At 65.6% G+C, this 56,847-nt stretch carries 52 protein-coding genes (1 of these 52 only partly in view); 37 read left to right on the plus strand and 15 right to left on the minus strand.

Annotated features, from left to right (window positions below; translation table 11 throughout):
- Positions 1-1,825 (plus strand): MSCRAMM family protein (locus PU724_RS24435; RefSeq protein WP_426213657.1); only part of this gene is annotated, 1,825 nt, incomplete at its 5' end.
- Positions 1,826-1,986: 161 nt separating this feature from the next.
- Here the strand turns inward: PU724_RS24435 and PU724_RS24440 are convergent.
- Entirely contained in the window at positions 1,987-2,526 is a 540-nt protein-coding gene (locus tag PU724_RS24440) for a dihydrofolate reductase family protein (protein ID WP_292350466.1), read from the minus strand.
- Positions 2,527-2,662: 136 nt separating this feature from the next.
- Between PU724_RS24440 and PU724_RS24445 the strand changes: the two genes are divergently transcribed.
- From PU724_RS24445 to PU724_RS24455, 3 genes are read left to right on the plus strand one after another with little or no spacing between them, the layout of a single operon-like run.
- On the plus strand, positions 2,663-3,094 hold the full coding sequence (locus PU724_RS24445) for a hypothetical protein (protein ID WP_128274106.1): 432 nt from the start codon (positions 2,663-2,665) through the stop codon (positions 3,092-3,094).
- The gene (locus tag PU724_RS24450; RefSeq protein WP_354424239.1) at positions 3,091-3,960 is read left to right on the plus strand and encodes an alpha/beta hydrolase; all 870 of its coding nucleotides are present in this window, start codon (positions 3,091-3,093) and stop codon (positions 3,958-3,960) included. Before PU724_RS24445 ends, PU724_RS24450 begins: the two co-directional genes overlap by 4 nt.
- A gap of 27 nt (positions 3,961-3,987) precedes the next feature.
- A complete protein-coding gene (locus PU724_RS24455) occupies positions 3,988-4,806 on the plus strand; it encodes a Stf0 family sulfotransferase (RefSeq protein ID WP_354424241.1) in 819 nt (272 codons plus the stop codon).
- On the opposite strand, the gene PU724_RS24460 is transcribed toward PU724_RS24455, so the two are convergent.
- A complete protein-coding gene (locus PU724_RS24460) occupies positions 4,795-5,991 on the minus strand; it encodes a cytochrome P450 (protein WP_292107135.1) in 1,197 nt (398 codons plus the stop codon). The two genes, PU724_RS24455 and PU724_RS24460, sit on opposite strands and share 12 nt — an antisense overlap.
- A 175-nt stretch (positions 5,992-6,166) precedes the next feature.
- Between PU724_RS24460 and PU724_RS24465 the strand changes: the two genes are divergently transcribed.
- From PU724_RS24465 to PU724_RS24500, 8 genes are all read left to right on the plus strand, one after another.
- Positions 6,167-7,090, plus strand: coding sequence for an Lpg1974 family pore-forming outer membrane protein (locus PU724_RS24465; RefSeq protein WP_292107137.1), 924 nt, complete (start codon positions 6,167-6,169; stop codon positions 7,088-7,090).
- Between the two features lie 72 nt (positions 7,091-7,162).
- Positions 7,163-7,966 (plus strand): alpha/beta fold hydrolase, encoded by an 804-nt coding sequence (locus PU724_RS24470; RefSeq protein WP_354424243.1) that lies wholly within the window; start codon positions 7,163-7,165, stop codon positions 7,964-7,966.
- 189 nt (positions 7,967-8,155) lie between these two features.
- A complete protein-coding gene (locus PU724_RS24475; RefSeq protein WP_354424245.1) occupies positions 8,156-10,597 on the plus strand; it encodes a hybrid sensor histidine kinase/response regulator in 2,442 nt (813 codons plus the stop codon).
- Positions 10,598-10,602: 5 nt separating this feature from the next.
- Positions 10,603-10,983 (plus strand): response regulator, encoded by a 381-nt coding sequence (locus PU724_RS24480; protein ID WP_354424247.1) that lies wholly within the window; start codon positions 10,603-10,605, stop codon positions 10,981-10,983.
- Positions 10,984-11,233: 250 nt separating this feature from the next.
- On the plus strand, positions 11,234-11,620 hold the full coding sequence (locus PU724_RS24485; protein ID WP_127285144.1) for a response regulator transcription factor: 387 nt from the start codon (positions 11,234-11,236) through the stop codon (positions 11,618-11,620).
- A 35-nt stretch (positions 11,621-11,655) separates the two neighbouring features.
- Positions 11,656-13,371 (plus strand): YaiO family outer membrane beta-barrel protein, encoded by a 1,716-nt coding sequence (locus tag PU724_RS24490; RefSeq protein ID WP_426213658.1) that lies wholly within the window; start codon positions 11,656-11,658, stop codon positions 13,369-13,371.
- 2 nt (positions 13,372-13,373) lie between these two features.
- On the plus strand, positions 13,374-14,411 hold the full coding sequence (locus PU724_RS24495; RefSeq protein ID WP_127311022.1) for a HEAT repeat domain-containing protein: 1,038 nt from the start codon (positions 13,374-13,376) through the stop codon (positions 14,409-14,411).
- On the plus strand, positions 14,408-15,835 hold the full coding sequence (locus PU724_RS24500; protein WP_187331447.1) for a glycosyltransferase family 2 protein: 1,428 nt from the start codon (positions 14,408-14,410) through the stop codon (positions 15,833-15,835). The genes PU724_RS24495 and PU724_RS24500 overlap by 4 nt, the downstream gene beginning before the upstream one ends.
- A gap of 30 nt (positions 15,836-15,865) precedes the next feature.
- Here PU724_RS24500 and PU724_RS24505 read toward each other — a convergent pair whose 3' ends face one another.
- Complete coding sequence (locus tag PU724_RS24505; protein ID WP_354424372.1) at positions 15,866-16,186, minus strand: Hpt domain-containing protein; 321 nt, start codon at positions 16,184-16,186, stop codon at positions 15,866-15,868.
- Between the two features lie 166 nt (positions 16,187-16,352).
- On the opposite strand from PU724_RS24505, the gene PU724_RS24510 reads away from it, so the two are divergent.
- Positions 16,353-19,727: an AAA family ATPase gene (locus PU724_RS24510; protein WP_354424251.1), complete on the plus strand. Its 3,375-nt coding sequence runs from the start codon at positions 16,353-16,355 to the stop codon at positions 19,725-19,727.
- Positions 19,728-19,843: 116 nt separating this feature from the next.
- Here the strand turns inward: PU724_RS24510 and PU724_RS24515 are convergent, their stop codons facing one another.
- Positions 19,844-20,491, minus strand: a complete 648-nt coding sequence (locus PU724_RS24515) for a TetR/AcrR family transcriptional regulator (protein ID WP_127394145.1) — start codon at positions 20,489-20,491, stop codon at positions 19,844-19,846.
- A 200-nt stretch (positions 20,492-20,691) separates the two neighbouring features.
- Between PU724_RS24515 and PU724_RS24520 the strand changes: the two genes are divergently transcribed.
- From PU724_RS24520 to PU724_RS24560, 9 genes are all read left to right on the plus strand, one after another.
- A complete protein-coding gene (locus PU724_RS24520) occupies positions 20,692-21,585 on the plus strand; it encodes an NAD(P)/FAD-dependent oxidoreductase (RefSeq protein ID WP_320321994.1) in 894 nt (297 codons plus the stop codon).
- A gap of 77 nt (positions 21,586-21,662) precedes the next feature.
- Positions 21,663-22,478 (plus strand): oxidoreductase, encoded by an 816-nt coding sequence (locus PU724_RS24525; protein WP_354424254.1) that lies wholly within the window; start codon positions 21,663-21,665, stop codon positions 22,476-22,478.
- A gap of 76 nt (positions 22,479-22,554) precedes the next feature.
- Positions 22,555-23,415: a class I SAM-dependent methyltransferase gene (locus PU724_RS24530; protein WP_354424256.1), complete on the plus strand. Its 861-nt coding sequence runs from the start codon at positions 22,555-22,557 to the stop codon at positions 23,413-23,415.
- Between the two features lie 346 nt (positions 23,416-23,761).
- Positions 23,762-24,049 (plus strand): hypothetical protein, encoded by a 288-nt coding sequence (locus PU724_RS24535; protein WP_127310638.1) that lies wholly within the window; start codon positions 23,762-23,764, stop codon positions 24,047-24,049.
- A 348-nt stretch (positions 24,050-24,397) separates the two neighbouring features.
- Positions 24,398-25,441 (plus strand): LacI family DNA-binding transcriptional regulator, encoded by a 1,044-nt coding sequence (locus tag PU724_RS24540; RefSeq protein WP_354424258.1) that lies wholly within the window; start codon positions 24,398-24,400, stop codon positions 25,439-25,441.
- Positions 25,442-25,506: 65 nt separating this feature from the next.
- Positions 25,507-26,748, plus strand: coding sequence for an ABC transporter substrate-binding protein (locus PU724_RS24545; protein ID WP_354424260.1), 1,242 nt, complete (start codon positions 25,507-25,509; stop codon positions 26,746-26,748).
- A 396-nt stretch (positions 26,749-27,144) separates the two neighbouring features.
- Complete coding sequence (locus tag PU724_RS24550) at positions 27,145-28,074, plus strand: carbohydrate ABC transporter permease (RefSeq protein ID WP_127394074.1); 930 nt, start codon at positions 27,145-27,147, stop codon at positions 28,072-28,074.
- A complete protein-coding gene (locus PU724_RS24555; protein ID WP_292248967.1) occupies positions 28,074-28,931 on the plus strand; it encodes a carbohydrate ABC transporter permease in 858 nt (285 codons plus the stop codon). The genes PU724_RS24550 and PU724_RS24555 overlap by 1 nt, the downstream gene beginning before the upstream one ends.
- Positions 28,932-28,959: 28 nt before the next feature.
- The gene (locus PU724_RS24560) at positions 28,960-30,927 is read left to right on the plus strand and encodes a glycoside hydrolase family 127 protein (RefSeq protein WP_354424262.1); all 1,968 of its coding nucleotides are present in this window, start codon (positions 28,960-28,962) and stop codon (positions 30,925-30,927) included.
- 9 nt (positions 30,928-30,936) lie between these two features.
- Here PU724_RS24560 and PU724_RS24565 read toward each other — a convergent pair whose 3' ends face one another.
- From PU724_RS24565 to PU724_RS24580, 4 genes are all read right to left on the minus strand, one after another.
- Positions 30,937-31,737: an endonuclease/exonuclease/phosphatase family protein gene (locus tag PU724_RS24565; protein WP_127284925.1), complete on the minus strand. Its 801-nt coding sequence runs from the start codon at positions 31,735-31,737 to the stop codon at positions 30,937-30,939.
- A 24-nt stretch (positions 31,738-31,761) separates the two neighbouring features.
- Positions 31,762-33,222, minus strand: a complete 1,461-nt coding sequence (locus PU724_RS24570) for a phospholipase D-like domain-containing protein (protein ID WP_354424264.1) — start codon at positions 33,220-33,222, stop codon at positions 31,762-31,764.
- A gap of 180 nt (positions 33,223-33,402) precedes the next feature.
- The gene (locus PU724_RS24575; protein ID WP_354424266.1) at positions 33,403-33,672 is read right to left on the minus strand and encodes a hypothetical protein; all 270 of its coding nucleotides are present in this window, start codon (positions 33,670-33,672) and stop codon (positions 33,403-33,405) included.
- Positions 33,673-33,763: 91 nt separating this feature from the next.
- A complete protein-coding gene (locus tag PU724_RS24580; protein ID WP_354424268.1) occupies positions 33,764-34,513 on the minus strand; it encodes a DUF899 domain-containing protein in 750 nt (249 codons plus the stop codon).
- A 111-nt stretch (positions 34,514-34,624) separates the two neighbouring features.
- Between PU724_RS24580 and PU724_RS24585 the strand changes: the two genes are divergently transcribed.
- The 3 genes from PU724_RS24585 (at position 34,625) to PU724_RS24595 (ending at position 37,756) form a co-directional block, all read left to right on the plus strand.
- Positions 34,625-35,845, plus strand: a complete 1,221-nt coding sequence (locus PU724_RS24585) for an ATP-binding protein (RefSeq protein ID WP_354424270.1) — start codon at positions 34,625-34,627, stop codon at positions 35,843-35,845.
- Positions 35,846-35,882: 37 nt separating this feature from the next.
- Positions 35,883-36,539 carry a Vgb family protein gene (locus PU724_RS24590; protein WP_354424272.1) on the plus strand — a complete coding sequence of 219 codons (657 nt, stop codon included), beginning with the start codon at positions 35,883-35,885 and terminating at the stop codon, positions 36,537-36,539.
- 116 nt (positions 36,540-36,655) lie between these two features.
- Positions 36,656-37,756 carry a glycosyltransferase family 4 protein gene (locus tag PU724_RS24595; protein WP_354424274.1) on the plus strand — a complete coding sequence of 367 codons (1,101 nt, stop codon included), beginning with the start codon at positions 36,656-36,658 and terminating at the stop codon, positions 37,754-37,756.
- 19 nt (positions 37,757-37,775) lie between these two features.
- Here the strand turns inward: PU724_RS24595 and efp are convergent, their stop codons facing one another.
- On the minus strand, positions 37,776-38,345 hold the full coding sequence (efp, locus tag PU724_RS24600) for an elongation factor P (RefSeq protein ID WP_127284938.1): 570 nt from the start codon (positions 38,343-38,345) through the stop codon (positions 37,776-37,778).
- 129 nt (positions 38,346-38,474) lie between these two features.
- On the opposite strand from efp, the gene epmA reads away from it, so the two are divergent.
- Entirely contained in the window at positions 38,475-39,527 is a 1,053-nt protein-coding gene (epmA, locus tag PU724_RS24605; protein WP_354424276.1) for an EF-P lysine aminoacylase EpmA, read from the plus strand.
- On the opposite strand, the gene PU724_RS24610 is transcribed toward epmA, so the two are convergent.
- From PU724_RS24610 to PU724_RS24625, 4 genes are read right to left on the minus strand one after another with little or no spacing between them, the layout of a single operon-like run.
- Positions 39,524-40,351, minus strand: coding sequence for an ABC transporter permease (locus tag PU724_RS24610; protein ID WP_127284937.1), 828 nt, complete (start codon positions 40,349-40,351; stop codon positions 39,524-39,526). The genes epmA and PU724_RS24610 overlap by 4 nt on opposite strands.
- A gap of 3 nt (positions 40,352-40,354) precedes the next feature.
- Positions 40,355-41,635, minus strand: coding sequence for an ABC transporter permease (locus PU724_RS24615; protein ID WP_354424278.1), 1,281 nt, complete (start codon positions 41,633-41,635; stop codon positions 40,355-40,357).
- Positions 41,636-41,642: 7 nt separating this feature from the next.
- Positions 41,643-42,686 carry an ABC transporter substrate-binding protein gene (locus tag PU724_RS24620; protein ID WP_292105962.1) on the minus strand — a complete coding sequence of 348 codons (1,044 nt, stop codon included), beginning with the start codon at positions 42,684-42,686 and terminating at the stop codon, positions 41,643-41,645.
- A 5-nt stretch (positions 42,687-42,691) separates the two neighbouring features.
- Positions 42,692-43,873: an ABC transporter ATP-binding protein gene (locus tag PU724_RS24625; RefSeq protein ID WP_354424280.1), complete on the minus strand. Its 1,182-nt coding sequence runs from the start codon at positions 43,871-43,873 to the stop codon at positions 42,692-42,694.
- Between the two features lie 286 nt (positions 43,874-44,159).
- Between PU724_RS24625 and PU724_RS24630 the strand changes: the two genes are divergently transcribed.
- The 4 genes from PU724_RS24630 to PU724_RS24645 all read left to right on the plus strand — a co-directional run bounded on the left by PU724_RS24630 (position 44,160) and on the right by PU724_RS24645 (position 50,009).
- Positions 44,160-45,548 carry an aminotransferase-like domain-containing protein gene (locus PU724_RS24630; RefSeq protein WP_354424282.1) on the plus strand — a complete coding sequence of 463 codons (1,389 nt, stop codon included), beginning with the start codon at positions 44,160-44,162 and terminating at the stop codon, positions 45,546-45,548.
- Between the two features lie 7 nt (positions 45,549-45,555).
- Positions 45,556-46,806 carry an NAD(P)/FAD-dependent oxidoreductase gene (locus PU724_RS24635; protein WP_354424284.1) on the plus strand — a complete coding sequence of 417 codons (1,251 nt, stop codon included), beginning with the start codon at positions 45,556-45,558 and terminating at the stop codon, positions 46,804-46,806.
- Between the two features lie 117 nt (positions 46,807-46,923).
- The gene (locus PU724_RS24640) at positions 46,924-48,591 is read left to right on the plus strand and encodes a CHAT domain-containing protein (protein WP_354424286.1); all 1,668 of its coding nucleotides are present in this window, start codon (positions 46,924-46,926) and stop codon (positions 48,589-48,591) included.
- Entirely contained in the window at positions 48,588-50,009 is a 1,422-nt protein-coding gene (locus PU724_RS24645; RefSeq protein ID WP_354424288.1) for a hypothetical protein, read from the plus strand. Before PU724_RS24640 ends, PU724_RS24645 begins: the two co-directional genes overlap by 4 nt.
- Positions 50,010-50,044: 35 nt before the next feature.
- Here PU724_RS24645 and PU724_RS24650 read toward each other — a convergent pair whose 3' ends face one another.
- Positions 50,045-50,461 (minus strand): VOC family protein, encoded by a 417-nt coding sequence (locus PU724_RS24650; protein WP_127391766.1) that lies wholly within the window; start codon positions 50,459-50,461, stop codon positions 50,045-50,047.
- A 168-nt stretch (positions 50,462-50,629) separates the two neighbouring features.
- Between PU724_RS24650 and PU724_RS24655 the strand changes: the two genes are divergently transcribed.
- The 6 genes from PU724_RS24655 (at position 50,630) to lpxK (ending at position 56,205) form a co-directional block, all read left to right on the plus strand.
- Complete coding sequence (locus tag PU724_RS24655) at positions 50,630-51,973, plus strand: TldD/PmbA family protein (RefSeq protein WP_354424290.1); 1,344 nt, start codon at positions 50,630-50,632, stop codon at positions 51,971-51,973.
- Positions 51,960-52,766: a 3'(2'),5'-bisphosphate nucleotidase CysQ gene (locus tag PU724_RS24660; RefSeq protein WP_354424292.1), complete on the plus strand. Its 807-nt coding sequence runs from the start codon at positions 51,960-51,962 to the stop codon at positions 52,764-52,766. The genes PU724_RS24655 and PU724_RS24660 overlap by 14 nt, the downstream gene beginning before the upstream one ends.
- Before the next feature lie 74 nt (positions 52,767-52,840).
- Positions 52,841-53,086, plus strand: coding sequence for a DUF4170 domain-containing protein (locus PU724_RS24665; protein WP_127285845.1), 246 nt, complete (start codon positions 52,841-52,843; stop codon positions 53,084-53,086).
- A gap of 5 nt (positions 53,087-53,091) precedes the next feature.
- Complete coding sequence (locus tag PU724_RS24670) at positions 53,092-53,865, plus strand: lysophospholipid acyltransferase family protein (RefSeq protein ID WP_426213659.1); 774 nt, start codon at positions 53,092-53,094, stop codon at positions 53,863-53,865.
- Positions 53,862-55,178 (plus strand): lipid IV(A) 3-deoxy-D-manno-octulosonic acid transferase, encoded by a 1,317-nt coding sequence (waaA, locus tag PU724_RS24675; RefSeq protein WP_127285847.1) that lies wholly within the window; start codon positions 53,862-53,864, stop codon positions 55,176-55,178. Before PU724_RS24670 ends, waaA begins: the two co-directional genes overlap by 4 nt.
- 1 nt (position 55,179) lies before the next feature.
- Positions 55,180-56,205, plus strand: coding sequence for a tetraacyldisaccharide 4'-kinase (gene lpxK / locus PU724_RS24680; protein ID WP_354424297.1), 1,026 nt, complete (start codon positions 55,180-55,182; stop codon positions 56,203-56,205).
- 6 nt (positions 56,206-56,211) lie between these two features.
- Here the strand turns inward: lpxK and PU724_RS24685 are convergent, their stop codons facing one another.
- Positions 56,212-56,445 carry a DUF2093 domain-containing protein gene (locus PU724_RS24685; protein ID WP_127285849.1) on the minus strand — a complete coding sequence of 78 codons (234 nt, stop codon included), beginning with the start codon at positions 56,443-56,445 and terminating at the stop codon, positions 56,212-56,214.
- Between the two features lie 114 nt (positions 56,446-56,559).
- On the opposite strand from PU724_RS24685, the gene PU724_RS24690 reads away from it, so the two are divergent.
- A protein-coding gene (locus tag PU724_RS24690; RefSeq protein ID WP_354424299.1) for a hypothetical protein crosses the window boundary here: on the plus strand, positions 56,560-56,847 show its 5' portion. 303 nt of this gene lie beyond the right edge of the window; 288 of the gene's 591 nt are visible here — the first part of the coding sequence; it begins with the start codon at positions 56,560-56,562; the stop codon falls past the right edge of the window.

The following is a 56,847-nucleotide window of genomic DNA, read 5'->3' on the forward strand; positions in this document are numbered from 1 at the left end:
TGTCGAGCTTGGCTCGATCTCGGGCCACAAGCTCGAGGATGCCGACGGCAGCCTGGCGACCAGCGATGACCAGACGCCGGTCGAGAACTGGACGATCACGCTCTACAAGGACGCCAACCACGACAACATCGCCGATGCGGTCGAGCAGGTGGCGCAGACCACGACCGACGCCAGCGGCTTCTACCAATTCACCGGGCTGCTGCCTGGCGACTATTTGATCAAGGAAGAGAGCCAGTCGGGTTGGACGAATGTCAGCCCGGTGCAGATCGACCAGGACAGCCTGACATCGGGCCAGAACCTGACCGACCAGGACTTCGTCAATGTCGAGCTTGGCTCGATCTCGGGCCACAAGCTCGAGGATGGCGACGGCAGCCTGGCGACCAGCGATGACCAGACGCCGGTCGAGAACTGGACGATCACGCTCTACAAGGACGCCAACCACGACAACGTCGCCGATGCGGTCGAGCAGGTGGCGCAGACCACGACCGACGCCAACGGCTTCTACCAATTCACCGGGCTGCTGCCTGGCGACTATTTGATCAAGGAAGAGAGCCAGTCGGGCTGGACGAATGTCAGCCCGGTGCAGATCGACCAGGACAGCCTGACATCGGGCCAGAACCTGACCGACCAGGACTTCGTCAATGTCGAGCTTGGCTCGATCTCGGGCCACAAGCTCGAGGATGCCGACGGCAGCCTGGCGACCAGCGATGACCAGACGCCGGTCGAGAACTGGACGATCACGCTCTACAAGGACGCCAACCACGACAACGTCGCCGATGCGGTCGAGCAGGTGGCGCAGACCACCACCGACGCCAACGGCTTCTACCAGTTCACCGGGCTGCTGCCTGGCGACTATTTGATCAAGGAAGAGAGCCAGTCGGGCTGGACGAATGTCAGCCCGGTGCAGATCGACCAGGACAGCCTGACATCGGGCCAGAACCTGACCGACCAGGACTTCGTCAACTTCAAGTTCTTCTCAGTCTCCGGCACCAAGTACGAGGACCTGACCGGCAACGGTAAGACGGCGGACGACATTCCATGGTCGCACGATCCTGTGACGATCTACATCGACGAGAACGATAATCACGTGTTCGATCCAGGCGTGGACCTTTCGACGACGACGGGGGCCGGCGGCGCCTGGTCGATCGGCGGACTGACGCTGGCCGATGTTGGCAAGAGCATCTACGAAGTAGTGCCGGCCGGTTCCCAGCAGACCGGGATCCTCGTTCAGACGGTCGACAATCCCGGCAGCGGCGGCGTTGACACTGGCAACGACTTCACCAACTTCCTGCCACCGGAGGGCCAGGGCTTGACGCCTGGCTTCTGGAAGAACCACATCGATATCTTGAACCAGGAGTTGGGTGAGTTCCATTCGGGTTGGAACTCCAACACCTCCTTCGAGACCATCTTCGAGTTCCAGAACCTGTCGAAGATTCCAGGAACGCCCTCGATCGCGGACGCGTTGGGAGCCAAGGGCGGTGGGGTGAACCACCTCGAACGCTCCTCGGCGGCGGCGTATCTCTCCGCTGCCGTCACTGCCGTGCCCGACGGCCCCGGCGGTAAACCGGAACTCAATTTCAGTTTCTCCGCGGCGACCAGCTCGAACCCGGCCATCATCGCAATTCTCAATCAGATTGACACGAACGACGACCACACGCTGCAACCGGGCGAGGTGACCGCCGCGGTGCGGGACGTCCTTAACGACACCAACGCCCCGACCTCCAACTTCGGCCTGACCGGTCAACCGGGGATCAACGATATCGCCAACGCCTTCGATGCGATGAACAACCAGACGCATCCGGACGCCAGCGTCTTCCTCATCTGACGAGCTGGCGTAAATCTCGTCCGAACAGCAATCGGGGGCTCCTTGCCCCCGATCGTTCGATGACGGCAGCTTTCCTAAAGCAATAGACAGAGCGGAGCCTTCACGTCCGCGGCGCCGCGCTGCTTCCTGGCCCGGCGATGCCCAGCCTTTGGAGCAGGCTACTAACCCTTCGCGACCGGCGCATACTCCAGCGCCACCACGCCATTGCTGAACGGGACGGCCGAGATCAGCTCCAGCGCGAGCGGCTCCTCGGTCGGAAACAGCGGCTTTCCCTGGCCGACGGCGCCCGGATAGACGAGCAGCCTCAGGCGATCGACGAGCCCGTGACTGAGCAACTGCCGGGCAATGCTCAAGCTGCCATGCACATAGATGTTGCCGCCGTTTGTCTGCTTCAGGCTGGCGACCGCTTCGGGCAGGGGGCCTGCGAGCAATTGCGCCGGTTGCCAGTCGAGCGCCTGCAGGCTGGTCGAGGCGACATATTTCGGCAGCGCGTTGAAGCGGTCGGCGAAGTCACCGGTTTCGGAGGGCCATGAACCGGCAAAGATCTCGTAGGTCGTGCGGCCGAGAAGCATGGCGCCGCTGTCGGCGAGTTCGTCCTCCTTGAACGCGTTCATCTCGTCGTTCCAGGTGACGTTCGGCAACTTCTCGACCTCGGCGATGCCGTCGACGCTGATGAACTCCGTGATGATGAGCTTTCTCATGATGCTCTCCCGTCGGCAGTAGCCACTCTTGCAGTCAAGATCGCGACGATACAGCTATTCGCCTCGCTCTTTTCCCTCTAGCTCGCCCCGGTTCCTCATCATAATCTCGCGCCCGTTTGAAACACCTTGAGTCCGTATGAGCAAGCTTCTTTTCACCCGCGTTCCGTTCAACCCGTTCTCGCTTGGTCTGGTCTGCAATTTCATTGCGCACCATCCGCCGTTCGACGGCTACGAATTTGGCCAGATGGTGAAGTCGTTGCGCTATCAGATCGAGCAGCAATCCCATCTTATCGGCGCCATTGACGATGCTATCGTCGCCTACGTCGGCTGGGTCGTGACCAGCCGCGAGATCGCCGAAACATGGGTCGCGAACAATGGCCCGCTTAATCCCGATCCTGGCGGCAGCGCAATTGCCGCAACCGTTATGGCGACGCGCTCGTCCTCGCACATCCTGCCGCTGATCAAGGAGGCGAAACTGCTCAACCTCGACAAGTCGGTCTACTGGAAGCGCGACTTCATCGATGCCCGTGGCGCCATGAAACGCGCCGTGCGCAAGCGGGATGCATGATGGACCAGGCCGCGCCCGGCGAGGGGCTCACCCAGGAGATTCTGATCCGCCTCGGCGACCGTTATGCGTCGATGTTCGTGCGCATTTGGCAGCCGGCCGGCCAGTCTCGTGGGACAGTCTATTGCCTCCACGGTTTTACCGGGAACGGCGCCGATTTCGATTATCTCGCGACCTTTCTTTGCCGCAACGGCTATCTGGTGATCTGCCCCGATCTGCTTGGGCGTGGGCGCAGCGCGTTTCTTGGTGCGGGTTACGACATCGATCTCTATTCCAGGTGCTTGCGCGCGCTCGGTCGGTTTGCCGGCAAGGAGAACCACTTCATCGGCACATCATGGGGCGGGCTGATCCTGACCCTGTTCCTCTATGCAAACCGCGGCCGTGTCGATCGGATAGTCCTCAATGATGTTCCCATGACCGGCGGCCCGAAGGTCGACGCCTTGAGAGACGCGGTCATCCGGGAAAGCACGCTGACCTTCGAGACGCGCGCCGCGGCGAGGGACTATCTGCGTGCCGCAAGCGCTGAGATGGGCTCCGTCGAGGAAGCGGTTCTAAGCCGCTACATCGAGAACCGCATCACCAGCGGCACCGAAGGCGTTCGGCTGGCCTATGATCCGGCCGCGACCGAGAATTTCGCGACAATGACCGGACGTGCATACGACCTGTTTCCCATGGTGGCCAAGCTGGATGCGCGCATGTTGCTGATGTATGGGCGAAAGAGCGAATTCATCGACAGGAGCGCCTTGGAGCGGACGCGTCGCGTCCGGCCAGACATCTGTATCGTCGACAACATTGATGCGGGCAGCCCGCCCTCGCTGATGACGATTGATCAGGCTTTCTTGATCCTGGGTTTCCTATCCGCCGTTTGAACTGGCGCTGCCTTTGGGGGATCGGCAATGCACTTCGAGGAAGCATACGGAAAGCTGCTATCGGCTGCTTTTGATCAGGCTGGGTCGGATGGCAAACCGATCAAGATCCTGATTTGCACGACGCCCCGAACAGCCGGCCATTCCTACTGTCGGGTGCTGAAGCATTTCGGGCTCGGTCTGCCGACCGAGTACTTCCAGTGGCAGTTTGCGCTGCCGCTCCTGCGCCGCTGGACCGGCCACGATGCCATCGACGTCCCGGCACTCGATCGCGCGGCAGCGTCATACGGACGGCAACTTCTGGCAAGACGCTCGGTCAATGGCGTGTTCGCGGCAAAGCTGTTCGCAGGCAATCTGAACTTCGCGCGCAACGCGATCGGCCAGGACGATACAAGGTCATTTTATGTGTTCCTGTCCCGACGCAACAAGGTTGAACAGACCGTGAGCCTGCTTGCGATGCTCTATACCGGGCAACCGTTCGATGGCGGAGATACGCTGCCGGGAATCCCCAAGTTGAAGACGATAAGCCAGAAGGCGGTCATCGATACGGTGCGCCATATCGCCGACTGTGAGGTCATGTGGCGGAACTACCTCTCGACCATTGATCCCATGAGGGTAGTCGATGTCGCCTATGAGGATTTTGTCGCCAGCCCGTACGAGAATGTGCGAACGACAATGCGAAATTGGTTTCCGACCCATGATCTGGACAAGGCCGCCATCGAGGCAAGCGCGCGCTATCAGCACGATGCGGACATGAAGAGGATCATCGCAAGGCAATTCGGAAGCCTGATCCGGGACCTGTGGCGCGACATGCCTGGCGCAACGGACCGGCCCTTGTCAGCGCCTTGACACCACGACCGCCATGCCGCTCGCCGGACGCAATGCCAGCGCATAGTCGAAGCGGATGATGTCGTCGGTGCGGGCGAATGCGAACTGCCGCACCACCGCGCGAACCGCTTGCTCGACCTCGAGCCGGCCAAGGCGTGCGCCGCCGCACATGCGCGGCCCGGTCAGGAACGGGATGAAGGCGCGACGGTCGAAACTATTGTCGATGAATTCCTTGCGGCTGGCATCGAATGTCCGCGGATTCTCCCAGAACTCGGGATGCTGGTGCGCGCCAACGATGGAAAGCATGATGAGTTGTCCGGCCCTCAGCGCCACGCCGTCGATTACCGTGTCGGCGCTCACCTCGCGCGTCAGGAACGGAATGGGCGGAAAATACCGCATCGTTTCGTTGATAAAGCAGTCGGTGAACGGCGTATCGGCCTTGGCCCCGGCGATCTCGTCGTGGATACGCTCCTGTACTTTCTGGTTGGCGCCGAGCCTGTCGATCACCCACAGCACCGTCGTCACGGTGGTTTCGACGCCCGCGAAAAGGTTCATGACGAACTCTTCGATGGGCGAGAAGCTGTCGATTCCGCCTGATTTCTCGGAGAAGCGGCGCATTTGGGCGGCCGATCGTGGGTCCGCCATCAGCTGCGCTCCGAACTCGGCTATGACCGCGCGGGCGTCGCTGATGACGCTGGTGCGCTCAGCATCGGTCGGCGTGACCCAGGAGTAATATTGCAGGCGGCGCAGCACCTCGCGGGTCCGGTCAAGCAATGCCGCCGTCGACCGGGGCTCAGCCACAAGTCTGAACGCCTGATAGAAGATGGTCAGGGCGCCAGCGAACAGCGCCTCCTGGATGCCCGCCAGGGACGTTTCGCAGACGCTGAAGCACGAGGCGAAGATATCGGACACGCTTTGCACCTGGGCGGGCTTCGCCGCAGCGAGGTAACTGTCTTGCGTGATTGAGCGCCTTGTCGCCCACTCCTCGTCATTGGTGTTGAAGCGGCTGAAGCCGAGTGCGGAAATCAGCGAGAAGTTCTTGCGAAACAGGTTCGGGGCCTTGGCGATCCTGTCGACCGCGTCTGGGTGGTCGAAGACCGTGAGATTGCCGATTTCACGAGGCTCGGGGGTGATCTGCCCGCTCTGGGCAAAGAGCGCGTAGGCGAGATTGTTCAGAAAGCCTTCAATTTGCGCTGGATTGTCCAAGAAGCCCCCGTTTGTCATCGTCTGGCGCTAACCATCTCTAGTCATTGTGTTTTTTATTGCTGTTGCAAAGATGTTACACTGACGCGGCAAAGTGTCGGGGCATCCTCTCGGCAATAGGCCGTTATCCGAGTCTCTGCAATATTGGCAGCCGCGAGAATCTGGGGTGGGGATAAGCATGCGGGCTCAAGTACAGGGCAAACTTTTGGCAACGGTGGCGGCATCGGCCGCCTCCGTGACAACCATCGGCGTCGCCACGGCTCATGCCGGCGAGGCGCAACCATCGGACCCGGCGGTCATCGATGCGCGCATCAAGATGTCGTTCGAAGGCGCCTATTTCTGGAACAATGTCCACAAGGACGACAAGCTCAGCAGCGACAAGCTGGGCAACAGCAACGGCGACATCTCCGGGTCAGTAGCGTTGACCAAGCAGATTTCCCCGGGGCTGGATTGGCGTCTTTCCGGCACCTTTCATGTCGGCAAGCACCGGTCGATCCTCCTTGGCGAGGGGCCTGTCACCGATCCAGACGGTACCATTAGCGCTCGTTACGGCGACGGCTACGCCTTTCAGGCGTTCGATTTCGACGTCGGCAAGCACGTCAAGGCACAGCAGGCTGACATCCGCTTCTTTGGCGGCCTGCGGATCGCACATGCGGACGAAAAGGTGTTCGACTTCTCCGAGACGTTTACGCCTGACAATCCTGCCGACAAGGGCATTTCCGCCGACAAGGTTGGCTCGTCCGAATACTGGGGCATCGGTCCAAGGGTTGGTGCCGAGGCTTATTACCCGGTCGGCGAGAACTGGGGCCTGACGGGCGCCGTTTCGGGCTCCGTGATGTGGGGCCGCCGCACCAACCGTGTTGGCGGCAGTGTCACGCAAACAAACCCTGACATGCATGCTTCCGCAACGCTGTTCAGTGAGAGCTCGAGCGAAACGGTCTCTAACCTCGATGCGTCGGCCGGCTTGAGCTGGACGCCGATGCCGAACACGACCTTGACCGCAGGCTACAAGATCGAGGCATGGCACAACCTTCTTGTGAATGCCGACCACGAGAACCAGGTATTCCAGGGGCCGTTCCTGCGCCTCGAAGTCAAGATGTGATCGCAGCGGCCGGTCAGGGTGGCTTCGGTTACGACTTTCGAGTCCAGGTTCGCATCGAACGGGAACGTTAGGTTGCACTACATCGCGGCGGGCTCCGGCCCGCCGATCGTCTTTCTGCACGGGTTTCCCGACCATGGTCTTGGCTGGCGCCGTCAGATCGAATCTCTATGCGGCAACTTCAGGGTCCTGGCGCCGGATCTGCGCGGATTCGGGCTAAGCGACAAGCCGAGAGGACATGCACACTACGCGTTGCTGCCGAACCTCGTCCAAGACGTGCTGTCCATCCTCATGGCAGAACAACTCTCCCAGGCTTCAATCGTCGGCCACGACTGGGGAGGAACCATCGCCTGGTGGCTGGCCATGCGCGTGCCGTCGGCGGTACGCCACCTCATAACTCTCTCCAGTCCCCATCCGCGCAACTATCTTCGGGCCATAGCCGATCCAGCCAATTCCGGATATTTCGGTTACGTGCGCCGCTTCCAGGAAGCCGGTGTGGCAGCCCTGCCCACGCCGGACGAGCTTGCCAGCTGGGTTGCCGACGCGGACGACAGACAGGCGCTCGTGGCGTCGCTTCGGCAATGCGATCCGGAGGCGGTGCTGAACTACTACAGGGCCAATATTCCGCTGGGCAGGGTGCCCGACATCGGCCCGCTGCCGTTGATCAGGGCGCCGACCCTTGCCCTGTTCGGCACCGACGATCCCTATGTTCCGGCCAGCGCCTTCGACGGCACGTTCCGCGAGGTCGACAACGTCACTTCCGTGCTGGCGCTGCCCGGCGCCGGCCACTTCATCCACCAACAGGCTGCCGCCCTCGTCACGCGCGAGATCGAGGCCTGGGTGGCGCAGCCGCTGTCGAACTTCCGCCACCTCGCCTGAAGCCATTTCACGGCCGGATGTCGTCGACATATGCCGTTCGCTGGGCGATGATCGCGTCGGCCTGACGCTTCGCATTGGTCGCCGATTCGGCGTTTCGGCCTGTCCCATTGTCGCTCAGACCGGTCCACGGCTCTTTAGACCTCGGATAGGTTTTGCCGGTATCTATCGGAAAAAAGGAGCCGGAAAGTCATGACCGATATCTGGCGCTCACTCCTCGCCAATCTTGCCCTGGTCTCCATCCTGGTGGTCGCCTGGGATCTTGTGGCGGATTTTACCGGGCGTCTCTCGCAGCGCAGGCAGTCGCTGGTTCTCGGCGTGGTGATGTGCACGGGCGCGGTCATTTCCATGGCGACGGCGCTGTCCGTCTCCGGCTTCATCGTCGATCTGCGCGCCGCCTTCATCGCCGCCGCCGCCTTCTTCGGCGGATGGCCAGCCATGGTCATCGCCACAGCCGGCTCCATTGCCTATCGCATCCATCTCGGCGGCCAGGGCGCAAGCATCGGGATCGTGGGCATCCTCATCACGGCTGTCGTCGGCATTGCCTGGCATCACATCGTCGCGGCCCGGTCGCGCACCATCTTCGACATATTCGGCCTCGGCGTGTCGGTCGCTCTCGCCGGACTGATCACGCTCCTGGTCATTCCCCCGCAAGTCGTCGCCGGCATGGTGCAGCAGAGCACGTTCCCGTCGCTGGTGTTCCGCTTCCTCAGCACCATCATCGTCAGCGTGCTGCTCGACCGCCAGCAGCGGCGGCGCGATCTTGTCATGTCCAACATGATCTACCGGGCCATGGTTCGCGAGCTGCCGGATTGCCTGAACATAAAGGACGTCGACGGCCGCTTCATCGCCGCCAATCCGGCGACCGCCGAAATGGTGAACGCCACCTCGGTCGAGAACCTGATCGGCAAGACGGATTTCGATTTCTACCCGAAGGATGTGGCGGAGCGCTTCCGGCAGGACGAGATGGGCGCGCTGGAGGCTGGCCAGACGCTGCGCATCGACCAGCCGGCGATTTTCCCGGACGGCAGGCAGGGCTGGCTCTACACGCTGAAGGCGCCGTTCCGCGACGAGGCCGGCAAGATCACCGGCGTCATCACCTACAATCGCGACATCACCGAGCAGAAACGCAATACCCAGCTCAAGAACGATTTCATCTCGACGGTCAGCCACGAATTGCGCACCCCGCTGACGTCGATCCGCGGTTCGCTCGGCCTGATCGCGGCCGGCGTGGCGGGCGAGCTGCCGCCAAAGGTCGCCAACCTCATCAACATCGCCCACAACAACAGCGAGCGGCTGGTTCTTCTCATCAACGACATCCTCGACATGGAGAAGATCGAATCGGGCGTGATCGCCTTCAAGATCAAGCAGATGCCCGTCCGCCCCCTGCTGGAGCAGGCCATTGCCGCCAGCTCCAACTACCGGGCCGACGGCGGGATCCGCATCGTCCTGGTCGACGATGCCCCGCGCGCCGAGGCCAACATCGACGAGGATCGCCTGCATCAGGTGATGGCCAATCTGCTGTCGAATGCGATCAAGTTCTCCAATGCCGACGGCACCGTGACGGTGAAACTCGAGCGCCGTGATCGCGACATGCTGCGCATCTCGGTGATCGATCAGGGCGCCGGCATTCCCGAGGCATTCCGCAGCCGCATCTTCGGCAAGTTCGAGCAGGCGGACGCCTCCAGCACCCGCAAGCAGGGCGGCACCGGCCTTGGCCTGAGCATCGTCAAGACCATCGTCGAAAAGCTCGGCGGCGCCGTTTCCTTCGAAACCGAGGAAGGCACGGGAACCTCGTTCCACGTCGATCTCGCCGAGGCGCAAAGGCAGCCTGACAAGCCGGTTTCGACAGAGCGCCGGTCGCGGCCGCGCGATGGCCGCCTGCGTGTCCTCATCTGCGAGGACGAGACCGATGTCGCGGCGGTGATCGCAGCACTGCTCGATGCGGAGGGCTTTTCCAGCGACGTCGCCCCCGACATCGACACCGCCATGGCGCTGCTGCGCTCCCGTGATTATGTGGCGCTGACGCTCGACATCAGGCTGGCGGGTGAATCCGGCATCAAGCTCTTCCACGACATCAGGTCGTCACCGGTGAATTCCGACATTTCGGTGATCGTCATCTCCGCCGTCGCCGATGAGGCCAAGCGCTCACTCAACGGCACAGCCGTCGGCATCGTCGACTGGCTGGAGAAGCCGGTGGACTCGAAGCGGCTCCACGCCGCTCTCTCCAAGATCGTCGCCGGCAAGGTCGAGCGCAGGCCGAGGATCCTCCACGTCGAGGACGACGAGGGCGTGCTTGCCGTGATGTCGGCGGGGCTGGGTCCGGACGTCTTGATCGCCTCGGCGAAAACGCTGCAGGAGGCGCGGCGGGCGGTCGCCAAGCATCGCTTCGACCTGGTCATCCTGGACATCGCGCTTCCCGACGGGTCGGGGCTGGACCTGCTCATCGATCTGCCGCAGGAAACCAGAGTCATCGTGTTCTCGGCGGCGGAGATGGACGAGAAGCTCGGCGACCGGGTGCAGGCGATGATGACCAAGACCAAGGCGTCGGAGATCGATGTCGCCAAGCTGGTCCGGCGCATGTTGGTTGCGTCTCGCAACGCGGCGAAATCCGCCGCGCAAGCAGGGGAGTGACGTTGATGTCGGCAAGGATCCTCTATGTGGACGACGAGGACGACATTCGCGAAATCGCGCAGATGTCGCTGGAGCTCGAGCCTCGGTTCGAGGTGCGGTCCTGCTCTTCGGGCGCCGAAGCGCTGGCGGTCGCCGCCGACTGGCAGCCCAACCTCATCCTGCTCGACGTGATGATGCCGGACATGGACGGGCCGGAGACGCTGAAGCGGCTGGCCGCCTCGCCGCTCACGGCATCGATACCCGTGGCGTTCATCACGGCGCGCACCCAGACGCATCAGGTCGAACACTATCTGGTCATGGGGGCGGTCGGGGTCATCGCAAAACCCTTCGACCCGCTGGCGCTCGCCGCTGAGGTCGGGAAGTTGCTGGCGCTGCGCGCGCGCTGACGGGCTGTTCGGGCTTCCCGGCGGCCGCATCGGCGGGAAGCTGTACGGCGCCGTTTACGGCTCATATACCATGCCGACTTATTCATCTACTGATTGTAGCGAAATGCGGCCGTCGCGAATCGGCTATAACTATGATCGCACGGGTGTTGCGGGCCTGCGGCCCGCGCGGAACTATGGGCGTGGACCACATTGGCGGATGGCGGTTCGTTGATTGATCACTCCGGGGGGCGATGGAACCGGAGCAGCACAGGTGGATGGAGCGAAGGCAAGAGTTCTGATCTGCGATGACGATCCCTTGTTGCTCGAGCTGATGGAATTCAGGCTGCGGGCGAAGGGATACGAGGTCATCAAGGCGGTGGACGGGGCCGAAGCGCTTTCGAAGGCGGAGCGCGACGGGCCCGACATCATCGTGCTCGACGCCATGATGCCCAAGGCGGACGGCATCGAGGTGCTTGCGCGCATCAAGGGCGACCCCAACCTGTCCGAAACCCCGGTCGTCATGCTGACCGCCCGCAAGGCCGAAAAGGACATCGTATCGGCGCTCGAAAAGGGCGCCGACGACTATCTGGTGAAGCCGTTCATCCCCGAGGAGCTGCTGGCCCGGCTGGCGCGCCTGATCGCGCGGAAGAAACGCTGATGCGGCGAAGCCGGCGCGCAGCCCTTGCCGCATGCATGTTCCTGGCAATGGCCGCGCCTCCCGGTGTTTCATGGGCCCAGACGGTCGACGAGCTTTACGCGTCCGGCGTCAAGGCGAGGCAGGCCCAGCATTTCGACGAGGCGGCGGACCTGCTCAAGCGCGCGCTGGCGCTGAAGCCCGACAATGCCGATGCCCTGGTGCAGCTCGGCTTCGTCGAGCTCGGCCGCAACGATCTGCCGGCCGCGCGCGACGCCTTCTCCAGGGCGCTGTCGCTCGCCCCGGCCTATATGGATGCCAGCTTCGGCCTGGCCGAGGTCGAGTTCCGGTCCGGCAATCTGGATGCGGCGCTGCCGCTGGCCGAGAAGGTCGCGGGCGCCGAGCCCGGCAATGCCGATGCCGCCACGCTGGTCGAGACCATCCGCAAGGCAAAGCAGGCGGCCGGCGACAAGCCAAAGCCGGCTCCCGGAGCGGCGCCGGCGAAAAAGGCGCCGCTGCGGCGGGCGGATCCCGTCGCCGGGCTGATGGAGCAGGGCAGGCGGCTCAGGGCAGCGGGCAAGCTGCCCGAGGCCGAGCGGGCCTATCGCCGGGCCCTAAAGCTGTCGCCGAGGAACACCGACGTCCTGGTCGCCCTTGGCCTGGTCGCTGGCGCCGGCCAGCGCTTCGACGAGGCCGGGCAGTTCTTCGACCGGGCCCTGGCGATCAAGCCCGGCTTGCTCGACGCCCGGCTCGGCAAGGTCCGCCTGGCGATCTGGCAGGGCGACGTGCCGCGCGCCCGCTTAACTGTCGATGACGTGCTGGCCACGGCGCCGGACAATGTCGAGGCGCTGAACCTCGACGCCAGGATTTCTCTTCTCGAAGCGGACTACACGCGGGCCGGGCAATCATTTGATCGCGTGCTTGCGAGCGATCCGCGCAATGCGGAGGCGCTGGTCGGGATCGGCGATGTCCGTCGCGCTGAGGGCGACGACGCGGCCGCGCGGGCAGCCTACAACCAGGCGCTCGCCATCGAGCCCGGCTCGGCCGAGATCGAGCAGCGGCTGGCGGTACCGCCGCCGCGCAAATGGCGGCTCGACATCGGCACGGAGGTGAGCGACCTCACGGGCGGCCTCGGCGACTGGACCGACAGCGCGGCCGGCCTTGCCTATCGGCTGTCACCGGCGACGACCCTTTCCGGCCGCACGCGGGTGGCGACCCGTTACGGCCACACCGACGTCCAGATCGAGGGCCGCATCGACGAGGCGTTCTCGCCCGCCTTCTCCGCCTATGCGCTGGCGGCAGCGACGCCGGATGCCGATTTCCTCGCGCGCTATTCGATCGGCGCTGGCGCGTCCTGGCAGGTCGTGGCGCCGGCGAAAGCGTTCGGACCGGTCTCGCTCAACATCGACGCCCGCTACGACGATTTCGCCAACGCCGGTGTCACCACCGTCTCGCCCTGGGTGCAGGGCTACATCCTCGACGGCCGGCTCGGGCTGTCCGCCCGCTGGGTGCATGCCGAGGACGACATCGGCACCCGCGCCGACGGCTATATGCTGCGCGCCGACCTTGCGGTGACGCAGCGCTTCAACGTCTTCGGCGGCTACGCCGACGCGCCCGAAATCTCCGACGGCACGCTGGTGCCGACGCGCACCGTCTTTGGCGGCGTTTCCTTCGACGTCACCGATCCGCTGACGCTGCGCGCCAGCATCGCGCATGAGCAACGCCCGACATTCGACCGAACCATCGTCGGGCTCGGCCTGACCGCGCGGTTCTGACCATGTGGTACGTCTGGGACCTCTCCATCCTGCTTGGCGCGCTTTCCATCGCGATCATGCTGATCCTGATCCTGCGCCGGGTGCTGCAGGAGCGCCGCGGCACGGCCAACGCCGATCAGCGGCGCCAGCTTCTGACGGCGCTGATCGCCTTCACCGAAAACCGCGACCGCGAGGCCCTGAAGGCGGCCATCCTCGCGGTGCCGGCCGGGGTGGCGATCAATGCCGGCTTCGAATTCCTGTCGCTGCTGCGCGGCGCGGAGCACGACGACGTCCTTGCCGCCTTCAAGGAATGCGGCATGCCGGCCCGTGTCGGCAGGCAGCTTGAACGAGGCAACGTCGCCGAACGCATCCACGCCGCCGAGATGCTCGCGGCGCTGGATTCGGAGGATGCGTCGGCACGCCTGCTTTCGGCGCTGGCCGAGGACCGCTCGCGCGAAGTCAGGATCGCCGCGGCCATCGCGCTCAGCGATCTCGGCAGCCTGCCGCTGCTCGACTTCGTACTGGACAATATCGGCGTGGCGGGGCAGCGCTCGCGGCGCGTCATCGAGCTGTTCAGGCGCTTTCCGCGGACGCGCTTCAACGAGCTTGCGGTGCATGCATCGCGCGCGGACGGCGTGCCAGTCGTCAGGGCGGCCGCGATCGAAGCGCTGGCCCGCGCCGGCGGCTTCGGCTTCGCCGATTTCTTCGCCAGCCTCGCCGGCGATGCCTCACCCGAGGTCGCCGCCGCCGCGCTCCGCGCGCTCGGCCTGACCGGCCATGCCGACGCGCCGTCCATCCTGGCGAGCGCGATGGCGAGCGACGACCTCGACGTGCGCGCCGACGCCGCCGACGCCGCCGGCCGCCTCGGCCTCAGCGAACTCGCTGCGACGCTCGCCGGGCTGATGGACGACGAGGTGTGGACCGTGCGCTATGCCGCCGCCAACGCGCTGCGCTCCTTCGGCCAGCCCGGCGAAAAGATGCTGCGCGCGATGGCCGCCAGCGACGTCTCGCGCAGCCAGCGCACCGCCTCGCTCATCCTTGCCGAGGGCCCTGCCACATGATCGCCGACTGGAGCCACCAGATCGTTCTGACAGCCTCAATCCTGTCCTGGTTCATCATCGGGGCCGGGCTGGCGCAAACGGCGATCTACCTGTTGCAGCTCATCGTCGCCGCCTACGCGCTGTCCATGCGCCCGCCGGTGGCGCGCTCGGCGCTGCTCTGGCACCGCTATGGCGACGTCGCGCCGCCGATCGCGCTTTTGGTGCCCGCCTACAACGAGGCACTGAACGTCGTCGAGAGCGTCCATTCCATGCTGGCGCTCGAATATCCGAATTTCGAGGTGATCGTCATCAACGACGGCTCGAAGGACGACACGCTGCAGCGCCTGATCGACGCCTTCAGGCTGGTGAAGTTCCACCGGCCCTACGAGGAGGAACTGGCGCATCAGCCGATCCGCGGCCTCTATTCCTCGCCGATGACCGAGCGGCTGTTCGTGGTCGACAAGGAGAATGGCGGCAAGGCCGACGCCCAGAACGCTGGCATCAATGTCTGCCGCGCGCCGGTCTTCTGCGTCATCGACGGAGACTCCATCCTCGAGCCCGATGCGCTGATGCGCGCCGCGCAACCCTTCATCGACGACCCCGAGCGCACCATCGCCGTCGGTGGCACCATCCGCATCGCCAACGGCTCGACGATCGAGGCGGGCAGGGTGCGCGAGGTGCACCTGCCGTGGCGCCTGCTACCGCTGTTGCAGGTGGTCGAATATCTGCGCGCCTTCCTGATGGCGCGGCTGGCCTGGAGCCGCATCAACACGCTGATGCTGGTCTCCGGCGCCTTCGGCATGTTCCGCCGCGCCGAAGTGGTGGCGGTCGGCGGCTTCACCAAGGGCTCGATGGGCGAGGACCTCGACCTCGTCATCAAGCTGCACCGCCACATGCGCGATACCAAGCGCAAATACCGCATCCAGTTCGTCCCCGAGCCGGTGTGCTGGACCGAGGCGCCGGAGACGTTGAGCGTGCTGGCCAGGCAGCGCACGCGCTGGCAGCGCGGCGCGCTCGAATGCTTCTTCCGCTACCGTTCGATGCTGTTCAACCCGCGCTATGGCCGCGTCGGCTTCCTCGGCTTCGGCCACATCCTGATCGTCGACGTGCTCGGCCCGGTGGCCGAGGTGCTGGGCTATATCCTGATCCCGGCCTTCTGGCTGCTCGGCATCCTGTCCGGCGAATATCTGCTCGCCTTCACCTCGCTCGTCTTCACCTACGGCGTCTGCGTCAGCGTCTGTTCGCTGGTGCTCGAAGAAGCCGAACTGCAGCGCTTCCCACGTGCGCGAGACCTTGCCGTGCTGACGGCGGTCGCCGTGATCGAGAATTTCGGCTACCGCCAGCTCAACAATTTCTGGCGCGTGAAGGGCTGGTGGCAGTTCCTGCGCGGCAACCAGGGCTGGGGCGAGATGACCCGGACCGGCCTCGGCGGCGCCAAGAAATAGGCGCGGCTGGGCGGCGCACGACCGGCCGCGTCATTGCAATGTGCGCTCGACCTCCGCGATCAGCCCATCGAGCGCCGCGCCAACCGCCCCGCCGTCCGCCTGCTCGGTGAGCAGCGTCTCCAGAGCCGACGCCTTGGCGCTGATCTCCGGAAAGCCGAACGTGCCGGCCGCGCCCGCGAGCGAGTGCGCGAGCCGGATCAGCGGATCGTTGCCGGGCAGGGGAGCCTCACGCGCGGCCTTCAGCTCGGCGAGCTGATCGGCGCAGCGGGCGAGGAAGCGCTGGCGCAGAGGAGCGAAGGGATCGGTGGCGATGGGGGTGCTCCGCGGCTGGGTGAGGGGGTATTCAAGCAGAAAGCGGGGTGGGTTGGAATGGCGGGCTGGGGCTGCTCGTCGCTGTGGCCTGGCTCAGGCGGCATGATGCCCGGATTTGAGCCAACCGGTCATTCAAAACCTGCTCCTAGACAGGCTGTCTCCCCTGGTGGATCATGCGGTGGGTGGGCAAGCCAGGGGCGCCGCCATGGACGTCGGAGGTTGGCTGCGGAGGCTTGACCTCGAACAGTATGAGGACGCCTTCCGCGAGAATAAGATCGACGAGACGATCCTGCCGATATTGACGGCCGAGGATTTGAAGGATCTTGGCGTCGGATTTGTTGGACACCGTCGTAAGCTGCTCGACGCCATCGCAGCCTTGCGCGCTCAAGCAGGCGCACCAACGCCGCTTTTATCCGATGCGCCTCTGGCAGTCGACAACGCAGCGAAGGACACCGCCGAGCGCCGCCAGGTCACCGTGATGTTCTCGGACCTTGTCGGCTCGACAGCACTCTCCGCGCAAATGGACCCTGAGGATTTGCGGGAGGTGATTGCGGCCTATCAGAAGTGCGTTGCGGAGGCCGTGCGTCGCTTTGGCGGGTTTGTGGCCAAATACATGGGCGACGGCGTACTGGTGTATTTTGGCTATCCAAAGGCGCACGAGGACGACGCAGAGCGAGCCGTGCGGGCCGGGCTGGCGGTCGTTGATTCGATCGCAAGGCTCGCGACCCCGGCACAAGGCGCGCTTGCGGTGCGCGTCGGCATCGCTACGGGGCTGGTGGTGGTGGGCGATCTCATCGGCGAAGGAGCGGCGCAGGAGGAAGCGGTGGTCGGCGAGTCGCCGAACCTGGCGGCGCGGCTGCAGGCCTTGGCGGCGCCCGGCGAGATCGTGATCCCGCTCGCGACGCGCCGACTGCTCGGCGGGCTGTTCGAGTTCGCCGACCTGGGCTTCCACGAGCTGAAGGGGTTCGACGCCCCGATCCGCGCGTGGCGAGTGCTTCGCGAGAGTGCCGCCGAGACCCGGTTCGAAGCGCGCGCGACGAGCGGCCTCGCCCCCACGGTCGGGCGCGAGCACGAGCTTGCCCTGCTCGCGGAACTCTGGAGCAAGGCCGCGTCCGGCGAAGGGCAGGTGGTCCTGCTCTCCGGTGAGCCCGGCATCGGCAAGTCGCACCTGATTCAGGCGCTGCGAGAGCGTCTGCGCGACCGGCCGCACATCCGCATCCGCTGCCAGTGCTCGCCGTTCCACGCAAACAGCGCCCTTCGCCCGTCGATCGTCCAGCTCACCCGCGCGGCTGGCTTCCACCCAGACGATCCGCCGAGCGTGAAACTCGACAAGCTGGAGCGCCTCCTGGCGCGCTCTACAGGCAAGGTCCGGGATGACGCCCCTTTGTTGTCGGCGTTTCTTTCGCTCCCCGTGGGCAGCCGCTACGCACCTCTGAACCTCAGCCCTCAGCGCCAGAAGGAGCTCACCCTCGAGGCGCTGATCCGGCAGCTTGTTGGCCTGGCGGCCCGCCAGCCCGTGCTGTTGGTTTTCGAGGATATCCACTGGATTGATCCAACGTCGCTGGAGCTTCTCGACCGATTGGTCCCGCACATCCCCCGCCTTTCAGTGTTGGCGATCTTCAGTTTCCGCCCTGAGTTCGAGCCGCGGTGGATCGGCCACCCGCGGGTCACCTCGCTCGCGTTGAACCGCCTAAGCCACCGGCAGGGTGCCGCGCTGGTGGAGCGGTTGACCGGTGGCAAGGCGCTGCCGGGCGGGCTGCTCGAGCAGATGGTGGCCAAGACAGACGGCGTGCCCCTGTTCCTCGAGGAGGTGACCAAGGCGGTCATCGAATCCGACGTGTTGACCGATGAAGGCGACCGCTACGCGCTCTCGGGTCCGCTGCCACCGTTGGCGATCCCTGCAACCCTGCAGGATTCTCTGGTGGCGCGGCTCGATCGACTGGTGATGCCGGCGCGGGAGGTCGCGCAGATTGGCGCCGCCATCGGCCGCGAATTCTCTTATGAGCTGCTGGCGGCCGTCGCGCAGCGCGAGGAACGGGAACTGCAGGGCGCCCTCGACCAGCTCATCGGCGCCGAGCTCGTGATCGCGCGCGGCCGGCCGCCGCACGCGACGTGCATCTTCAAGCACGCATTGGTGGGAGATGCCGCCTATGCCACCTTGCTGCGCAGTCGCCGCCAGCAACTGCACACCCGGATCGCCCACGCGCTAGAGCAGCATTTCGGCGAGGTCGTCGAACACGAGCCGGAGATCGTGGCTCAGCACTATACGGCTGCAGGCCTCTCGCTTCAGGCCATCGGCTACTGGCAGCGCGCGGGAGAGAGCGCCAACCACCGTTCGGCCAACGATGAGGCCCAGAACCATCTGCAGAAAGCGCTGAACCTGATCGAAACGCTCTCCGCGGGCCCGGAGCGCCAGCGGCGTGAGCTCGCAGCGCTAACGGTGCTGGGCCGCGTGCTCGCCGCCAAGAGTGGCTACGCAAATCCCGAGGTCGAGCAGGTATATTCTCGCGCGCGCCGCCTTTGCGAGCTGATGCCGGAAGATGCGGATCTCTTCCCGGTTCTGCTCGGCCTGGCCATCTACTCGGCCACGCGCGCCGAACTGACGTCGGCGCACGAGCTGAGCGGACGGCTGCTCGACCTTGCCCGGCAGAGTAACGATCCCGTGTGGGTGGTCGAAGCCCATTATGCCCGGGGGGTCGGCCTTTCCTGGCGCGGCGCCTTCAGGGAGGCACGCAAACATCTGGAGCTGGCCTCCGAATCGTATCGCCCACAGCGACATCGAGCCCATCTCGCCCTCTACGGCCAGGATCCCGGACCGATTTGCCTGTGTCGTGGGTCGGCGGTGCTTTGGCAACTCGGCTACCCCGACCAGGCGCTGGCCCGGATGGAAGACGCTCTTGCCTTGGCCGAGCGATTGGCGCACCCCTTCAGCCGTGCCTACGTGCTGACATGGGCAGCGTGGTTACGAATATTCCGGCGCGAGGTGCCCGAAGCCGAGGAGCAAAACGAGCGTGCGCTCACCTTCGCGACCGAGCAGGCGTATCCGTTTTGGACTGCCATGGCCGCCCAGCAGAAGGGATGGCTCTCGGCGAAGCAGGGCCATAACGAGCGGGCGATCGCCCAGATCGAGGATAGCCTGGCCCGGATGCAGGCCGTCGGAACGCAGGTGACGCAGGCGTACACGATGGGACTGCTCGGGGAGGTGCTAGGCAGCGTCAATCGCGCGTCCGACGGCGTGCGTCTGATCGATCGGGCCCTCGACCAGGTGAACCGGACCCGCGAGCAGTGGTGCCATGCCGAATTGCTGCGGCTCCGGGGTGCCCTATGCGCTGCCGCGGAACCAGGCGATTGCCGCGAGGCCGAAATCTCGTTCCGCCAGGCGATCGAACGGTCTCGCCAGCAAGGTGCCAAATCCTGGGAGCTCCGCGCCGCCACATCGCTTGCGCGGCTTTTGGCCGAACAAGGCAAGCGCGCCGAGGCGCATGACCTGCTCGCGCCGACCTACGGCTGGTTCACCGAGGGCTTCGACACGCTCGATCTGAAAGAGGCCAAGACCTTGCTCGACAAGCTGGGGGCATGATCACATGCCAGCCATGCAATGTCCGGTGCTGGCGCATTCCGGACACCGATCTCGCGCTGAGTCAGTGCCACGCGTTCAAAATATCAAGCGAGTAGTCCATCGCGGCCTCGTCCCGGCTATCCGCCCGCGTGTTCGTTGCGACCGTGAGCCGCGATGAACATGGCGACAGCCGACCGGCAATAGGATTCGATTTCGTCATCGTCCTCTGCTCTCGCCTCATCAAAGCGTGCAATAATTAGAAGATCGGAGCCTTTGAAAAGTGCGGCAAACAAGCGGGCGGACCGGAGAGGATCGGGCACGTTGAGCACCGCCTTCGCGTGCAACTGACGTAACAGGGTCTCGATTTGGGCGACGATGTGGGCGGGGCCGGCTTCGTAATGGAGCTTGCTCAACGACTTTTGGTTCGGCGTGTCGGCCATGACTATGGCTTCGACGTTGCGGACATCGGGGCGCAGCAGCGTGCGAAGCATCGACGATCCCACCGCCATAAGCTGATCCTCGGCCGAGCCATCGACGCCTTCAAAAAGCGCCTGTGGGATTAACTGCTGACAGCGGACCGCAAAGGCCGCGCCAAACAGCGCCTCTTTGTTCTCGAAGTGCTTGTAAATGCTGAGCTTCGATATCTTCGCTCGCTGGGCGACCTTGTCCAAGGTCGTCGCTTGAAAACCCAATTCTGCAAAGAGTTCGCCTGCGGTGTCGACAATGGTTTGGCCAAGCGCCTCATTGGCGGGCCGGCCACGCCGGCCTCGACTATTTTCGGTCATCTCAATTACAGTCCTTGACAGTATCGTAATTCATGAATTACGATACTACGCAGTTTCGGAAATTCCAAGAGTGGATTTTATCGTGTCCTCCAAATCAGCATTACCTTGGCCGCCCACCGATATCGAATGCGCATCGCCGGACGATTCTGCGTGCCAGGCTCAGCCCAACCCGCTTCATACGCAACACGGAGCCCATCACCATGGATGACGTCATCATCATCGGCGGCAGCTTTGCTGGCCTTGCCGCCGCCCTGCAACTCGGCCGTGCCCGCCGCAAGGTCACCGTTCTCGACACTGGCCTGCCGCGCAACCGCTTCGCCGGCCACTCGCATGGTATGCTTGGTCACGATCACAAGCCGCCGCTGGACATCCTGGCCGAGGCGCGCCGGCAGTTGGCGCGTTATCCTGCGATCAGTCTGGTCAACGCTCGGGCCGACAAAGTCTCCGGCGGCATCGACGATTTCTCCGTCCTCATGGGCGATGGCGAAAGCCTTGGGGCGCGTCGGCTGATCCTGAGCTATGGCATCACGGACCAGATGCCCGATGTGCCGGGGTTTGCCGAAAGCTGGGGCACGTCCATCGTGCCCTGTCCCTATTGCGACGGCTTTGAAGTCGCCGGCCAGCATTGGGGCCTCGTCTGGTCCGGCCCGCAGTCGCACAATCAGGTCAGGCTGTTCCACGATTGGACTGACAGGTTGACGGTCTTCGCCGATGGTCACGACATCCCGACCGAAATCCGGGCCGATCTGGAGCGTCGCAACACACCTATCGTCGATGGCCGGATCACTGAAATCACCCGTCATGGCGGCCGCAGTCCCACCCTCAAGCTCGCTTCCGGCCGTGATGTCGCTGTCGACATTCTGTTCGCGCATCCGCGCAACAAGCCGTCCGCCGGCCTGCATGAATCACTGGGCCTCGCCACGGCCGCCACGCCCCTTGGCATCGTCCTCAAGGTTGATGAGCGCCGCGAAACCAGCATGCCCGGCATCTACGCCGCGGGCGACCTCACTAACCCCATGATCCCCTCGGTCACCACGGCATCGTGGCAAGGCGCGATGGCTGGCATCTTCGCCCAGCAGTCGATGCTGGTTTGAGAGCAGAGTTTCTCCGGTCCCAATTGGCCAACCCCTGCGGCGACGCTCCAACCTAAGCAAAAAGGGAAGTGATCCTCATGAATAAGACCAGTCCTGGCGTCGCCCTGGTGACCGGCGCCTCCTCCGGCATCGGTCTCGCCACCGCCAATGCCTTGGGGAATGCGGGCTTTCGACTGTTCGGAACCAGCCGCCGCGCCGCGGCGAAGAAATTCGACGGTTTTACTATGCTGGCCTGTGACGTTACAGACGATGAGTCCGTGGCCAAACTGGTCGAGCGGGTCCTTGCCGAGGCAGGCCGGATCGACGTGCTCGTTAACAATGCCGGCCTGGGCCTGCTCGGCGCTGCGGAGGAGTCTTCGACGGTTCAGGCGCAGGCACTGTTCGACGTGAACGTCTTCGGCGTCTTTCGCGTGACCAATGCGGTGTTGCCGACAATGCGACGTCAAGGAAAGGGCAGAATTGTTAATCTGAGCTCGGTGCAGGGGTTCATCCCGGGTCCATTTTTCGCGCTTTATTCATCGACCAAACATGCCGTTGAAGGCTATTCCGAATCGCTCGACCATGAACTGCGCCCGTTCGGAATTCGTGTCTCGTTGGTCGAGCCCGCCTACACCCGCACGTCCTTCGAAGAGAATCTCGCGAAGCCGGACCAGTTCCTGGATATCTATAACACGGGGCGCGCAGCCATGAATGGAGCGGTACGGAAGGAGATGGAAAATGGCGATGCGCCCGAAGTGGTAGCCCAGACCGTATTGGCGGCTGCGACCGATCCGGCTCCGAAGAGGCGCTATACGGCTGGGAAAACGGCGCGTCAGATCAGTCTCCTGCGCCGTTTCGTCCCCGCTTCCGCATTCGACAAGAGCCTGCGAAAGCGATTCGGGCTACCGGTTTGATGCAAGGATCAACCGGCTTTCGTTTCGCATTCCGAGGGAGAGCCTGGTCAAGAGCGCATCACGACAAGGATATGTCATGGCACAGCACAATGCGGATCGGGTCGCCGATTGGAATGACCAAAGCGGGGAGCGCTGGGCCGCCCATCAGGCGCGGCTCGACGCCATGCTGGCCGTGTTCGGCCAGGCCGCAATCGAAGCCGCCGCGCCCGTGACGGGCGAGCGCGTGCTCGACGTCGGCTGCGGCGCGGGCGCGTCAAGTCAGGCACTGGCCACCCTCGTCGGCCCGAGGGGCCATGTATTGGGCGTGGACATATCCGAATCGTTGATCGGCAGAGCGCGCGCGCTTACGGCACAGGATATGCCGGTCGTGTTCGCAATGGCCGACGCCAGCAGGGCCGAGTTGCCCGAGGGCGCGTTCGACATCCTGTTCTCGCGTTTCGGGGTGATGTTCTTCGACGATCCGACAGCGGCGTTCGCGCATATGCGCGGGGCGCTCCGGCCGGGCGGGCGGGTCGCTTTCGTTTGTTGGCGCGGCATGGCCGATAACGATTGGATGCGCCTGCCGATAGGCGCGATCAAGGGCATCGTCCCGTCGACCGCGCCGCCCGATGCCGAAGCGCCTGGCCCGTTCTCGTTCGGCGACCGCGGACGGGTGGCTCGCGTCCTGATGGCGGCCGGCTTCACCGATATCGCTATCGAGCCCTTCGATAGTTCCGTTCCGTTTGGTAAGGGCCCGACGCGGGACGCCGCGATTGACGACGCGGTGAAGATGACGCTCGAGGTCGGCCCGCTGTCGCGCGCGCTCGCTGATCAGCCCGACGACATACGCGCCCGCGCCTCGGCTGCGGTTCGTGCCGTCTTCGCGGACCGCCCCGGCGAGCGGTCGGTGATGATCAATGGTGCGGCATGGATCGTCACCGCGCGCAATCCGGTATGACCGCTTATGGCGCAAAGCAGCCGCCGGTGCGCTGGGCTCGGCGGCCTGGCGCCGAATGTCGGACATTGAGACCAGCGTCGCTGTGCGCTCAGAAACCGACCCTCACGATCCAGGATGGGCCAGTCGAACAGCAGACCCGCTCGGCCGAAAAGACGAGCACTCGATGGATCGGGTCCCAAGCCAGTTTCCGCCTGCCCGCTCCACCTTGTTGCAAACGTTCAAATTTGAGCTTCCGCACTCATGCTTTGTCGAGAGTATCTCCTTTAGTCTCCTAGACCTTCTGCGCCGTAAGTTTGGCCGTTTTGCATCGCCGTCGGCGACGATGACGACGAAATAGGAGAACGCAATGACTCGCAGTCACGTTGAACGTCTTGGAGAGTTCAGGGAGATCCTCGTCGCAACTCGGCGCGAAGGCGTCCGTAACGTGCACCATACCCGCGACGCAATGCGGGCAAGTGGCTTTCAGATCGGAGAAAGCGATGGCTCCAGCTACGGTGCCCAGCTGAAGGCGCTCCAGGAGGAAATCGAGGCAGTCGACCGCGCCATCGAAGACGAGAAGCGGCTGGCCTTGACCATCGAGAGCGCGACTCAATCCCGCCGACCGACCAAGCCGAGAATCGTCAAGGGAACGTAGAGCCAGGTACGGCGCTCAGCGGGACGGGTTGGAATCGCACCCGTGTGCAGCCGAGCGCAGCGCTTTCCCCGCGCCAGACCATGACCGGCCCCCGCGGCGCCAATCGAAAGCGCCCATGACGGGGTTGACCGCCTGTGCCACAGCATTCCTTCAGATTGTGTTGCCGCTGCAACATGCTAGCGCGGTCCAAAGGACACAAAAATCCCCCCTTGCCAACCCGCCCACCTTCCCCTAATCTTCGCTGAGAAAACCTTTTCCCAAATCCCCTTCGCTCCTTGACTCACCCGTCACCACCGCGCAGGGCGATAAGAGAAAACCTTTTCCCAACCTAGGGATGCGCCTCGCCACATGTCCTCCGATGCCTCGCCAGCGCCAGCCCCGGTCACCCTGCGTGAGGTGGCATCGGCCGCCGGCGTCAGCGTGGCGACGGCCTCAAAGGCGCTGAACGGGCAGGGGCGGATGACGGCGGAGACGCGCGAGCGTATCCGCGAGACGGCGCAGCGGCTTGGCTTTCGGCCGAACAGCCTGGCGCAGAGCCTGCTGCGAAAACGCTCCTTCACCGTCGGGCTGCTCACCAACGATACTTACGGCCGCTTCTCGCTGCCGCTGATGGCCGGCGTGTCCGATGCGCTGGTCGATGCCGGCGTCTCGGTGTTCCTGTGCAATGTCGAGGACGATCCACGGCTTGGCCAACTGCATGTCGAGGCCATGCTCGACAAGCGCGTCGACGGCATCATCGCCACCGGCAAACGCATCGATCGCCATCTTCCGGTCGATCTCTCCAACCTGCGCATTCCGGTCATCTACGCCTTCACCCAGCCCGATGCCGACGCCATCGGTTTCGAGTCCGACGATGCCGGCGGCGCGCGGCTGGCGGTCGAGCATTTTTGCGCGCTCGGGCGCCGGCGCATCGCCCATGTCAGCGGGCCGGCGAGCTTTGCCGTGGTGCATGAGCGCGCGCGCGCCTATCGCGAGGTGCTGGCCGAGCACGGCCTGCCGGTTGCCGAGCCGCTGCTCGGCGCCTGGTCGGAAGGCTGGGGGCATGAGGCGGTGGCAAAGCTCTTCGACGGCAAGGCGGGCAGGGGCGAGACGCCGGACGCCGTCTTCTGCGGCAACGACCAGATCGCGCGCGGCGTCATCGATGCGCTGCGCGAGCGCGGCATCGGCGTGCCCGAGGAGATCGGCGTCATCGGTTTCGACAATTGGGAGATCGTGGCCGAGGCGACGCGCCCGCCGCTGACCTCGGTCGACATGAACCTGGCGACGCTCGGCCGCGAGGCCGGGCTCGCTTTGCTTTCGCTCGTCGGCGGCCAAGCGGCCCTGCCGGGCATAAGAAAACTGCCGTGCCGGCTGGTGGTGCGTCAGTCATGCGGCCGCCCAGTGGGCGGCTGAGACAGGCCGCGCCTGATCGTCAGGCAGCGGCCGAACCGGGAGGAGAACCAATGAGGAGGAGAACCATGAAGACCATGATTGCCGGGCTCGCGCTCGCCGCGAGCATTTTCGCTCTGCCTGCTTTTGCCGCCGACACCGCCAACATCTGGGTGCGCGCCGACGGCTCGAACTTCATGCCGCCCATCGTCGATGCCTTCAACAAGAGCCATGAGAACCAGATCAAACTCGACATCATCCCCAACGCCGAGATCATCCCGAAATACGGTGCGGCCGCCGCCGGCGGCACCGCGCCCGACGCGCTGTCGCTCGATCTGATCTACACGCCGTCCTTCTCGGCCGCCGGCCAGCTCGAGGACATCACCGACTGGGCGAAGTCGCTGCCCTATTTCGCCAGCCTGTCGCCGGCGCATGTGAAGACCGGCACCTACAAGGGCCGCATCTACGGCCTGCCGTTCTCGGCCGATAGTTCGGTGCTGATCTGGAACAAAAAACTGTTCAAACAGGCCGGGCTCGATCCGGAAAAGGGCCCGACCAACTGGGCCGAGATCGAGGCCGATGCCGAGAAGGTCAACGCGCTCGGCGGCGACATCAAGGGCTTCTATTTCTCCGGCAATTGCGGCGGCTGCAACATCTTCACCTTCACGCCGCTGATCTGGGCTTCGGGCGGCGACATCCTCTCCGAGGACGGCTCCAAGGCGACGCTGGACAGCCCGCAGCTGCGCGGCGCCATCGACCTCTACCGTTCGATGGTCAAAAAGGATCTGGTGCCGTCGGGCGCGCAGACCGACACCGGCGCCAATTTCTTCGCCGCTTTTGCGGCCGGCAATATCGGCATCTCGCCGTCCGGCGCCTTCGCCATCGGCGCACTGAACACGCAGTACCCGAATGTCGACTATGGCGTCACCTTCCTGCCTGGCAAGGATGGCGGCTGGTCGTCCTTCGCCGGCGGCGACAATTTCGTCGTCACCAAGGGCACCAAGAAGCTCGCCGTGGTGAAGGAGTTTCTGGACTTCGCCTATTCGCTCGAAGGCCAGACGCTGCTCGCCAAATACGGCAGCCTGCCGGTGCGCGGCGACATCGCCAAGGAGGCGCTGAAGGACCTCGATCCGCGCTACCAGATCGCCGCCGAGGCGATGGCCAAGGGCCGCACGCCCTACACGGTGGTGTTCAACGACCTGATCAACTCCGCCAACGGTCCGTGGACGCAGATGGTCAACGAGGTCTTCTTCGGCGACGATGTCGACGGCGCGATTTCGAATGCGCAGGAGACGATGCAGTCGATCATCGACCAGGCGCCTCAGAAGTAGCGCCGCCCTCAACCTCCCCCTTGAGGGGAGGTCGGACCCGCAGGGTCCGGGTGGGGTCGCCCCGGCAGTGCTCGACGCTATCTCCCCGTCGGCGCGTCGCGGCGGACCCCACCCCCGGCCTTCGGCCGGACCCTCCCCTCGAGGGGGAGGGGGACGCAGCGCCAACAGCAGGACTATCGCGTTGAGAAAGCACTCATCTAACCGGAATGCCGCGGGTCGTCAGCAGGTAGGCTCCACCTTCTCCCCTTGTGGGAGAAGGTGTCGCCGAAGGCGACGGATGAGGGGTGCTCCAGCTTGGCAAGGACGGCGATCCTTCGCGCACCCCTCATCCGTCTCGGCGCTGCGCGCCGATCCACCTTCTCCCACAAGGGGAGAAGGGGAAGTGAGTGCTTACCCATGACCACTATAACCGCAGAAACCGCAGCCCCCGCGCGCCCGCGAAAGCTGGTCGGCGCCGGGCGTCGGCAGTGGATCGGGCTGCTCTATGTCGCGCCGGCGGTGGCGCTGGTCACGGTGTTCTTCATCGTGCCGCTCGGCATGACGGCGTGGATGTCGCTGCACAACTGGCCGCTGATGGGCGAGCATTCCTACATCGGCCTCGGCAACTACTGGGCGATCCTGCGCGACACGCGCTTCTGGAACGCGCTGCGCTTCACCGGCTGGTACACGCTGGTGGTGACGATCGCGATCTTCGCCGTCGCCTTTCCGCTGGCGATCTTCATCGAGCGGCCGCGGGCGATGACCAATGTCTACCGCACCGCCTTCTTCATGCCGGCCGTCATCGGCTTCGCCTCGGCGAGCCTGCTCTGGTCGTGGCTCTTGAACGTCGATTCTGGCCTGTTCAGCCCGGCCGCCTACGCGCTCGGCCTGACCGAAAAGAAGTTCAATCTGCTCGCCACCTTCCAGCCGGCCTTCTGGTCGATCATCGCCATGGTGGTGTGGAAGGTCGCGGGCTTCACCATGATCATCCTGATGACCGGCCTGCAGTCGATCCCGTCGGAGCTGCAGGAGGCGGCGATGATCGACGGGGCAGGGCCGTTCGCGCGCTTCCGCGCCATCACCCTGCCGCTGATGCGCCGCACGCTGGCGCTGGCGCTGATCCTGTCGGTCGCCGGCTCCATCCTCGCCTTCGACCAGTTCTACATCATCCTGCGCGGCGGCCCGCGCAACCAGACGCTGACCGCCGTCTACTGGATCTTCAACCAGTCCTTCGTGTCGTTCAAGCTCGGCTATGGCGCCGCACTTTCGATGATCCTGCTTCTGATCCTCGTCGTGCTCAGCCTCGTCCAGCTCTGGCTGCTGCGCAAACCGGAAGGGGTCGACTGATGGCGCAGGCGCGCAGCCGCAACAGCCGCATCCGGCTCGGCATCGCCGAGCACTTGACCGGCATCATCGCCTCGCTGCTGTTCCTGGCGCCGATCGTCTGGACGGTGCTGTCGGCCTTCAAGCCGTCTCAGGAGGCGCGCCTGCCGCCGCTGCCGCCATGGCCGACCACCGGCTTCTCGGTCGAGAATTACGGCACGCTCAACACTTTCGGCGACGGGCTCTGGCTGCCGGCGCAAAACAGCATCTACGTCTCGGTGATGACGGTGGTGTTTTCGGTCATCGTCAGCGTGCTTGCCGGCTACGGCTTCTCGCGCTTCCGCTTTCCCTTCAAGGACCTGCTCTTCGTCATCATCCTGTCGACGATCATGATCCCGTTCCAGTCGATCCTGACGCCGATCTTCCTGGTGCTGACCAAGGTCGGCCTGCACAACACGCTGACCGGGCTGGTCTTCGTCTATGTCACGCTGCAGCTGCCGTTCTCGATCTTCATGATGCGCAACGCCTTCGACGCGGTGCCGCGCGAGATCGAGGAGGCCGCCCGCATGGACGGCGCCAACAACGTCACCATGCTGTTGCAGGTCATGCTGCCGCTGGTGTGGCCCGGCATCGTCACCATCGCGCTGTTCGCCTTCCTCGGCGCCTGGAACGAGTTCCTGGCGGCGCTCGTGCTGATGACGGACCAGTCCAAGTTCACCCTGCCGATCATGATGACGGCGCTGCAGTCCGGCCGCTTCGGCGCCATCGACTGGGGTGCCGTGCAAGCCGGCGTCACCGTGATGATGGTGCCGTGCCTGATCCTCTTCCTGGCGCTGCAGCGCTTCTACATCCGCGGCCTGATGGCCGGCGCCGTGAAATGACGACAACGAAATTGAATGGAGTAAGCCGATGACCAACGCCCAAAAGACCGGCAAGCCGAAGCTCGCCTTCCGCCCGCTGCCGGTGCCGCAGGTCGACGTGCGCGGCTTCTGGGGCGACCGGGTCGATGCGGTCGCCGCGCGCACCGCCGAGATCCTCTACGAGCGCTGCGTCGAGGCCCGCATGCTGGAGCAGATCGACCCCGACCGGCCGTCGCCGGGCGTCGTCATCCCCTTCCATTCGCCGTCGCCCGACGAGGCCGCCAATCCGGGCTTCACGGGCTCGACGGTGACGACGCAGATGTTCTGGGATTCCGACTGGGGCAAGACCATCGAGACCGCCGCCTATTCGCTCTACAGGCGCCGCAACGACGCGCTGGAGAAGAAGATCGACGCCGTCATCGATCTCTATGGCAGGCTGCAGCAGTCCGACGGCTACCTGTCGAGCTGGTACCAGCGCATCCAGCCCGGCCTGCGCTGGACCAACCTGCGCGACTGCCATGAGCTCTACTGCGCCGGCCATCTGATCGAGGGCGCCGTCGCCTATTTCCAGGCCACGGGCAAGCGCAAGCTGCTCGACATCATGTGCCGCTATGTCGACCATATCGCCGACACTTTCGGCCCCGAGCCCGGCAAGAAGAAGGGCTATTGCGGCCATGAGGAGATCGAGTTGGCGCTGGTCAAGCTGTCGCGGGCGACCGGCGAGCAGAAATACATGGACCTGGCAAAATACTTCATCGACCAGCGAGGGCAGCAGCCGCACTATTTCGACGAGGAGGCGCGCGCCCGCGGCGCCGATCCGAAGGCCTATCATTTCAAGACTTACGAATACAACCAGTCGCACAAGCCCGTGCGCGAGCAGGACAAGGTCGTCGGCCACGCGGTCAGGGCGATGTACCTGTTCTCCGGCATGGCCGACGTCGCCACCGAATATGGCGACGATACGCTGCGCGCGGCGCTCGACCGGCTGTGGGACGACCTGACCACCAAGAGCCTCTATGTCACCGGCGGCCTCGGCCCGTCGGCGCACAATGAAGGCTTCACCAGCGACTACGACCTGCCCAACGAGACCGCCTATGCCGAGACCTGCGCCGCGGTCGGCCTGGTGTTCTGGTCGAGCCGCATGCTCGGCATGGGGCCGAACGCGCGCTACGCCGACATGATGGAGCGGGCGCTTTACAACGGCTCGATCTCCGGCCTGTCGCTCGACGGCTCGCTGTTCTTCTACGAGAACCCGCTGGAAAGCCGCGGCCGGCACAATCGCTGGAAATGGCACCGCTGCCCGTGCTGCCCCCCCAATATCGGCCGCATGGTGGCGTCGATCGGCAGCTATTTCTATGGCCTCGCCGACGACGCGCTGGCGGTCCATCTCTATGGCGACTCGACCGCCCGCTTCGAGATATCGGGCAAGCCGGTGAGCCTGGTCCAGACCAGCAATTATCCCTGGGACGGCGCCGTCTCGATCCGCGTCGAGCCGCAGGCGCCCGTCGCCTTCACCTTGCACCTGCGCGTGCCGGCCTGGTGCCGCAAGGCGGCGCTCAAGGTCAACGGCAAGGCGGTGGCTCTCGATGCCGTCTTGAGCGACGGCTACGCGGCGATCCAGCGCGAATGGCGGAAGGGCGACCATGTCGAGCTCGAGCTCGACATGTCGATCTCCCGCCTCTTCGCCAATCCGGAGGTGCGCCAGGACGTCGGCCGCGTCGCGCTTTCGCGCGGTCCGCTGATCTATTGTGTCGAGGCGACCGACAATCCCGGCCGGTTGCACCGCATCAGCCTGCCGCGAACGGCGGAAATCGAGGCGCATCACGAGCCAAACCTGCTCGGCGGCATCGTCACGCTGTCGGCCACCGGCAGAAGGGAGGGGTCGGAGGATTGGCGCAACGGCCTCTACCGCGCCGAGCCGCCGGCGACGGAAGAAGCGAGGGTGAAGGCAGTTCCCTACTACGCCTGGGACAACCGCGATCCCGGCGAGATGCTGGTCTGGCTGCGGGAGGGCTGAAGGCCGATCTTACAGATGCACGAAAGCCGTGAGCGGCAAATGATCCGAGGCGACCCGCGACAGCGGCGTGTCGTGCGCTTCCACCGCCGAGACCATGTCGTTGCGGTTGCCCATGATCCTGTCCAGCGCAAGCACTGGCAGCCCTGAGGGAAAGGTCGGCACCGCCGGCGGCGTGTGCCCGAATGTGGTATGCAGCGTGTTGAGCGCCGAGCGGTTGCCGAGCCGCCATTCGTTGAGATCGCCAAGCAAAAGCGTCGGCCTCTCGTCGGCGCTGCTCATGATGTCGAGCACGACGCGCGCCTGTTCGGAGCGCGAGCGGCGCAGCAGGCCGAGATGGGCGGCGATCACGCGCAGCGACCGCTTCTCGTCGAGATCGATTTCGGCGACCAGCGCGCCGCGCGGCTCGAGCCCCGGCAGCTTGATCTGGTGGACGTCGCGCACCGTGCCGCGTTTGAACAAAAGCACATTGCCGCGCCAGCCATGGCCCTTGCCGTTGCCGGACACCGGCACCGGCACCAGCCCGGTTTCGTGTTCGAGCCGCGCCAAATCGAGCAAGCCGGCGCGGTCGCCGAAACGGTTGTCGGCCTCCTGCAGGGCGATGACGTCCGGGCTGATTTCGCGGATGACGCGCGCGGTCCGTTCGGGATCGAATTTGCGGTCGGTGCCGATGCATTTATGGACGTTGTAGGAAGCGACCACCATCTCGGGGCCGTCGACCCGCTTGCGCGGCGTCGCCTTTGCCTTCCGCGCCTTTCTGTGGCGGATCGACAGGAGCACGGTCTCCGGCAGGTTGCGTCCGTTTATCTCCATGGTCCTGCTGCTCTGTTCCTTGCGCTATAGATAGGGCGATCCCAGCCACAGCAACCGGTCGAAGACGCGGATGAAGAAGGGGCGGGCCTTCAACGTCTCAAGCGTCACCGGCTGCGCGGAGGCGATGGCCGATCCGATGCGTGCCTCGATCTCGGCGGCAAAGTCCGCATCAAGAACCTCCATGTCGATCTCGAAATTCAGCCTCAGCGACCGGGCGTCGAGATTGGAGGAGCCGATATAGGCCCAGACGCCGTCGATCGCCATCAGTTTCGAATGGTCGAAGGCGCCTTCGTGGCGCCAGACCCGGCAATAATGCTTCAGCACCTGGTCGAACTGCGCCGTCATCGCGCGGTCGACGAGGAAGAGGTTGTTCACCGCCGGGACGACGATGTCGATCTCGACACCGCGCCGTGCCGCCGTGGTCAGCGCGCTGATCAGTTCGCGGTCCGGCAGGAAATAGGGCGACATGATGCGGATCGATTTGCGCGCGACGGAGAACGCCCCCATCAGCAGCTTGTGGTTGGTTTCGTTCGAGGCATCCGGTCCGCTCGCCGCCGCCCGCACCAGCATCGGCTGGCCGGGAGCCGACAAGGGTGCCGCCACCTGCCAGGTCTCGCCCTTCAGGGCCTCGTTGCCGGCGAAGCGCCAGTCCTCAGCCGCGACCGAGAACAGGTCGGCCACCACCGGCCCTGTGACCTTGAAATGCGTGTCCCGCGAACTGTCGGATCCGGCGAATTCGGCGGAGAAGCCCTTGCGGATGTTCATGCCTCCCGTGAACGCCACCGTGCCGTCGACGATGAGGATCTTCCTGTGCGTCCTCAGATTGGCATAGGGCAGTCTCAGGCCCATGACGATGTTGCCGTTGAAGAGGTCGGTGGTGACCTCCGCCTCCTTGAGCTGTTTGAGGATGCTGGGCACGGAGTAGCGCACGCCGACGGCGTCGATCAGCACGCGCACGGCGACGCCGCGCCGGACGGCGCGGCCGAGCGCTTCGACGAACAGCTGTCCGACCGCGTCATTGTCGAAGATATAGGTCTCGAGCAGCACGCTGCGCTCCGCGCCGTCGATGGCATGGCACATCGCGGCATAGGCCTCATCGCCCGTTTCGAGGACGACGATCGCGTTTCCTGAAGTCAGAGCACGGCGTGCCACCCTGTCGCCCAGCGTCTTCAGCCCGACGAAGCGCTGGCCGTACTCGGCCGTGATCAGGTCCTCGGCGGCGATGTCGCGCTCCTGCTTGGCCAGAGCCGCCTCGCCGGACAGCGGCCGCATGGCGCTGATCGTCGCGCGACGGATGCGGTTGATGCCGGCGATGGCGTAGATGATCGCGCCGAGGAAGGGCGACAGCAGCATCACGCCGACCCAGCCGGTGGCGGCGCGCACGTCTTCCTTGGTCATGATGGCGTGGACGATGCCGACGGCCGCCATCGCCAGGGAGAGGGCGAGGATCAGCGTAGACCAGTGACTCGCGATTGCCTGCAGCATCGGTCCGACTATTGTGCGAGCGGAAGCGGAAGGCAATGCGGTTGGTGGAACAGGTCGAGGACACGCTCTTGGCGAGACCTGCTAGGCGCAAACCGGTGGTGATCTCGTGCTTGTGGCGGGTCATGCGCGAGAAGGCGATGAACTCGAAGTGACGATTGGCGTCCGCAGACGCGGCAGAATTCAGCCGCGCCTCGCCACCAGCCGCAGCCAGGGCGCGAGGTGGAAGCCGGCCATCAGCAGGTACATCGGCACCATGCCGCCGAGCATGGAGGTGCCGGGACCGGGCATGCACATCATGTCGTGGCCGCCATAGGCGGCGGTCAGCAGCGCCATGACCGCGAAGGTCGGTGCTGCCGCCAGGCAGAGCCAGTCGGCGAGGCCGAAGCCGCTCAAGTCGTTGGGGCGAGGGGAATCAGCCGCCGCAAGGGCGCCGTCGTTTTCGCTGCTCATTGTATCCACTTTCCAAGGTGTAAGGGCCGTCAAGGCCCGATCGGGGATCGGCTCTGGCGGTGCGGCTAGCACCGCCAGAGTCGCTTCGCGCTCAGGCGTCCTTGTTGCGGAAGGCCGCTTCGCCGACATCCGACACCTCGACCCATCTCTGGTCGGGGGCGGCGCCCTCTTCGTAGTTGTCGTGCCAGTTCCACCATTTGTAGGTCTGGGTCTGCGGATAGCCCTCGGGCGAATCCTCCCATACCTCCTGGCGGCCGAGCGGGGTGACGTCGAGATAGCTCCAGACGGTGCCAAATGCCTCGTCGCCGCGATTGTTGATGAAATAGGTGCGGAAGATTCGACTGCCGTCGTGGATGAACACGTTGTGGCCGTGCCATTCGTCGACGCCGAAATCCTTATCCCAGCTGTCGGTGATCGTGTACCAGGGCATCTCCCAGCCCATCCGCTTCTTCAGCCGCGCGATGTCGGCCCGCGGCGCGCGCGAGGCATAGGCAAGCGTCGTGTCGCGGGCGTTGAGATGGGCAACGTTGCCGACCATGTCGGCGCCCAGCGAGCAGCCGCGGCAGGCATGTTCCGGCCAGCCATAGACGCCGGGCTCGAAGAATGCGCGGTAGACGACCAGTTGGCGGCGGCCTTCGAATAGGTCGAGCAGGCTTGCCTTGCCGTTCGGGCCATCGAACATATAGTCCTTGTCGACCGCCATCCATGGCATGCGGCGGCGCTCGGCGGCGAGTGCATCGCGGGCCCGCGTCATCGCCTTCTCCTTCACGAGCATCTCTTCATACGCGCCTTCCCAGGCCTCCTGCGAAACGATCGGCGGTGTCTTCATGTGTTGGGTCATTGCTCTTGTCCCATTCTTTCGGTTTGGTTGGGGTGCGAAGACAGACATAGGGCCGGATGGCGCGATGGTGAGAGTTACAAGTGTGACGGGATTTGCGCCGGCGGGCCCTGCATGGACTCGCTGATCACCGCAGCCGGCCGCGCGCTCGCCGCCGGTGATCCGCTCGGCGCCTTGAAGCGGGTCGCGCTGCGCGACGACGCGCCGGCGCTGGCCTTGCGCGGCATCGCCATGGCCCAGCTCGGCGATCTCGAGCGGGCAAAGGCGCTGCTCAAAAGCGCTGCCCGCGCGTTCAGCCCGAAGGAAATGGTGGCGCGCGCGCGCTGCGTCGTCGCCGAGGCAGAGATCGCGCTGGTGTCACGCGATCTCGGCTGGCCGGAGAAGGCGCTGCGGACGGCGCGAGCGACGCTTCAAGCGCATGGCGACCGTGTCAACGCCGCCTATGCGGGAAGCCTGGAAGCGCGCCGCCTCATCCTGATCGGCCGCCTCGACGAAGCCGAACGCCTGCTTGCCGGCTTCGACCCCGCACCGCTGCCGCCGGTCGCGCGCGTCGCGCACGAGCTTGCGGCCGCCGGCATCGCGGTCCGGCGCCTGAGGACAAAGGCGGCGCGGGCCGCGCTCGGCCGGGCAGCGCTCGGCGCCTATGAGGCGAACATACCGGCGCTCACGACCGAGGTGGAAAACGCTTCGCTGGTGCTGAAGATGCCCGCCGCGCGGCTCATCGCGCAAGGTTCCGAGAGACTGCTCCTGCTCGAAGAGGTCGAGGCGCTGCTGGCCTCGCAGGCGCTGATCGTCGATGCCTGCCGCAATGTCGTGCGCGAGGCGGGCGCGGTGGTTCAGCTGGCGACGCGGCCGGTGCTGTTTGCGCTGGCGCGCACGCTTGCCGAAGCCTGGCCGGCGGACGCGTCACGGGAGGCGTTGCTCAGACGCGCTTTTCGCGCCAGGCATGCAGATGAATCGCATCGCGCACGGCTGCGGGTCGAGATGGGCCGGCTGCGCGCCGAGCTCGGCGCATTCGCCGAGATCAACGCCACGGCCCAGGGCTTCGAGCTGGCCCCGCAGCGCGCCGGCGAGGTCGTGGTGCTGGCGCCGCCTGTCGAGGAAGAGCATGGCGCGGTACTCGCCTTCCTGGCCGACGGCGAGTCCTGGTCGAGCTCGGCGCTGGCGATCGCGCTCGGCGCCAGCGCGCGCACCGTGCAGCGGGCGCTCGAAGAGCTTTCGGGGCAACACAAGGTGCAGCCGGTCGGCCGCGGCAGGGCCCGGCGCTGGATGACGCCGCCGATGCCGGCATTCCCGACTGTGTTGTTACTCCCAGGTCCGCTGCCCAGCGACTAGGTTAGTGGCGAGATTGTTCATATCGATGGAGATCAAGATGAAACGAGCCGCCGCCGAAATCCTGCGTGAATACGGACCTTTTCCGGGGGTCAAGACCGTCGCCGGCGTGACCTTCGACGGCGAAAAGGTCTGGTTCGCCTCCGGCGACAAGCTCAACGCGCTCGATCCCGAGACCGGGGCGACGCTGCGCTCGATCGATGTCGCCGCGCATGCCGGAACCGCCTTTGACGGCAAGCACCTCTACCAGATCGCCGAGGACCGCATCCAGAAGATCGAGCCGCAGACCGGCGAGGTGGTCGCCACCATTGCGGCCCCTGGCAATGGTGGCGACTCCGGCCTGACCTGGGCTGAAGGCTCGCTCTGGGTCGGTGAATACCGCGCCCGCAAGATCCATCAGATCGATCCCGAAACGGGCAAGGTGATCCGCACCATCGAGTCCAAGCGCGTCGTCACCGGCGTCACCTGGGTCGACGGCGAGCTGTGGCACGGCACCTGGGAAGGCGATGAGAGCGATCTGCGGCGTATCGATCCCAGCACGGGAGAGGTGCTCGAGATGCTGGAGATGCCGGCTGGAACCGGCGTGTCCGGGCTGGAGTCGGATGGCGGTGGCTGCTTCTTCTGCGGCGGCGGCAACAGCGGCAAGGTGCGGGCGGTACGCCGCCCGGTGCACCCCTCCACGGCGGCGAACAAATAGCCGGCGAAGCAGAAGACGCGTTCAGAACTTCGTGATCGAGACGCTCGACGCGCGCCTCGATCTTGCCAGGTCTGAAAGAAAAGATAAAAGCAGGAGGGCTTTGGGGAAGTATCTTCATGCGTTTCGGCATGGCGATCAGCAATCTGTCGTCTTTCGGCGGGCTGCAGCGCGATTGCCTGTCGATTGCCAGGCACGTCGCCGCCGCCGGCCACGACGTCACCATCCTGACCACGGAAATACGCGGCGCGATCGATCCGGGCTGCCAGGTCCGGATCGTCAAGACCACCAACCCCACCAATCCCGGCCGCGACGTGGCGCTGGGCGCGGCGCTCGCCGCGCAGCGGCGCGACTTCGACCGCATCGTCGGCTTCAACAAGCTGCCGATGCTCGACATCTACTATTCCGGCGATCGCTCCTACGCCAAGGTCAAGCAAGGTGCCTGGCGCACCTTCTCGCCGCGCTTTCGCACCCAGATGCAGCTCGAGCAGGGTTGTTTCGCGCCCGGCGCCCGCACCAGCCTGATCATGCTCAGCGAGCGCCAGCAGAGCGAATACCAAAGTATCTGGAAGACGCCGGACGGCCGCTTCCGGCGCATCTCGCCGAACCTCGACCCGGCGCGGCGGATGCCGCATTTGCGGAGCGACGGAACGCGCGAGCGCATGCGGGCGGAACTAGGCATCGGGGCGGGGGCGCAGACCTGGCTGTCGATCGGCTGGGCGGCATGGGTGAAGGGGTTCGACCGCGTGGCGCGCGCGCTTGAGGCATTCCCCGACTGCGTCTGGCTGGTCGCAGGGATCGCCGCCGGCACTCCGATGGCGGGCCATGTGCTGCGCGGAGTGCCGCGGCAGCTGCGCGGCAACATAAGATTCCTCGGTTTTCGCGATGATATCCCCGCCATCATGTCGGCGGCGGACCTGCTTGTTCACCCGGCGCGCATCGAGACCACCGGAACGGTCATCGTCGAGGCGCTGGCCAACGGGCTGCCGGTCATCCTCACCGAGACCTGCGGCTTCGCTCATCTGGTGGAGAAGGCCGATGCCGGGCTCGTCATCCCAGGCGCCTGCTCGCGCCGTGACCTGATCGCGGCGATCAGCCGGGGCAAGGCGCCAGGCCGGCTGCAGTCATGGTCGTCGAATGCGCGGATCTTCGGCGCCGATCCGGCCCTGTCGCGCGGTCACGAGGAAGCGGCTCGCCTGGTCGCCGGCGAGCTCTGGTAGGTCTGGACTCGTCCTGAACTCAGTCCTTGGCGCGCTCGACGTAGGAGCCGTCGGCCGTCATCACCACCACACGCGTGCCGGCGGAAATGTGGGGCGGCACTGCCGTGCGCACGCCGTTGGAAAGCACCGCCGGCTTGTAGGACGAGGACGCCGTCTGGCCCTTGGTGACCGGCTCGGTGTCCACCACCTCGAAAGTGGCGCGTTGCGGCAGCACCAGCGCGATTGCGATACCGTTGAACTGTGAGACCTGCACGGGCATGCCTTCCTGCAGGTAGGGCGCGGCGTCGCCGACCACGCTTTCCGTCACGGCCACCTGATCGTAGGTCTCCGGGTTCATGAAATGGAAGCCTTCGGCGTCCGAGTAGAGGAAGGTGTGCTCGCGCTCCTCCACATAGGCGCGCTCCACCTGCTCGGTGGTGCGGTAGCGTTCCGAAACCTTCACCCCGTCGCCGATGCGGCGCATGTCGAGCTGCGTCACCGGCGTGCCCTTGCCAGGGTGGATGTTTTCGGCAAAGAGGATGACATAGAGCTTGCCGTCCTTATCGACGACGTTGCCTTTGCGTAAGGAGCTGGCGATGACCTTGACCACGGTGTTCAATCCCAATCGAGTTTCTTGGCCTGAGAATGCTGCTTGCCACAAATCGGCAACGGCGGCCATCCCGCGCGCCCTAGCGCATCTCGCGCCGAACCGCCAGCCTTCCCGGCGATTTTCCCGCCCATGACCGGCGCTTCCCCCTGGTGGACGCCCGATGTCCATGCCGATCGCCGGCCGCGGCTGATCGCCCGCAACGCCATCACTGCGGCGCTGCGCGGCTGGTTCGGCGAGCGCGATTTCATCGAGGTGACGACCTCGGCGCTGCAGGTTTCGCCTGGCAACGAGGCGCATCTTGCGGCATTCGCCACCGAGGCGATCGGGACGGACGGCGCGCGCCAGCCGCTCTATCTCCACACCTCGCCGGAATTCGCCTGCAAAAAGCTGCTGGCCGCCGGCGAACGGCGCATCTTCAGCCTTGGCCCGGTCTGGCGCAACCGCGAGCGCGGCCCGTTGCATCATCCGGAATTCACCATGCTCGAATGGTACCGGGTCGGCGAAACCTATGAGAGCCTGATGCGCGACTGCGCCGAATTCCTGGCGCTGGCGGCGGAGAAGGCGGGTGCCAGGACCTTCCGCTTTCGCGGCCGCGAGGCCGACCCGTTCGCCGAGCCGGAGCGGCTGAGCGTCACCGAGGCCTTCATGCGCCATGCCGGCATCGATCTTCTCGCGACGTTGGCAACCGATGGCGGCACCGATCGCGCCGCCCTTCACGCAGCCCTGGTCAGGGCAGGCATACGCACCGCCCCTGACGACAGCTGGGCCGACCTGTTCAGCCGGGTGATGGTCGAGAAGGTCGAGCCGGCGCTCGGGCAGGGGCGCGCCACCATCCTCTATGGCTACCCGGTCTCGGAAGCCGCGCTTGCCAGGCCGAGCGCCGAGGATCCCCGCGTCGCCGAGCGCTTCGAGCTCTATTGCTGCGGCGTCGAGCTCGCCAACGCTTTTGGTGAACTCACCGATCCGGCGGAACAGCGCCGCCGCTTCGCCGCCGAGATGGACGAGAAGGAGCGCATCTACCAGGAGCGTTACCCGATCGACGAGGATTTCCTGGCGGCGCTGGCCAGCATGCCGCAGGCGAGCGGCTCGGCGCTCGGCTTCGACCGGCTGGCTATGCTGGCGACCGGGGCGACCAGGATCGACGATGTGATTTGGACCCCGGTGGCCGGGGCACCGATCTAGGGTGCGGTGCCCGGCCGTTTCTGACCGCGCCGCGCCAAAAGATTGGCCACCACCAGAAGCACGATCGACAGCGCCATCATCAGCGTCGCGGCGGCGGTGATCGCCGGGCTGAGCTTTTCGCGAAGGCCGATGAACATTTCGAGCGGCATGGTGCGCTGGCCGGCGCTGGCCAGGAACTGCACGACCACGACCTCGTCGAAGGAAGTGACGAAGGCGAAGGCCGCGCCAGAGAGCACGCCGGGCAGGATCAGCGGCAACATCACCCGGAAGAACGAAGTCAGCGGCTTAGCGCCCGAGATCGCCGCGGCGCGCATCAGATTGCGGTCGAAGCCAGTAAGGCTCGCGCCCACCGTCACTACGACAAAGGGACTGGCGAGCGCGGTATGCGCGAGAATAATGCCGGCATAGGTGCTGGCAAGGCCGATGCGCGCATAGAACAGGTACGAGCCGACGGCGGTGATCACCACCGGCACGATCAGTGGCGACAGAAGCAGCGGCATGACGATGCGGCGCCCCGGGAATTTCTCGTCCGAGAGCGCGATTGCCGTCAGCGTGCCGAGCGTGGTTGCGATCAGCGTCGTGCCGAAGGCGACGATCAGGCTGTTGCCGATCGCCGACTGCCAGCGCTGGGTGCCGAGCACCACCTCGTACCAGCGCGTCGAGATGCCTTCCAGCGGGAAGATGAAGAAGGCGCCGCTGTTGAAGGAGAGCGGCACCGGAATGAGGATCGGCACCAGCAGGAACAGGATGACGAGCCCGCACCAGATCCACAGCAGGGTGATGCGGATGCGTTCGCCGGTTGTGGGGTAGGGAGACAACAGCATGGGCTACACCAGCTTTAGGCGGTCGAGGCCGAGGATGCGGGCGAAGATGCCGAACAGCGCCAGCGTGAAGACGAGCAGGATGAAGCTCAGCGCCGCCGCCATCTCCCAGTTCAATTCGACATTGACGTAGTTGGCGATGAAATTGCTGATCAGCTGGTCGCTGGCGCCGCCGATCAGCGCCGGCGTGATGTAGTAGCCCAGGCACAAGATGAAGGTGAGCAGGCAGCCGGCCATGACGCCCGGAAACACCTGCGGAATGTAGACGCGGCGGAAGGCAGTGAAGGGCTTGGCGCCGAGCGAATAGGCGGCCTTCATCTGCGAGGGCGGGATCGTGCGCATGACGCTGTAGATCGGCAGTAGCGTGAACGGCAGCTGGATATGGGTCATGGCTATGATCAGGCCGATACGGCTGTACATCAGGTCGAGCCGTTCGCTTGCGACGCCGATAAAGAGCAGGAAGTCATTGACCAGCCCGAATTTCTGCAAAAGGACCGTCCACGCGGCTGTGCGCACCAGGATCGAAGTCCAGAACGGCAAAAGCACCGCAACGATCAGGATGGCCGCCAGCCCCTTCGGTACGCTGGCGATGAGATAGGCCAGCGGAAACCCCAGCAGCAGCGTGGCCAGCGTCACCGCGGCGGCGACGAAGAAGGTGCGCAGGAACACCTGCACGAAAATCGCCTGCTCCGGCGGCACCCGCTCGATGCTGCCATCGGCATTCCAGCGCAGGTCGAGGGCGCTGAGCAGATAGAACGAGGTGAGGCTGTGAGTGCCGTTCCGGATCGTCGGCCAGGTCGACGGCGCTGACCAGAACGGCAGCGATTTCACGGCGTCGAGCGCGGCCTGGCCGTCGGCGCTTTCGAGCTTGCGCGCCGTCTTCAGCACCTGGCTGCGCGCGCCGGGCAGGCGGGCGTTGAGGCTTTTTGCCAGCTCATAGGCCGTGCCCTTGGCCTGATTGTCCTTGAGGTCCGCCGCGAGCGCCGCGAAGGCATCGTCACCCGGCAGGCCCTGGCCGTTCCAGCCGCCCAGGGCCACGGTCGTCTTGGGCAAAGCATCTGCGATTGTCGGATCATAGACGGCGCGCGACAGCAGGAGCACGATTGGGATGCCGAAGCTCAGCGCCAGGAGAATGAGCAAAGGCGCCGCCAGCAGCAGCGTGCGCAGCCGGTCGCCGAATTCGGCGCGCCGGAGCGCCGCCGACACCGATTTCAGGTCGGCGTCGGCGGCTGCCCGGCCGCGGGCCAGCGCGGGCCGGTCGAGTTCGCTGGGCTGGAGCGCCGACATCTCTCGCCTACTGCGCAAGCCAGGCGTTGAAGCGCTTGACGAGGTCCTCGCCATAGTCGCCCCAGAACTCGGTGTCGGCAACCAGATAGGCGCCGCTCAAGTGATCCGGAGCGTTCGGCAGTTTCGGCAGCGCGTCGGGAGCGACGAAGGACGCCGCGTCGGTGCGCACCGGCCCATAGGTGATGTAGCTGGCGAGCTTGGCGTTGTTTTCCGGCTGGCTGATATAGGCGAGGTATTTGTAGGCCAGCTCCGGATTCCTGGCGCCCTTTGGAATGGAGATCATGTCGTATTCGAGGATCTGGTTGTTCCAGACGATCTTGAATGGCTTCTTGTCGTTGTCGATGGCGTTCTGGATGCGGCCGTTCCAGGCGGTGGTCATCACCACTTCCTGGGAAGCCAGAAGCTGCGCCGGCTGCGCGCCGGCATCCCACCAGACGATGTCCTTCTTGATCGTGTCGAGCTTCTTGAAGGCACGGTCGACGCCCTCCGGCGTGGCCAGCACCTTGTAGACGTCTGCCGGCGCCACGCCGTCTGCCATCAGCGCCCATTCGAGGTTCTGCGCCGGGAACTTGCGCATGGCGCGCTTGCCGGGGAATTTGGTCGTGTCGAACAGGTCGAGAACCGAGGTTGGCGCTTCTTTCAGCACGGTCGGATCGTAGGCGAGGATGTCGCCGTAAGCGTCGAGACCGACACCGCAATCGAGCGCCGAGCCTTCGATGAACTTGTCGCGCGGCCCGATCTTGGAATAGTCGAGGCGTTCGAGGATACCGGCGTCGCAACCCTGCAGCACGGTCGCCGTCTCGACCGTCACCAGGTCGATCGGCACGTTGCCGGTCTCGACCATCGCTTTGACCTTGCCGAGATCGCCGAGATACTCCTGCTCGAGGATCTTGGCGCCTGTCTCCTTGCTGAAAGGTTCGAACCAGGCCTTGCGTTGCGCGTCCTGCCAGGCGCCGCCGCTCGCCATGATCGACAGCTCGTCGGCGAAGGCGGCGCCGGCGATGGTCATCGAGGCCGTGGCGGCCGCGAGCGCGAGAAGAGTCTTCCTCATGAGTGTCATTTCGTTTTCCCCTGTTTTGGAATGGCACCGCCCGATCCGGCATCGGCCGGAAAGGCGCGGCAATCATTGGACGCGCAGGAGACCGTCACGGTCTCGCCGTTTGCCATCGTCGATTCGGGGCCGACCTTGACGGTCAGCACCTGGTCACTGGCGAGCTTGGCCAAAAGGCGCAGGTGGTCGCCGAGATAGATACGCCCGTCCACAGTGGCGGGCAGGGCATTGCCGCCGGCCGCCGTCGGCGTCAGGGTCAGCCGCTCCGGGCGGATGGCGACGTGGCAGGGAGCGCCCTGCGCGACGCCGATGGCGAGCGCGGTAAGCTCGCCGCCGCCATTCAGCCTGACACGGCATTCTGCGCCGGAGACGCGATCGACCACGCCTTCGAGCGTGTTGTTCTCGCCGATGAAGCTCGCCACGAAAGAGCTCTGCGGCGCGTTGTAGAGATCGTCGGGCGAACCGAGCTGGACGATGCCGCCATTGTTGAAGACAGCGACGCGGTCCGACATCGTCAGTGCCTCGCTCTGGTCATGCGTGACGTAGACAATGGTGACGCCGAGCATGGTGTGGATTTGTTTGATCTCGAGCTGCATGTGTTCGCGCAGCTTCTTGTCGAGCGCGCCGAGCGGCTCGTCCATGAGCACCAGGCTCGGCTTGAACACCAGGGCGCGGGCAAGCGCCACGCGCTGCTGCTGGCCGCCGGAAAGCTGGGTCGGCCTGCGGTCGCCAAATTGCCTGAGCCGCACCATGTCGAGTGCGCTCGCTACCCTGGACGCGATATCGGCCTTGCCGACCTGCCGGACCGAGAGCGGGAAGCCGACGTTCTCCTCGACCGTCATATGCGGGAACAGCGCGTAGTTCTGGAACACCATGCCGATGTTGCGCTGATAGGGCGGCAAGCGGTCGACCGGCTGGCCTTCAAGCGTGATCGTGCCATGCGTCGGCCGCTCGAAGCCGGCAAGCATGTTGAGTGTCGTTGTCTTGCCGGAGCCGGAAGGACCAAGCAGCGTCAGGAATTCGCCGCGCGCAACGGTGAGGTTCATCCGCGTCACAGCGAAGGCCCGTCCGTCGTAGGATTTTTCGACATCGGCGAATTCGACGAAACCCTTGCCGACGGGATCTGCTTGCGTGGCGGGCGCGATCGTGGCCGCCACGGCCGGCAATGCGGCCTGGCGGGCGCTCATAGTCCGCAATCCTTGATGCGGCTGAGATGCGGCTTGCGATCCATGCCTCGTCCTCCCGGAAACCGGCCTGCTGCCCGGCAGGTCGTGCGACTTGTATGGTCACACAACTAACCTGAAATCGACCATAGATGCAGACAACTTTGTCCGTCAAGCCGATTATTAACGAATTGTGTGAGATTTCTGGCAGGGCGTCTTGCGATTGTGCGTCAGACAAGCTCTATTGTACGGAGTATTGTCTTATGCTAGATGCGCCAACAGTGAGACATCAGCCGTAGTCGAATCCCGTATGCTCCAAGATCTTCGCCTCGCCGACGACGAAAGTCCGGTCTACCGCCGTCTTGCCGATGCGATCGCCGAACGCATCGCCGCCGGCACGCTCGCTGTCGGTGACCGGTTGCCGCCGCAGCGCGAGATCGCGCGGGCGCTGGGCATCAATGTCACGACCGTCACGCGGGCCTTGTCGACCCTTCAGGAGCAGGGGCTGCTCGAAGCGCGGCCCGGGCGCGGCACGACGGTCGCCGCCCGTGACGCCGGCGAAAAACCGGGCTTCGTGTCGGCGCCGAGCGACCAGAGCGGCATCATCGACCTTTCCGTAAATCGGCCCGCCACATCGGCCTATCTCGATGCGGTAGCAGCACTCTTGCCGCGCCTGTCCAAGGACCGACACTACACCGCGCTGCAGGATTACCATCCGCCGGAAGGACCGCTCTGGGCGCGAGTGGCGGTGGCCGACTGGTTCAAATCCGTTGCCGGCGATGGCGACCCCGGCCGCGTCGTGCTGGCTGCCGGGGCCCAGCATGGCCTGGACTGCCTGCTCGGCGCCGTCACCCGGCAAGGCGAGGTGGTGTTGGCCGACGAGGTGACCTACCAGGGCATCAATGCGCTGTGCCGCGTGCACGGGCTGGACCTCAGGGGCATCGCCATGGACCGCGGCGGCATGCGTCCCGACGCTTTCGACGCCGCCTGCGCGCAACTGCGCCCGCGCGCCGTCTTCCTGGTGCCGACGCTGCACAATCCGACGACGATCACGCTGAGCGAGGAACGCCGGCGCGATCTCGCCGCGGTCGCCAGGCGCCACAACGTGCTGATCATCGAGGACGACGTCTATCGGCCGCTTGCCGACGATCCGCCGCCATCCTTCGCCAGTCTCGAGCCGGAGCTGACGATCCATCTCGGCGCGCTGTCGAAATGCCTGGCGCCAGGCCTGCGCCTGGGCTTCGTCATCGCCCCGCGCCCCATCGCTGGCCAGGTCGCGGCGGCGCTGCGCATCAACTGCTGGAGCATCAGCCCGCTGACGGCGCTGATCGGCGCAAGGCTGATCGAGGAAGGCTCGGCCGCCCGCATCATCGAGATCCAGAAACAGGAGCTGCGCCAGCGCCAGGCCATCCTCAGCGAAATCCTCGGCCGCTTCGATATCCAGGCGCATCCGACGTCGACCCATGCCTGGCTGCGCCTGTCTGAACCCTGGCACGGCGCGGGCTTTGCCCGCACTTGCCTGGAACGCGGCGTTGCCGTGCTGCCCGGCGATGCCTTCGCGGTCGGCCGCGAACCGGTCCAGCACGGCGTGCGCATCAATGTCGGCGCGGCACGTTCGCAGGAGGATCTGCGCACGGCGCTCAGCACGATGGCCGAGTTGCTCGCGGCCGGTCATCTGCAACTGCCGGGTTTTGTGTAGGTCATCGGTGGCAGCGTCCAGGACAGTCGAGATCGCCATCATTGGCGCCGGTGTCGTCGGGCTGGCGACAGCGTTGCGGCTTGCTGGCGAAGGCCGTGAGGTTCTGCTGATCGATCCCAACGAGCCGGGCTCGGGCGCCTCGTTCGGCAATGCCGGAACGCTCGCCGAATACGCCTGCATGCCGGTTGGCAATCCGGCCGTCCTGTGCGCTTTGCCGAAACTGCTGCTCGATCCGGACAGTCCGTTTTCGATGCGCTGGGCAGCACTTTTCCAGTTGGCGCCATGGCTGGTGCGCTTTGTCAGGCAATCGCTTCCGGCGGCCACCCGCGCCAATGCAGTGGCGCTCGCCGGGTTGCTGGCGGAAGCCTTGCCGGCCTGGGAGGAGATGGTGCAGGAGGCGGGCCTGCAGGACCTCTTACGCCGCAAAGGCTGCCTCTATCTCTATCGACGCGAAAGCGATTTCGCCGCTGGTGCCGGGGGCAGGGCGCTGCGCGCCGGGTTTGGCGTTCACCAGCAGGTGCTGGATGCGGAAGAGGTGGCCGCGCTGGAGCCCGGCCTTCCGGCGACGGGAGCGCGCGGCCTCTATTTCCCGGACTCGATGAACGTCACCGATCCCGGGACGCTGATGCAGCGGCTGCTCGATGCCGCAACCGTGTGCGGGACGTTGCTGGTCAAGGCTGAGGTGACCGGGCTGCAAATCGAGGGGAGCAGTGTCAGGCTGAGCGGTCCCGATATGGATATCAAGGCGGGCGCGGTGGTGATCGCCGCCGGCGCGCGGTCACGGGCCCTGGCAGCGCAGGCCGGCGACAAAATCCCTCTCGACACCGAGCGTGGCTACCATCTCGAATTCCCGACAGATGTTCCCCCGCTCAATCGCCCGGTCTGTCCTGTCGATCTCGGTTTCTACATGACGCCGATGGCTGGCCGGCTGCGGGTCGCCGGCACGGTCGAGCTCGGCGGGCTTGCCGCGCCGCCAAATCCGCGCCGGCTGGCGCTGCTCGATCGCGGCGTCAGGCAGTTCTTCCCCAACCTTGGCCAAAGCTCGTCCGAATGGCTGGGGTTCCGTCCATCGCTGCCCGATTCCCGGCCGATCATCGGCCGTTCGCGCGGCAGTTCCAGGGTGATCCACGCCTTCGGCCACGGTCATCTCGGCCTAACCTTGGCGCCGATCACGGCACGTTTGGTTGCGGCACTGATCGGCGGCACGGTGGATGCCTCTCGGCTGGGTCCTTTTGCCGCCGATCGCTTCAGCGCCTGATAGAGGCCAACGCTCCGCCCCCTTGCATCCAATCCTCCCCATCACAATGATGGCGCGATCGCCGCGTATTCCGGCGTGGCGATCGGCGGGCAGGGGTTGTCATTGGGGCTGGCTGAATTGAAATCGCCGCGGGCGCCTTGGCGCCTGGCGCGCATCTGTCTTCTGGTGGCCGGGCTGGCGTCTGTCGGCGCCCCGGCAGTCGCGCCGGCGGCCGACCGCCACCTTGAGGATGCGTTCGAGGCCGCGCAATGGGCGCTGCTGTCCTCAGCTGGCAACGCGTTGCAGCAGCTTGGCCTGCGCGCCGCTGCCGGCTCGCCGGAGCTGGCGGGCATGGTGCGCCAACGCCAGGATATCGTTTCCATGGTCGCCGAGAAGGAAAAGGCGTTGGGGCAGGCGACGTCTGCCGGCTCGAGCGGAGCGGACGCGCTGGTGCGCCTTCGCGGCGAGATCGATTCGCTGCGCGCCGAACTGGTTGGCGTCGACGCCAAGCTGGCGCAGTCCTTCCCGCGCTATGCCGACCTTGCCCATCCCAAACCGCTGTCGGTGGCCGACGTGCAGGCCCTGCTCGATGAGGACGAGGGCCTGCTGCTGATGCTTGCCGGGCAGGATCACATCTTCGTCTGGGCGATCGGCAAGCATGACACCGCCTGGACCGAAACCAGCTATGGTGCGGAGATCCTTGGCGGCGACATCGCCAGGTTGCGGGCCGAGCTCGATCCGGCGGCGGCCGCGCGCGGCGCCAGGACACTGGTCCCCGGCATGGACAAGCCGCGCGTCGCGCCCTTCGATCGCACGACGGCCAGCATCCTCTATGGCGAGCTGGTCCGGCCGGTCGAGCCGGCGCTTAAGGCCGCGCGCCACGTCTTCGTCGTCAGTGACGGTCCGCTGGCCGGCCTTCCTCTGTCGGTACTCGTCGCCTCGGCTCCCACCGGTGAAGACACTGACCCGGAGGCGCTGCGCCGGACCGACTGGCTGGCGAGGCACTATGCCTTCACCACCTTGCCGTCCGTCGACAGCCTGGCCGTCATCCGCAGATACCCGCCGCCGCGTGGCGGCAAAAAGCGCATCGCCTTTCGCGGCTTCGGCGCGCCTCTGCTGGGCGGCGAGACGGTCGAGGTCGCTTCCGCCCCTCCCGCAAGTTTCTTTCGCGGCAGCCTCGCCAATGTCGACGCAGTGCGCGACCTGCCGCCGCTGCCTGAGACCGGCCCGGAGTTGCGCAAGCTAGCCGCCATTCTCGGCGCGCCGGAAACGGACCTCTTTGTCGGCGCGAGGGCGAGCGAAACCATCGTCAAGCAGACGGACCTGTCGACGACGGACGTCCTGGCTTTCGCCACTCATGGCCTGCTCTCCGGCGACCTGCGCGGTCTGGCCGAGCCAGCCCTGGTGCTGACCCCGCCGCAAGTCGCCACCGCGCGCGATGACGGCCTGCTGACCGCCTCCGAAGTGGCGGAGCTCAAGCTGTCGGCGCAATGGGTCATCCTCTCGGCCTGCAACACCGCCGGCGGTGACGGCCGGCCGGATGCCGAGGGCCTGTCCGGCCTGGCGCGCGCCTTCCTCTACGCCGGCGCGCGGGCGATCCTTGTCTCCCACTGGCCGGTCCGCGACGATGCCGCCGCACGTCTGACCACGCTGACGCTTGCGGCGCTGGGCAGCGGCTCAAGGCTCCGCCGAGCCGAGGCGCTCCGCCTCGCCATGCTCGACATCATGCAGGACAAGGATGATCCCTCGCTTGCGCACCCGTCCGCCTGGGCGCCCTTCGTCCTTGTCGGGGAGGGCGGCTATTGAAGACGGTTCTGCGTTTCTTCGCGGCGTCGCTGCTGTCTCTCCAGGCAAATATCGCCTTGGCAGAGCGCGTCGATCCGTTCGCCCTGGCCGAGAAGGCCGCCGAGGCCTACCGCAAGAACGACAGCTACTCCGAAGTGCGCGGCATGTTCAGCGAGGCGCTGCGCGACGCCCGCCGCAGGGGCGAGCTCACGCCCGACTTTGCGATCATCTACGCCATGTATGCCGACACCACCCGCTTCGACGGCAACCCGGCGTTTGCGCTGCAACTGGCGGACGAAGGCCTGTCGCTGCTGCTCGGCGCGCAGCAGCCCGACGCAGACATGAAGAATTCGCTGCTGGTGTCGCGCGCCTATGCGCTGGCCGATCTCGGCCGTTACAAGGAAGCGATCGAGACCGTGACCATCACCGCGCTGTGGATGGGCGAGCGCTTCGGCGAGGCGCAGCGCAAGCAACTGGAGGACCAAGCCCGGTCGTGGGCGAAGAGCGCCACCGGCGCCGATGCCGGGCAGGCTCTGCCGTCGGCTGCCGAACTGGCGCTCGATCTTGCCGGGAAGGCCGACCAGGCGCTGGCTGTCGGCAATACCGAACTCGCTCTGACCCTCGCATCGCGGGCCATGCTGCCGGGCGATACCGGTCTTGCCGGGGATGATGTCGATTTCCAGAACGCCCACTGCCAGTCGATCTCCGGCACCGCCTATGCTTTCGAGGGGCGCAATACTCTGGCTGTGACGGCGCTGCGCCGCGCCGCCGATCTGCTCGTCGCCTCGCCTTGGGATGGCCAGTCGAAGCCGAAGCTGCGCGATCTCGCGCTGACCGACGCTGGCTGGCGGCGTTTGACCTGGAGCGTCTTCAGCCGTCTCGCCGCTGCAGCCGTGGCGACCGGCGACCGGAAGGCGGCCGCGGCCGCCATCGACATAGCCAGCGATTTCGCGGCGACACCGGAACAGCGCTTTGCGCTGCTGTCGCAGCAAGCCGGACTTGCCTTCACCAGCGGCGACTACCGGCGCGCCGAGGAGACCTTCAGGAAGAGCGAGGCGGATGCGGCCCTGTCGGGCGATGCGGTCAACGCGGCGCTGTCGCGCTTCTATGTCGCGATCGCGGTGCTGGCGCGCGGCGACGGTGCCCCCGACGGGCTCGCGGTGCGCGATCTGCTGCAAGCCGCCACCGCCGCGGCGGACGTCGCGCGGGACGATCCGCAGGTGACCGAATATGTCCTGGCCACGACGGTTCGCATGATTGTCACCAAGACCAGCGGCTATGAAGCCGCCATGCCGCTCGCCCGCCGCGCCTACGACATTTTCAGCCAAAGGCAAACGGCGATGGCCAATTACGACGCCGGCCAGGAGGCTTCGCGCCGCGACGGGCGGCGCTTCCTCGAAATCTTCATCGCCGGCCAATACGAGACGGACGCGAAGTAGCAGCGCGGCTCAGCTTGTGGCGTGGCCCGATCGGCTCAATGCGCGAAGATCTGCTCCAGCGAACGGAAGCCCTTGAATTCCAGGGCATTGCCGGAGGGGTCGCGGATGAACAGCGTCGCTTGCTCGCCGGGCTCGCCCTTGAAGCGCACCATCGGGCGCTCCAGCCAGTCTATGTCGGATCGCGCTTCCAGCCTGGCTGCCAGCCGCTCCCATTCGTCCATCAGCAGCACCGCGCCGAAATGCGGAATCGGCACCGCGACACCGTCGACCTTGCCCTCGTGCGCCGCCACTGATGCCTGCGGCCGCAAATGCGCCGACATTTGGTGGCCGAAGAGATCGAAATCCACCCAGCTCGCCGAGGAGCGACCGATGGCGCAGCCCAGCACCTCGCCATAGAAAGCGCGGGTTTCATCGAGATCACGCACCGGAAAGGCGAGATGGAAAGGCGTCATGGCGAAGGCTCCTGGCAGTTTGGCGATGCATTGGGCGATGGTTTCGGCCGGTTCGGGTGCGATTTGGTCGCGGCACTCTGATTGTCCTTCCGCCATTGCACAAGCGGCAGGGGAACAATAGATGGTGCGGCAGCTTCCCAACCACGGCGAAGAAACAGGATCAAGTGCATGACCGACAAGCTCGACGCAGCAAAACTGACCGACCGCGTCGCGGCCCTGGTCGAGGCTGCAAGGCGCGCCGGCGCCGATGCCGCCGACGCTGTCGCGGTGCGTGGTCGCTCGGCGGGCGTTTCGGTGCGGCTGGGCAAGGTCGAGGGCACCGAATCGTCGGAGAGCGAGGATGTCTCGCTGCGCGTCTTCGTGGGTCAGCGGGTGGCGAGCGTTTCGGCGACCGCGGCCTCGGACCCAAAGGCGCTGGCTGAACGCGCCGTCGCCATGGCCAGGGTATCGCCCGAGGATCCCTATCAGGGCCTTGCCGATCCGGCCCTTTTGGCCGGCAAGCCGCGCGATCTCGACCTGTTCGACGCCACCGAGGTCTCGGCTGATGCGTTGAAGGAGGCGGCACTTGCGGCGGAAGCGGCCGCACTCGCCGTCAAGGGCGTCACCAACTCGGCCGGCAGCGGCGCCAGCGCCGGGCTGGGCGGCCTGGTGCTTGCCACCTCGCACGGTTTCGTCGGCCAGTATGTCGCCTCGCGCTTCTCACGCTCGACCAGTGTCATTGCCGGCGAGGGCACCGGCATGGAGCGCGACTATGAGTTCTCGTCGCGCCAGCATTTCGCCGATCTCGATGCGCCCGAAGAGATCGGCCGCAAGGCCGGCGAGCGCGCCGTGCGCCGCCTCGGCGCTCGCAAGGCGGCGACCGGACCGGTCGACGTCGTGTTCGATCCGCGCGTCGCGCGCGGCATCGCCGGCCATCTCGCCGGCGCCATCAATGGCGCCGCGGTGGCGCGCAAGACCAGTTTCCTGCGCGAGATGATGGGCAAGCAGGTCGCCGCGGCGGCGATCACCGTCACCGACGAGCCGCTGAGGCGCCGCGGCCAGGCCTCGCGCCCCTTTGACGGCGAAGGCGTCGAGGGCGAGAAACTGCTGATGGTGGACAAGGGCGTGCTCAACCACTGGTTCCTGTCGACCTCGGCCGCGCGTGAGCTCGGCCTTGTCACCAACGGGCGCGGCTCGCGCAGCGGCTCCTCGGTCTCGCCGTCCTCGACCAATCTCGCCATCGAGCCGGGCGAGCGGACGCCGGAAGACCTCATCAAGTCGCTGAAGCGCGGCTTCTATGTCACTGAAGTCTTTGGCCAGGGCGTCGACATGGTGACAGGCGAATACAGCCGCGGCGCCTCCGGATTTTGGATCGAGAATGGCGAGCTCACCTATCCGGTCGCCGAGGTGACAATTGCCTCCAATCTGAAGACCATGTTCCTCAATATGGTGCCGGCGAGCGACCTCGACCGCAATTTCGGCACCGCGGCGCCGACGCTGCTCATCGAAGGCATGACCCTTGCCGGCGCCTGATCCGACCGTCCTGGCCGGGGCCCGCGAGGACCTCGCTCTGCTGCGCGACGCCGCCCGCGAGGCGGGTGCGATCGCCATGCGCTATTTCGGCAATAACCCGCAAGTCTGGATGAAGGGTGGCACTTCGCCGGTCAGCGAGGCCGACCACGCGGCCGACGCCTATCTTCGCCAGACCTTGCTCAGGGCGCGGCCGGGTTACGGCTGGCTGTCGGAGGAAACCGCCGACGACCACGCCAGGCTTGCCGCGCACCGCACCTTCGTCGTCGACCCGATCGACGGCACGCGTGGTTTTCTCGATGGCCTGCACTCCTGGTGCGTCAGCGTCGCGGTGGTGGAAAACGGGGTGACGCTTGCCGGCGTCCTCGAATGCCCGGCCAAGCATGAGACCTACTGGGCGCTGCCTGGCGAAGGCGCCTTCCTCAACGGCGAGCGGATTCGCGTGCGCGCGCTGGCGGACAATGTGGATATCGGCGGCCCGAAGCCGCTGGTCGACCTGCTGCCGGAGGCGTGGCAGGGCCGGTTGCACCGCATGCCCTATATTCCATCGCTCGCCTACCGGCTGGCGATGATCGCCGCCGGCAAGCTCGACGCCACCTTCGTCAAGCCCAACGCGCATGACTGGGACATCGCCGCCGCCGACCTCATCCTGCGCGAGGCGGGCGGCGCCTTGCTCGACAGACAAGGCCGGCCGCCGCGCTATGCCGGCGCGGTGATCCACCACGGCGCGCTGGCCGCCGGCAGCGGCGAGCTGCTCGACGTGCTTGCCGGCGTCATCGCCGGGCTGGAAAGTTGAACCATCATCAAAGGTTCCAAAGTCGGCGGCTTTGGTCTAGACCTTTGCAAACTCACGATATGTGAAGGACCGACATGGCCGTGGAAGACGGAAAGAAGCAGCTTTTGCACCTGGTATTTGGTGGCGAGTTGAAGAAGCTCGGCGGAACCGAATTCCGCGACCTCGACGGACTCGACATCGTCGGCATCTATCCCGACTACCAGTCCGCGCACTCGGCCTGGAAAGCCAAGGCGCAGGCCAGCGTCGACAATGCCCATATGCGCTATTTCGTCGTTCACCTGCACCGGCTGCTCGACCCAGACGTGAAGGCCGCCGGTTGACACCGTTGGAGCATGAAGCGGTGAAGGGGCAGCCCGCCCATACGGTCAGGCGTGGCGGCAAGACGCTCTGGCGCAGGATTCGCGAGCCGCTGGCGCAGTCGCGGTTCGTCAAAAGCTTCATCGCCGGCCTGTTCGCCAATTTTGTCCGTCTGGTTCGCCTGACCAGCCCGCTGGTCAAGGGGTCGACTCAGGTCGCCGGCGGTGCCTACGCGCATCTGGAGCCCGGTATCATCGCGCTCTGGCACGGCCAGCACCTGCTGACGCCCGCCTATTACCCGAAAGGCCGGAAGCTGGTCGCCATGGTCTCGCGCAGCGCGGATGCCGAGCTCAACGCGTTGATGCTTGAGAAGTTTGGCATTGAGGCAGTGCGCGGCTCCGGTGGCCGCGACGGTACGAGGCATCTCGACAAGGGTGGCGCCAAGGCATTGATTGCCCTGAAGAAATCGCTCGCCGCCGATAAGAACGTGGCCATGATCGCCGACATTCCGCACGGCACGCCGCGCGACGCCGGGATGGGCGTCGTGCTTCTGGCGCGGCTGTCCGGCCGGCCGATCCTGCCTTCGGCGATCGCCACCAGCCGCCGCAAGGTGCTTGAAAAAAGCTGGGATAAAACCACCATAAACCTGCCTTTCGGCCGCTCAGCGGTTATCGTCGGGCCGCCGGTATTCGTGCCGGCCGATGCCGACGACGCCGAGATGGAACGCAAGCGCCAGGAAGTCACCGACGCGATCAACGCCGCAACTGACGAGGCCTATCGCCTCGTGGACGGTTCGAAATGAGCGAGCGCTGGGCGCGCGCCATGCTGTCGGCCTACCGCTACGCGGGCGCCGCCGCCTATCCGCTGATCGGCCCCTATGTCGCCTGGCGCACCTCCAGGGGCAAGGAAGATCGCGTGCGCCGGCGCGAGCGCTACGGTGTCGCCGGCCGCCCGCGTCCGGAAGGACCGGTGATCTGGATCCATGCGGCCAGCGTCGGCGAGACGATCGCCGTCGTGCCGCTGGTCAAGAGCATCCTCGACTATGGCGTCAACATCGTGCTCACCACCGGCACGGTCACCTCCGCGCAGGTCGCCGACGAGCGGTTGGGTGACCGCATCATCCATCAATACGTGCCGCTTGACCTGAAGCCCGCCGTCAGCCGCTTCCTCGACCATTGGCGGCCGGACCTCGCGATCATCGCCGAATCGGAGATCTGGCCGATGACCATGCTGGAGCTCGGCGCCCGCCGCGTGCCGCAGGTGCTGGTCAACGGCAGGCTGTCCGACCGCTCCTTCTCGTCGTGGAAGAAGCGCGCCAACATCGCCGAGGCGCTGTTCGAGAACCTTGCCCATGTTGTTGCCCAGTCGGATGTGGATGGCGAGCGCTTCCGCACGCTCGGCGCCCGGCCGGTGACGGTGTCTGGAAACCTCAAGGTCGATACCGCGCCGCCGCCGGTCGACGAGCGCGCGCTGGCCTCGCTGAAGCGGCAGATCGGCGAACGGCCGACCTGGGCGGCGATCTCGACCCATGACGGCGAGGAGGTGGTGGCGGCTGAGGTGCATGCGACCCTGCACCGGCGCCACCACGGCTTGCTCACCATCATCGTGCCGCGCCACCCCGATCGCGCCGAAGCGCTTTCCGCGCAGATTTCCGCCATGGGCCTGAAGCTCGCCCGCCGCAGCAGGGGCGACAGGATTACGGCCGACACCGACATTCTGCTTGGCGACACGATCGGCGAGATGGGTCTCTACCTGCGGCTGACGGAAATCGCCTTCGTCGGCCGCTCGCTGACCTCCGAGGGCGGCCAGAACCCGCTCGAGCCGGCGATGCTGGAGACGGCGGTGCTCGCCGGCCGCAACGTGCAGAACTTCCGCGAGGCCTATCAGCGCCTGCTCGACAGCGGCGGCGCCAAGCTGGTGCGCGACCGCGACATGCTGGCCGGCGCCGTCAATTTCCTGCTGACCAACGAGGTGGCGCGCCATGAGATGATGGCGGCGGGAGCGGCCACCGTCGACGAGATGCGCGGCGCGCTGGCACGCACGCTGAAGTCGCTGGAGCCCTACATCCAGCCGCTGATCGTCAAGTCGCGCCTGAAGGGCGCAGACGGGAGGTAGCGTGACCTCCGAAGCACCGCCCTTCTGGTGGGAAAAACCGGACTGGCGCGTTCTGGCGCTGTCGCCGCTGTCGGCGGTCTATGCGCTCGTCGCCGGCCGCCGCATGCGGCGGGCACCGCGCGAAAAGGTCGAGGCGCCGGTGCTGTGCGTTGGCAACTTCACCGTCGGCGGCACCGGTAAGACGCCGGTCGCGATCGCGCTCGCCAGGCAAGCCAAGCGTATGCGGCTCAATCCCGGCTTCCTGTCGCGCGGTCACGGCGGCTCCTTCGGTGAGCCGCACATCGTCGATGCGCATCACGACGCCGCCAAACACGTCGGCGACGAGCCGCTGCTTTTGGCCGAGCATGCGCCGGTGGCGGTGACGCCGAACCGTGCCGCAGGCGCCAGGCTGCTGAAGGAAAAGCTCGGCTGCGACTTCCTCATCATGGACGACGGCTTCCAGAGCGCACGCCTCCATATCGATTTCGCGCTGGTAGTCGTCGACGCGCGCTACGGCATCGGCAACGGCCGCGTCATCCCGGGCGGACCGCTGAGAGCAAACATCGTCGACCAACTGGTCTTCACCAGCGCGCTGCTCAAGATGGGCGAGGGGACGGCCGCCGACGCGGTGGTGCGCCAGGCGGCGCGCGCCGGCCGGCCGATCTTCGAAGCGCATACCGAGCCTCGCGCCCGCAAGCGCTTCGCCGGCAAGCGCTTTCTCGCTTTCGCCGGCATCGGTCATCCCGATAAGTTCTTCCGCACGCTGAGCGAGGCTGGCGGCGAGGTCGTGCTCGCCAGATCCTTCCCCGACCATCATTTCTACGCCGAGGACGAGCTTGCCGAATTGGCGGCGACCGCCAAGCGCGATGGGCTTCGCCTGGCGACCACCGCCAAGGACGCCGCCCGGCTGCGCCATGGCGCGTCGCAAGAGTTCCTGGAGCAGCTCGACGTGCTGGAGATCGACGCCGTCTTCGAGCTCGACCATGCGCCAGAACGCATCATCGACGAGACGCTGGATGCCTGGCGGCAGCGCAAGCTGCGGGGATGAGAAGACCTACTTTCGGCTGCGCAGCTCCGGGTGCATCTCGATCTCGCGGCGCAGCGAGGCGGTGGCGTTCACGTAGGGCTCCTGCCGGGCGACGCTCCAGTATTTGAGCTCATCCAGCGGAATGCTCTCGCCCGTCACCGCACAGCGCACGAATGCGCCTGGGCTGGTGACCTGGAAGTCGCCGTCGAGATAGCGGATGCGGGCTTCCTTGCCGCCCGGGCCTTCAAAACGGTTCATCATGAAATGACGCTTGGGTTCATGAGATTCAATCGCCACAAATCGCCGGCAAGGTCAAGCTTGACGCAATGCTCGTGGAGTATCGCTCGATCAGCATAATGGTTGATGGGAACCGGCATGGACATTTCCTCCACCCGCCTGACATCGCTGCTGAAGGAGGCGCTCACGCCGCAGCCGGTGCCAACGGCCAAGGCCGATCCGGCGACCGCGGCGCTGGTCAAGGCGCTTGTCCAACCGCCGGCGCCGTCGGCCGCCACTTCGGCCCAGTTCGCCGCCCAGGCTTTCAACGGCTCGTTGCCTCGGTCGCCCGCCCACGCGACTCAACGCCTGTCTTCCGACCAGATCGAGGATGCCTACAGGGCGGTCATGGAACCGGAAGCGGATCGTGCCTCGGCGGGCGTTCGG

Origin of the sequence: Mesorhizobium abyssinicae, assembly GCF_049887195.1 — a bacterium.
GTDB lineage: Bacteria > Pseudomonadota > Alphaproteobacteria > Rhizobiales > Rhizobiaceae > Mesorhizobium > Mesorhizobium abyssinicae.

Bases quoted from the DNA above. Each gene is read 5' to 3' on its own strand.
- PU724_RS24440 (WP_292350466.1), bottom strand. From the start codon at position 2,526: ATGAGAAAGCTCATCATCACGGAGTTCATCAGCGTCGACGGCATCGCC.
- PU724_RS24445 (WP_128274106.1), top strand. From the start codon at position 2,663: ATGAGCAAGCTTCTTTTCACCCGCGTTCCGTTCAACCCGTTCTCGCTT.
- PU724_RS24450 (WP_354424239.1), top strand. From the start codon at position 3,091: ATGATGGACCAGGCCGCGCCCGGCGAGGGGCTCACCCAGGAGATTCTG.
- PU724_RS24455 (WP_354424241.1), top strand. From the start codon at position 3,988: ATGCACTTCGAGGAAGCATACGGAAAGCTGCTATCGGCTGCTTTTGAT.
- PU724_RS24465 (WP_292107137.1), top strand. From the start codon at position 6,167: ATGCGGGCTCAAGTACAGGGCAAACTTTTGGCAACGGTGGCGGCATCG.
- PU724_RS24475 (WP_354424245.1), top strand. From the start codon at position 8,156: ATGACCGATATCTGGCGCTCACTCCTCGCCAATCTTGCCCTGGTCTCC.
- PU724_RS24480 (WP_354424247.1), top strand. From the start codon at position 10,603: ATGTCGGCAAGGATCCTCTATGTGGACGACGAGGACGACATTCGCGAA.
- PU724_RS24490 (WP_426213658.1), top strand. From the start codon at position 11,656: ATGTTCCTGGCAATGGCCGCGCCTCCCGGTGTTTCATGGGCCCAGACG.
- PU724_RS24495 (WP_127311022.1), top strand. From the start codon at position 13,374: ATGTGGTACGTCTGGGACCTCTCCATCCTGCTTGGCGCGCTTTCCATC.
- PU724_RS24500 (WP_187331447.1), top strand. From the start codon at position 14,408: ATGATCGCCGACTGGAGCCACCAGATCGTTCTGACAGCCTCAATCCTG.
- PU724_RS24510 (WP_354424251.1), top strand. From the start codon at position 16,353: ATGGACGTCGGAGGTTGGCTGCGGAGGCTTGACCTCGAACAGTATGAG.
- PU724_RS24515 (WP_127394145.1), bottom strand. From the start codon at position 20,491: ATGACCGAAAATAGTCGAGGCCGGCGTGGCCGGCCCGCCAATGAGGCG.
- PU724_RS24520 (WP_320321994.1), top strand. From the start codon at position 20,692: ATGGATGACGTCATCATCATCGGCGGCAGCTTTGCTGGCCTTGCCGCC.
- PU724_RS24525 (WP_354424254.1), top strand. From the start codon at position 21,663: ATGAATAAGACCAGTCCTGGCGTCGCCCTGGTGACCGGCGCCTCCTCC.
- PU724_RS24530 (WP_354424256.1), top strand. From the start codon at position 22,555: ATGGCACAGCACAATGCGGATCGGGTCGCCGATTGGAATGACCAAAGC.
- PU724_RS24535 (WP_127310638.1), top strand. From the start codon at position 23,762: ATGACTCGCAGTCACGTTGAACGTCTTGGAGAGTTCAGGGAGATCCTC.
- PU724_RS24540 (WP_354424258.1), top strand. From the start codon at position 24,398: ATGTCCTCCGATGCCTCGCCAGCGCCAGCCCCGGTCACCCTGCGTGAG.
- PU724_RS24545 (WP_354424260.1), top strand. From the start codon at position 25,507: ATGAAGACCATGATTGCCGGGCTCGCGCTCGCCGCGAGCATTTTCGCT.
- PU724_RS24550 (WP_127394074.1), top strand. From the start codon at position 27,145: ATGACCACTATAACCGCAGAAACCGCAGCCCCCGCGCGCCCGCGAAAG.
- PU724_RS24555 (WP_292248967.1), top strand. From the start codon at position 28,074: ATGGCGCAGGCGCGCAGCCGCAACAGCCGCATCCGGCTCGGCATCGCC.
- PU724_RS24560 (WP_354424262.1), top strand. From the start codon at position 28,960: ATGACCAACGCCCAAAAGACCGGCAAGCCGAAGCTCGCCTTCCGCCCG.
- PU724_RS24565 (WP_127284925.1), bottom strand. From the start codon at position 31,737: ATGGAGATAAACGGACGCAACCTGCCGGAGACCGTGCTCCTGTCGATC.
- PU724_RS24570 (WP_354424264.1), bottom strand. From the start codon at position 33,222: ATGCTGCAGGCAATCGCGAGTCACTGGTCTACGCTGATCCTCGCCCTC.
- PU724_RS24575 (WP_354424266.1), bottom strand. From the start codon at position 33,672: ATGAGCAGCGAAAACGACGGCGCCCTTGCGGCGGCTGATTCCCCTCGC.
- PU724_RS24580 (WP_354424268.1), bottom strand. From the start codon at position 34,513: ATGACCCAACACATGAAGACACCGCCGATCGTTTCGCAGGAGGCCTGG.
- PU724_RS24585 (WP_354424270.1), top strand. From the start codon at position 34,625: ATGGACTCGCTGATCACCGCAGCCGGCCGCGCGCTCGCCGCCGGTGAT.
- PU724_RS24590 (WP_354424272.1), top strand. From the start codon at position 35,883: ATGAAACGAGCCGCCGCCGAAATCCTGCGTGAATACGGACCTTTTCCG.
- PU724_RS24595 (WP_354424274.1), top strand. From the start codon at position 36,656: ATGCGTTTCGGCATGGCGATCAGCAATCTGTCGTCTTTCGGCGGGCTG.
- epmA (WP_354424276.1), top strand. From the start codon at position 38,475: ATGACCGGCGCTTCCCCCTGGTGGACGCCCGATGTCCATGCCGATCGC.
- PU724_RS24610 (WP_127284937.1), bottom strand. From the start codon at position 40,351: ATGCTGTTGTCTCCCTACCCCACAACCGGCGAACGCATCCGCATCACC.
- PU724_RS24615 (WP_354424278.1), bottom strand. From the start codon at position 41,635: ATGTCGGCGCTCCAGCCCAGCGAACTCGACCGGCCCGCGCTGGCCCGC.
- PU724_RS24620 (WP_292105962.1), bottom strand. From the start codon at position 42,686: ATGAGGAAGACTCTTCTCGCGCTCGCGGCCGCCACGGCCTCGATGACC.
- PU724_RS24625 (WP_354424280.1), bottom strand. From the start codon at position 43,873: ATGAGCGCCCGCCAGGCCGCATTGCCGGCCGTGGCGGCCACGATCGCG.
- PU724_RS24630 (WP_354424282.1), top strand. From the start codon at position 44,160: ATGCTCCAAGATCTTCGCCTCGCCGACGACGAAAGTCCGGTCTACCGC.
- PU724_RS24650 (WP_127391766.1), bottom strand. From the start codon at position 50,461: ATGACGCCTTTCCATCTCGCCTTTCCGGTGCGTGATCTCGATGAAACC.
- PU724_RS24655 (WP_354424290.1), top strand. From the start codon at position 50,630: ATGACCGACAAGCTCGACGCAGCAAAACTGACCGACCGCGTCGCGGCC.
- PU724_RS24665 (WP_127285845.1), top strand. From the start codon at position 52,841: ATGGCCGTGGAAGACGGAAAGAAGCAGCTTTTGCACCTGGTATTTGGT.
- waaA (WP_127285847.1), top strand. From the start codon at position 53,862: ATGAGCGAGCGCTGGGCGCGCGCCATGCTGTCGGCCTACCGCTACGCG.
- PU724_RS24685 (WP_127285849.1), bottom strand. From the start codon at position 56,445: ATGATGAACCGTTTTGAAGGCCCGGGCGGCAAGGAAGCCCGCATCCGC.